Source organism: Winkia neuii subsp. neuii DSM 8576 (genome assembly GCF_000420405.1).
Classification (GTDB): domain Bacteria; phylum Actinomycetota; class Actinomycetes; order Actinomycetales; family Actinomycetaceae; genus Winkia; species Winkia neuii.
This window is the reverse complement of record NZ_ATUW01000001.1, coordinates 57,672-114,750: the sequence shown is the minus strand read 5'-3', so window position 1 is coordinate 114,750 and position 57,079 is coordinate 57,672. Positions and strand designations below refer to the sequence as shown.

Sequence of the window (57,079 nt, the reverse complement as noted above, 5' to 3'; positions counted from 1 at the left end):
GGCTAGGTGCGTGAATTCTTGGGTGTGGTCGTTGTAGCTGGAAATGGTGTTCTCGTGCAGGTTGACGAGGTATTTGAACTGCGTGACTGGCGAATACTGGGTTGCGACCGCGTTGGTTTCATTCTCGTCAGAGTTTGGATCAACCAGTCTCAGGAATACCTCTGGGTTGGGAATGTTGGGTGAAGCGAAGACGAAGTGTGGTGGCCTGTGGCGGTGTTGAAGGATTGTCACGGTTTGGTAGTAGAACGGGGCGCGACTGTTCTTGCCTGAAAGCTTGTGCGATTCGTCGAAAAAGACGTACTCGAACTCGATCGCAGGTTTGCCGATCAGAAGGTAAAGCAGGCGTTCTGGGGTGAGTACGAAAATGAAGTTGTGATCGCCTTCGAGCACGATGTCACCGGCGGCACTGACGATTCGGTAGTTGCGGCGTTCAAGGTCTTCGCCAAGGTCAGCGATCAGTTTCGAGCGCGTCTCGTTAATCAGCGCTTTTGACGGCACGATGATCGCAAAGTTGGCCTTCACCCCGGATTTGATCTGGTTGGTGATGAAGGTGCGCATGATGAAGGACTTACCCAAGGATGTTGGGGCCGAGAAGGAAAACTTGCCGTCGTTCAGGCGGTCGTAGATCTTCTTTTGCGGCGCGAAAAACTTCATCGATTTGTCACCGGGCACGGTGAGGTATTCGGCTTGGTAGGCGTTGAATGCGGCGTCAAGGATGCCCGCATCGGAAGTCACGCCCAACTGCTTCAGGCCTGGGTAGTTACCTAGCGTGGTGAAGATTGCAGAAACGTATGCTTTCGTTCGCGCGTCTTGTGGGTAGAGAATGTGGCACAGGAGCGCGATTTCTTGCGCCCACACCCTGTGCCGGTCACGATTGGTGGGGTGGGTTGATTTCGACAGCAGGTCTGCGAACCGCAGGGCGGCTTCAAAATCCACGTCGTATGGGTGACGATCCACCAACCCCAACCGATGTAAGCCGTAATTGTAGAGCAGGTTGGCGTACAGCTGTTTGAGGAATTCGTTGGAGTCGATGTCAGAAAATACGAGATCGCCGACGGTTACTTGCTTGTCAGACATGGCTACCACCTGGCCCGTCCACGAGCCCATCCATGATCGCGCACGCATCGACGTCTACTTCGTTGAGAGGCAAAACATAGATGTAGAACGAGTAATTATCCAAGTTTCGGGTGTTGATCTCGTCGGCGATGATTTGGGCGTGCGCTGCGATATCGCCCTGCATTTTCTGATCGAGCGCAGCCCGATACTGCTGGTTGCTGTAGTTCTTCGGATCGAGACCGATGTCATAGCCCAGAAACATCGAATAAGCGGTATCGAACACGGGTGCCCCACCCGGCTTCGGGATTAGCAGATCTTTGACGTAGTTTGCTGTTGCTGGCTCGAGAGTCTTGGTGAACACAGTTTGCTCGGCGAGCTGAACCTCGTCTGAGCGATTCTGTTCTATATCTACAACGCGGTCTAATGCTGCAGTGATGGCATCCCCAATGTTGCCGATCACGCTGGAGGTTCCAAACACGATGCTGCTGGTGGTTCGCTGACCGTCTGGTGTGAGTAGGTGGATGGCGTCACAGCGGCTGTGGATCTGGCCTCGGGCCTGGTTGAGCTCGATCTTGCTCATCACTTTGGGTGCTTCGAGGATTTGTTCGAGCAGGACGTAGAGCAAGATTTCACCTAACCCCATGCCGTTTTGTTGTGAACGCATCCGGTTTACCGCGTCGAGAGCAACTTCTTCGAGATCGTCTCGCTGTTTGTAACCTTCGTATTCGGCGCGGGAGAAGACGTAGCGTCCAACGTTGCGTTTGAGGAACTTGATGAGGGCTGTGTGGTCGAAGCGGTTGTTTTGGATAGACAGATGGAACAGGCGTAACTGTTCGTCGTTTCGAAGACCTAACGTGTTCGAATGGGCCACTTCGGTGAACGTGGACGCGAATGTGTCGCCGCGCAGCGTTGGCGTGATCGTTGCCTGTGCCATCTCGTCTTCTCCCAAGAGGTGTCCTTCCCGCCTACAGCTTTTCGAGGATACGCACGAGCTCCGACAAAGTGACCGCCCCGTCAGGCGGAGTGACGCCATCTTCGAAGACCATGTAGTAGCGGTAGTCATTGCCAGACATGTTCGCCCACGCCCGGCCGAGCCTGATCTTGCGGTTAGAATCGTCGTTCTTCAAATGCTCGCCCTTGGACTCGACAACCACGATGGTGCCGCTAGCGGTCATCACGACGAAATCTGGGTAGTGGTTGAACGGACCGTTGAGGCAAAAGCCCTTGCGTTCAATGACGCGGTGCCACCAACGAACGTTGTCCATTCCAGAGAAGCGACCAGCGAGTTCGAGCTCAAAGCCGTTCATCTTGTCTTCGGCCTCATACAGGGAGCCACCAATCAGGGAGGAGGCATGAATGGGCTGGATCGCTTTCGGGAACGCATAGAGTTGTTGAACATCAACGCGGCGGGTCTCGATATCCTCATAGAATCTCTTGATTTTGTGCGCTTCCAAAAGGCCGTCAATTTTCTGTTTGACCTTGCTTGCTACCGCATGCGGGTGTTCTTGAAATGTCAGCAGCTGCTCGGTGCCAAACGCTTCAACCATCCGCACAATGTATGCGCGCAAGTCAGAGTCAGTGATCGAATTGATCGGTTTGATCCGATCGTAGATGGCGATTGCCGTGTTGCGCTTTTGTCCTTCGACGCTCAGTTTCGAGAAGTGTTCGCGCATGAATTTCTGATCGGTACTCGACATCCGGAAGGCTTTAGGAACCTCGGAGTCCTTTCGCACGTCGATCTTGTACATCTGCTCGTCTGCCGTCGACAGGTCAATGTCGATGTCTTTCGTAGCCAAGTCAAAGTCACCGGCTAGTGCCTCGTGCTTAAGCTCGTTGTATCCCTCATGAGCGGTCGGGAACAATGCTGATCCGGGTTCTTGGATGACGAATTGGGGAAGGCGAAGGATTTCGATCTCGTCAGCGAATTCGGGGTTGACGAAGCTCGTGTCCACAGCATCCTCCAAATCTGAAGGCACGAAGCCCTCACCCATCTGTGCGGCTTCTTCGGCCTCCTGCTCATAGTCCGCACCCTGCTGAGCCGCCTGCTCGATCATCGAAGCAACCGTCGGATCCGCCGAAGGCTCTGGTGAACTAGCGGATTCTTCTCGCGCATCTAAATCAGCTGCAACCTGTTCTTCATCGAACTCCAGGAACTCTTCAACGTCCATATCTTCCCCTAGGACTGGAGACGTTGGGGCGGGTTTGCTTGGCTGGCTCGTGCCAGTGAAGTCGAAAGCGACTTGATCGGCTGCGCGGAAGTCACGCTTGGAGAATCCGGCACTGTTGAGCCCCGCAACGATCTGATTGAGCGTGGTTCCGAAATCGTTTGAAGAGGTCAACACGTAGCTCATGTTTAACAACGTGTTCGGCTGCTTCCTGGCGTGGGGTTGGCGCAGAACACGGCCAAGGATCTGCTCAACATCGACCTGGCTGGTCTTGTTCGCCAACGACGCCAGAATGTAGGCGAAGGGGCAATCCCAGCCCTCCTTCAACGCGTTCACCGTGATGATGAACCTGATCGGGCACTCCTTGCTGAGCAGGTCAACGCCTTTAAGCTCGTTTACGTCGGCGGTCTTGATCGCGATCTGCTCGGCAGGAATACCCGCCTTGACGAGCTTGTCACGCAGCCGCTCAAACGAGGTAGCGTCCTCGCTCGTCTTCGGCTGAGCCTGAAACAACACGATTGGGCGAATATAAGCGCCACCATTCTCATACTGCTGTGTAGCAGCGATTTCTAGTGAACGGCGAAGATCAATCGCATCCGTAACAACATCCTTTTGTGACGCCCGGTTGTATGCGATGACCGGAAGTTTGACCATGCTCTCGTTCTTAAGTGAGAGCGCATCCACATACGAGATCACGTTCGCTTGCCGCTTCGGGGTTGCGGTCAAATCAAGAATGAACGCTGGGTTGAAATTCGTGAGCATCTCCTGGCTCAACGTGCTCGTCGCGTGATGCGACTCATCCACGATAACGACGGGATTCAACTGGTTAATCACCTGGAACAGTGCAGTTTCATCCGCGTTCTCGATCGGCTGCTCCGGGGCACCAAACGCGGTCGCGAACGAAGCAAGATTCCCATTAGCTTGGTATGCCTTGCGTCCGTCCTTTGTTCGTGAGCGGAACGAATCATACGAGAGCACCATCACTGACAGCTGCTCAGCCACGGTCGACGGGCTGAAATTCTGCCCTGCCAGCAGCTCTTCTTTCGAATACACCTCAACACGGCCACCAAAATCAGCGTTCAGCTTCTGTCGATACGGGTGCGAGGGATTCTTCAACGCAGCCAACGTCTGCGTCAAAATCGAATCCGACGGCACCAGCCACACCACAGCCTGTTTCCGCGTCGGCGGCAAAGCCTCAAATATCGGCTTCACCGACGCACAAGCCAAGAACGTCTTTCCGCCGCCAGTTGGAACCTTGTAACACACGTGCGGAACGCCATCGATCACGTTCTGGTAGCCCGGCATCTGCGGGGTGCCAACCTCGATCTGGCGAGACTCCCAAAACATCTTGAACGCTTCGCTCAGCGTAGGCTGCTCGTTGAGCTGGGTGAGGTAATCTTCTAGATCGGCGATCACCCGGTTTTGATACTTCTTCAACTCCATAACCAACACTCCTTAGAGACGGGTGATATCCCGAGGGATCTTCTTGAACGTGATATTCAGAGAGCGCAGCTCCTCATCAGACAACAAACACGTGTCGGCATAAATCACATACGAACTAGCCGCGCACTCAGGAGGGATCGAAGCCAGATAGTCACGATCCAAACTCGTCACACGATCCGGCTCGAACACGAAAAACAACGACGCGTCATCATGCCGTCCTAAGAAATACGGATGGGCACTGGGCGGATTCGAGAACGGCTGCCCAGTTTCGGTGAACCACACATACTCACGAACCCGCTCAAGAGGCACCTCTGGGTTCAAGTCACCTGCGAGAAGTAGTGGCGCGCCTAACTCGTAGAAAGAGAATGACCCTCCTGTTCTGGGCACTTCATCCTTATCGGTGCGGTATCCGTCGATCACTCGTTTGACCCGCTCTGCCGTGATTGATTCTGCGTAGTCGCTGAGCTCTACGAGGATGAATTTTCTGTCTGCGTCGTCGTACATATTTGAATTAAGCACGGCGTGTGCGGTCGTTCCTGAGCCTGCGAATGAGTCTAAGACGATGCCGTCTGTGTTGCCATGCAGGGCGATAATCCATTCGATTAGTGATAGTGGTTTCGGGGTGTCGAATTTCTTGTTTCCAAAGATTGCCTTGATTACTGCAGTCGCGTCGGCGTTAGTTCCATAGCCATCGAGCCACGTATTCCATCCGAATGATTTTTTTACGTCACGAATTTTCTCGTATGGAACCCAGCGCTCAGTCTCTCCATCTACAACAACCCCTGGGTCGTATGATGTTTTCTCCCAGTGAGCAGCCTCAGGATTGTCCAATAACTCTGACATACCTGCGTGAGCAGGACTCCAACGCCAGTAGCCGTCAGACCCGTCATTCTTGATTGGGAATACTTCTCCACCATTGGGTGCAGTAATGGGAAACCACAACGTCGGTCGATCTGATCGGTCGGAAGTTGCACCCCACTTTCGTAACTCACGCCCTTTTCGATACGGGCCCTTGCTGTCCTTGAGGTCAAGCTTCCCAGTTGTCTTCTCTTCTTTGACAAGACTTGATTGGTCACCCTTGGTGTAGAACAAAATGTATTCGTGTCCTGTTCGCAGGGCCGTTTTATCTTTCCCTCCACTTGGTTCAGAGCGCACTGGCGCACAAGCAAGTCGGTTTGCAGGGCCAAAGATTTCGTCCATGATGCAGCCTAGATTGGACAGCTCTGTGTCACCTATCGAGACAGCAATCAATCCGTTTCTGGCTAGCAGGCGATGGAGAAGTCTTAGCCGTGGGTACATCATGCATAGCCATTTGTCATGGCGGGAGAGGTCTTCGCCTTCTTTGCCGACGACTTCGCCAAGCCATTTTTTGATTCGTGGGTCGTTGACGGCGTCGTTGTAGATCCAGCCTTCGTTGCCTGTGTTATAGGGAGGATCGATGTAGATACAGTCGACTTTTCCTTCATAGCGCGGCAGGAGCGCTTTGAGGGCTTCGAGGTTGTCACCATGAATAATCATGTTCTGTGAGCCGTTGTCCGCATCGTGCTGGCCGTGCTCGTCATATGAGTATTGGCGGTCGAGGACGCGGTAGGGAACGTCGAGGTGGTGGGTGATCACCTTGTCTTTACCGACCCAGTTCAGTTCTGGCATTAGCGTTCCTCCTTAGGCTCGTGAGTATTGTTGGGATGTGGTTCTTCTGCGGCTTGACCGGTGCGGACCCATTCGTCGATTTCTGAGAGTTTGAACTTCCACACCCTGCCGACCTTGTAGGCGGGAAGATTGTGCGTCGCGATCCATTTCGTGATGGTTTCCCGGCGCACACCGAGGTGAGTTTGCGCTTCTTTCATGGTGACCCAGTTTTCTAATTCAGCTTCGCTCATCGTTCCTGCCTTATCGCGTGAAGATCCGGGTTAATAACTGTGGCATCGACATTGAAGGTCGTGCCTTCTTGTGGAAAGCAGTTCTCGCCATCCGCGTTATGCATTTCCCAGTGGCTTGAGGCAGCACCTTCATAGCCTTGCGCCCGAAACGTGCAAGAAATCTTGATGAACTTCGCTGTCGCCGGTGGGCTGTCAGGAATGCTGATTTGCGTGGTGCCGACGGGTCGTAGTCGCGGGTCTGTTGGATTCGTACAGATGAGTGTCCGGTTGGTCCAGTTGATGCTGCCCACGTTGCGCAATGTCCAGGTGTGAGTGAACTCGGTCCAAAATCCTGGCTTGTGTTTTTGCAGTGCGGGCGGTTCTGTCACGTCGACGCGATCTCCTTGATAGAGCGGCTGCGGCGCGGGGTTTATTTCTTCTGGTTCCTGGTCTTCAAGGCGAAGTCGGTAGCAGTGTTCGAGGACATCGCAATGGTCTGGGTCATGGATGATCGCATCAAACCAGTCAGTGAGTGCCCAAATGAATGCTTCTGGTTCGATAGTGAGGGTTGAGGGCAGTCCGGTGTCTTTGCCGACTTCTTGGCAGCGGTCACCCAATGTGTGCCTCGTGCTAGTGGACGGCGTTAAGTGCTCACTAAGAAAGCTCAGCAGCGACTGTTTGTTGATCTGCTCTGGCATCGAATCACGTAGCGGGTCGGACAGTTCTTGGTCGCCGCGAAAGAGCGCCGTCCAGTACGAAGTGGAATAGACTGCGGCGCTTCCTGCTGCCTCAAAAACTGCGCGTACGAACTTACTCTGCGATTTTATCGGAGCTTTTGGCTTGTAAATTGCGCGGCAAAAGGCGCTCAGGGTCAATGATCCACCTCCGCCACGCATCTTCTAGAAGAAACTCTGGAAGATCTAGAAATTCCTGCCCTTTCATCGTCCGTCGTCTAGAAAATTCGTCCACTTTGATTGAAGTGTGAGCAAAACACGAGCCGACGAGACGAGCAACTGTCATCTCATTATCGCACACCGACTCGCGCTAACGCTCACGAACACGCACCAACTGGTGGTGGGTGCCCTGATCGTAGCGAAGGAGGTGAAGCACATGGGAAGGAACCGTAAGCAGACGTCCGCGAAGGTGGCGTCCAAGGCATCGAAGATTCTGACCGATGGCCGTTATGGCAAGGACTCGAAGTCCGTGGCTGCGTCAGCGTTGGCGCAGGCCAAGCCATCCAAGCGCGGCAAGTAGCCGCAATCACTCCTGCTCTGGTGTGAGTGCTTCTCGCACCAGAACAGGTGGAGGCGGTAGTGCTGGTGGCCACCGGTACTGACGTTCTCCGAAGCCTGAGCGTGATTGTTCGGGAGCTCATCTGGCGGATGAGCGACCTCCACAGCGAGTGCTGGCTGTGGTTGTAGACAAATGAACCACTAGTGAGACCTGCTCTGGGAGCGCTCGGCGGGTCACCGCACCCAACCCCTCTTTGCTGAGGGCTGGGTGGGGTGGCTCGCCTTTGTTGTCTTCCAAGTAGTTCTCACCAGTGATCTGAGCCAAACAGATCAGGTCTCCAAATCACCGGGATTCCCGGAGAAATGGAGATCCTTCGATGAAGGTCACCTTCAAGCACGAAGCAGATAACAACAAGAACGAGTCCATCACTGACACTTTCGACATTGACCCTGGCGAGTTCGCTCTCATGATCGCGACCAACCGTGAGCAACGTGCCGCCGCTACTGGTGTTCCGCTCTACCAGGTTAAGCCCTGCACGCCGCAGAAGATTCTGGACGAGTTGTGGAACGCAGAGGAAGCGGCCACGCATCAGGCGGTTCGCGCCGATCGCGGCAAGGGTAAGAAGAAATGTACGTGTGGGGCTGGGTGCGGTCCTCGACGTGGATGCCGCGTCCCGAATAACAAGCCGTTTTCGTATGAGCAGATGCTCGAGATCGATCTTGACCCTGCTTCACCGGGTATCAGCGCTGAAGACCAGGTCATCGAACGCGAGGACAGTGTCGAGCGTGCCTGTGATCTCGAGGTGATGCGTGACGTCATCGCTGGTTTGGATTCGCAGCATCGTGAGGTGATGACGCGTCTGCTTGCAACCGACAAGCTCAATCAGGCGCAGGTGGCGCGCGATATGGGGTTGACCCGTGCTCGGGTATCGCAGCTGGTGGCAGAGGTAAAACCGCTGATCCGGCAGGCGGTTGAGGAGGCCCGATTTAACACTTCGAGCGGTGTCGGCAGTGGGGTGAAGGGAGAAGCCAACCGGGCTGCTCCCGCAAATGAGGAAGAAAGGTAAGCCCGATGGCTCGACATAGTCTCAAGCTTCATATTGCCCGGCATATCCCTGACAACCCCGGAATCGTCGCCACCAAGAATGTGACGCTGCGTGAACGGCTCATGCGCCTACTGCTTGGTACCCCACGCAAAGTCATGATTCTCGTTCCCGGTGACTCGGTCAAGCAGATCGACATCACCGAAAACACCGATGACGACCTCATGGCCCTGGCCGATGCTCTCAAGGCGGGTGAATCCAAATGATGATGCCGGAAATTAACGCCTTCATTCGTGATGGAAACCAGACGATGCGATCGCTCGCTGATTTGCTTGCGCGGGCTCAGCAGATCGTTGAGGAGAGCTTCGAAGACCACGCAGGAATGCCTGGTGAACGCCCGGAGCTTGCCCTGCAGATCAAGGAACCCTTCGAAACCATCCCAGCCACGCACGCCCAGCCAGAACTACTTGCGGACGAGCCAGAGGTTGAACCTGAACCGACGGTGACGTTGGAAGAAGTACGTGCTTTTCTTTCCGAGCTCTCAGCGCAAGGTCACACGGCAAAGGTTCGTGAGCTGATCGTCGAGGCTGGTGCGGACAAGCTCTCAGCGGTGGATCCGGCGAAGTTCGGCTGGCTGCTGGATCGAGCGAAGGAGATTGCTGATGGCACCGTCTGATCACGCACTCCTCTCAGCTTCTGGTGCTTACAGGTGGCTCAACTGCACACCCTCAGCGTGCCTCGAATCCGATGAGCCAGAATCCACGTCTGCGGCTGCCGAGCAAGGCACCGCCGCCCATGCACTGGCTGAGCACAAGCTCCGTCGCGCTTTGAAGCAGCGCTCGAAGCGGCCAGTCTCAACTTGGGTTGATGACGAGATGGAAATCCTCACGGACGACTATGTGGCGTTCGTCCAAGAACGCATCTCCATCGCCCAAGAATCCTGTGGTGATCCGCAGGTGCTGATCGAGCAACGCCTAGATTTCAGCCATGTGGTTCCGGGAGGTTTTGGCACCGGGGATTGCGTGATCATCGCCGAACCCACCTTGCAGATCATTGATCTCAAATACGGGCAAGGTGTGTTGGTTGAGGCTGAGCGTAATCCCCAGTTGATGCTCTACGCTCTCGGAGCCCTTCACACTTTCGGCGACCTGTACGACATCGAGCGCGTAGCGGTGACGATCTACCAACCGCGCCGGGGCAACGTCGACACCTGGGAAATCCCCGTCGCCGACCTCGAAGCGTGGGCTGAGGCAGAGGTGAAGCCGAAGGCTGAGCTGGCAGCGGCTGGCGAGGGCGAGTTTTGTCCGGGCTCGTGGTGTCAGTTCTGCAAGATTGCACCCACGTGTCGGGCGCGAGCGGAAGCCAACCTCGCCCTTGCAAAGCACGAGTTCGTCCCACCAGCAGAACTGTCCGACAGCGAGATTGCCGACGTGCTCACGCGGATTCCACAGCTCAAAACCTGGGCGTCGGACGTGGAAGCCTACGCCCTTTCCAAGGCCGTCAACCAGGGCGTGGTCTTTGAGGGGTTCAAGCTCGTAGCCGGACGGTCGATACGCAAATACACCTCCGAAACCGATGTCGCTGCAGCGGCTGAGGCGGCTGGCTATAGGGACATCTATGACCGCAAGCTCATCACCCTCACAGCGATGGAACGCCTCATGGGTAAACCCGCCTTCAACGAGATCCTCGGTGACCTCGTGACCAAGCCTGCAGGAAAACCCACGTTGGTTCCTGCATCCGATAAGCGGCCAGCGCTTGACCTGGTGAGTGCGGCCACCGATTTTCAACCAAACAAGTAACTAGTAGAAAGAAGAATGATTATGTCAACGACTAACACAACTCGTATTGTGACCGGCGAAGTCCGGCTGTCCTACGCACACGTGTGGGAGCCGAACTCCATCCAGGGAGGCAAACCGAAGTACTCCGTCTCCCTAATTATCCCGAAGTCCGATACTGCCACGATTGCGGCGATCGAGAAGGCCGTGGATGTAGCCATCGAAGCAGGTATCGGGAAGTTTGGTGGCAAGCGCCCCAACAAGGCCGCCCTCAAGTTGCCGCTGCGCGATGGGGATATTGAGCGTGACGACGAAGCCTACAAGGGTGCCTACTTCCTCAACGCCAACTCCCTGACCGCTCCGCAGATCGTCGATCAGAGCGTCGCCCCGATCCTCGACCGCGCCGAAGTGTACTCGGGCTGCTACGCACGCGTATCCCTGTCCTTCTATGCGTTCAACACAAACGGCAACCGAGGCATCGCCTGCGCACTGGGCAATATCCAAAAGACCCGTGACGGCGAGAGCCTTGGCGGTGGACGAGTTTCCGCTGAGACCGACTTCGGTGTCTTCGCCGCTGATGACGATTTCCTGAACTAACCATCCCCACACGTGGAGGGAATCAGCACATCTTGTTGGTTCCCTCCACTTTTCCTCTATGTGAAAGGAACCTCGTCATGCGAACACTCTTCTGCGATATTGAATCTTTCAGTCCCGTCCAGCTCGCTAAGACGGGTCTTTACCCGTATGCCGAGCACCCAGACTTCGAGCTGCTCCTGTTCGGCTATTCGATTGACGGCGGTCCAGTCGAAATGGTGGATCTCGCCAACGGACAATCAATGCCCGACGAGGTTCTGGCGGCTTTAGTTGATCCATCCGTCGTGAAGTGGGCGCATAACGCCGCCTTCGAACGAGTCTGCCTGTCCGCTTGGCTACGAGCGCATCATCCAGAGCTTCTCGCTGATGGGTTTCTTGGCCCAAGGCAGTGGCGCTGCACCATGATCTGGTCGGCTTATCTCGGTCTGCCGATGAGCCTCGACGCAGTAGCCACCGTCCTCAAACTCGACGTCCAAAAAGACACAGTAGGCAAGAAGCTGATCAAGCAGTTCTGCACACCCGCCACACCCTCAGTTCTGAACGGCGGCAAACACAGGAATCCACCATCAGCTGACCCAACCGGGTGGGCACGGTTCATCGACTACAACCGGCGTGACGTCGAAGTCGAGCTCGCCATCCACGACAGACTGGCGTCTTTTCCGATGCCCGAGGCCGAATGGGACACCTACGCTCTTGACCAACGCATTAATGATGCCGGGATTCTTCTCGACCACACGCTCGTCGATAATGCCGTTGCCGTGGACGAGCACCACCGCAACGCCACACTCGCTCGGGCACAGACATTGACTGGGTTGGAGAATCCGAACTCGCCCATCCAACTCAAACAATGGCTCGCATCGCGCGGCTGCGAACTCGAATCACTAGCGAAAGCCGAGGTCGATGCCGCCCTCGATACCGCCACTGGCGAGGTGAAAGAAGTCCTCGAACTGCGCGGCGATCTAGCAAAATAAAGCGTCAAGAAATACCAAGCTATGCGAAACGTCGCCGGAACCGATGGCCGTGCGCGCGGTCTTATCCAGTTCTACGGAGCAGGACGCACCGGACGCTTCGCCGGACGCCTCGTCCAAGTCCAAAACCTCCCAAGAAACTATCTATCTGACCTCGACCAAGCACGAACGCTCGTCAGAACAGGCAACCTCGACGCACTTGAGCTGCTCTACGAATCTGTACCAGACACCTTGAGTCAGTTGATTCGCACGGCGTTCATTCCCAGCCCTGGGTGCCGGTTTATTGTGGCGGACTTTTCTGCGATTGAGGCGCGCGTCATCGCCTGGCTCGCAGGAGAAACAACCACCCTGGACGCCTTCCGTGAAGGTAAAGACCTCTACTGCGAAACCGCTTCCCGCATGTTCGGCGTCCCAGTAGAGAAGCACGGCGTTAATGGTGAGCTTCGTCAGAAGGGGAAGATTGCGGTGCTCGCCTGTGGTTATGGCGGCTCCGTCGGCGCTCTCAAAGCCATGGGAGCACTCACCATGGGACTCGCCGAACACGAGCTCAAACCCATCGTTGACGCATGGCGGCAAGCTAACCCACACATCGTCCAACTCTGGGCAGATGTTGAAGAAGCCGTGATTGCTGCGATCATGTCGCGCCAGCCGCTTCGCCTGCGGAACCTGCGCTTTAGCGTTGAGTCTGGGATTCTCTTCATCGAACTGCCCTCCGGTAGACGGCTTGCCTACGTCCAGCCGCGTCTGGGTGAGAACAGGTGGGGCGGCACCTCCATCACCTACACCGGCACCACCGCAGCCAGACGTTGGGGACAGCTCGAAACCTACGGTGGAAAACTTGTCGAGAATATCGTGCAGGCGATCGCTCGTGATCTGCTCGTCACCGGCATGCACGCAGTCGCCAAAGCCGGGCATCGGATTGTGATGCATGTTCACGACGAGATCGTTATCGACGAGCCCTTGGGCTCGGGCTTCACCGTTGCTGACGCGTGCGAGCTGATGTCCACGCTCCCAGCATGGGTCGAAGGTTTGCCGTTGGATGCGGATGGGTATGAGTGCGCCTATTACCGTAAGGATTAGCTGTTGATTGTCCAGATGGGATCTTGTTTCCAGCTGGGGCTGGCACCTATGTGCGTTAGATCGACGCCAGGAATTTCGGTGGGGAAACTGTCTAGGACGTCGCTGATGGCCTGTATTTCAGCGGTGAAATTTCCTCGTCTCAAGAGGAATGCGGTGAGCACCAACGCGGTGTATATACGTCCTGAAGAATGTGTCACGGCCGATAGCGTTTGGTCGCTGCGGCGGTGTTTGACCAGTGGACGGATGACGAGTCGCTTGTTCCATAGTCTGGCGTGATGGGCGCATACGTTACGAATGAAATTCACGGTGCGCATCCATGATTCCAACTCGTCGGCACGTGCCAAGTACTTGTCAGCAATGCGACGACGCTGTTCGAAGGGAGCCAACGAAAACAGGGTCACGAGTTGTCCGAATTCGAGGATCTCGGTGGCCACCCACACCGGCAAACGCCCATCGTGGGTCTGGTTGTAATGCATGACGAAATCTTCTGTAGAGCGCGACTGCGTTTGGGCTAGCTTCTGCGTAAACAGTACTGCACGGCGATGCATTGCGCCTGACGGCCAAATCCGTTCGAGGTCGAGGTGAATGAACGGATCGATCTCACCCAGCACGTGCCCCACGTCAACTCGCAGGCACACCTCCAGCTTGCATAGCGCCCGCCACACAGCAAGACGCAGCTGTTCGTCAAACTCGTACAGCTCAACCGCGTGATGCATACGTGTGCCGGGAACGAAACGATCTAAACGCCGCCGAGGTGAGCCTTCGGGAGCTGACTGGCGCAACGGGTAGGAGTATCCCGAAAGCCGGTAATAGCCGACAGTAGATAACTCGCGGCGGTAATCACCGGCATCCAATAGGCCACGACGAGTGAGGATATTAATCTGCTCATCGATACTGGCCCACGGTTTATCGACCACCAGCCCACCCGCTTCCAAAAACATGAAGACCGGCTCTGACCTGTCTCGGAAACCGATACAAGCGAGCCGGTACTAGTGGTAATCACTATACCGCGAAAACAGCGACAGAATCAAGAACTCGGCGAAGTACCACCATCAGAAAAGAAAGCTTATCCAAGACCGCTAAGAAACGAGAACCGACCTGTGCTCCCACCGAAGCGGGCAGCGGAACCGGTCATGTTGTCTAAAAGACCACCGTGTCGGCACCGCTGTAGCAAGAGAACGATGGTTCTTCCACACAGAGCACTCGAGAAATTTGTCTATGCCCCGGCGAGAATACCTGCCAGATTGCTCTAACAGATAGCGCTCCACCGGGGCTTCAACACCAATCGTGCCAGAACGAGAAGCGATTGAGTACCCGTGATTTAACACTTTCGGGTTCGTCGGCAGTGGGGTGAGGCCCTTAACCCTTGTGCCGACCGGCACGACTTTTTCTCGACGGGGTCTCGGGAAGGAACCCCGCCATGGGAAACCAGATTCAATCATTCACCAACGACGTGTTCGGCACCATTCGCACTATCACCAATGATGGTCAGATCCTTTTCTGCAGCAAGGATGTCGCCACCGCGCTCGGCTACCAGGATCCGACGAACGCGGTGAAGCTGCACTGCAAGGGGGTGGCAAATTACCACCCCCTTGAGACCGCTGGTGGAATCCAGCAGGTCCGCTTCATTACCGAAGGTGACCTCTATCGCCTCATCATCTCCTCAAAGCTCCCGGCAGCGCAGAAGTTCGAAGCCTGGGTGTTCGATGAAGTGCTACCGACGATTCGCCGCCACGGCCTCTACGCGATCGACGAGCTGCTGGCTGACGATGAGTTCCTTGAGCATGCCATCGCCACGCTGCGGGCCGAGCGAGCCAAGCGCCTCGCCGCAGAGCAAGCCTTGCTCGAAGCGGCACCGAAAGTCTCGTACTACGACGTCGTGCTGCAGTCCGATTCGTTGTTGACGACGACGGCGATTGCGAAGGACTACGGACTCTCCGCGAAGAAGCTCAACCGCATTCTGCGTGATGCTCACGTGCAGTTCCATCAGTCGGGCCGGTGGTTCCTCTACGCCCGCTTCGCCGAGCAGGGATACACCCAGTCCAAGACTCACGAATACGGCGAAGGCCAGACCCGCACCCACATGTACTGGACCCAGAAGGGACGTCTGTTCATCTACGACCTGCTCAAGAACCAGCTCGGCATCCTCCCGGTCATTGAGCGTGAAGGTCAGGTGCAGGCATGAGCGCCACGACAGTCGATATTGGGTTTTCGAAGAAAAACACCGAAGGCTATCTGGACCTGACGAGCTACCACGCGCTCAAGAAGCTCCAGCGCGAACAGTTCGGCTACCGGCCCTTGGTTTATATCTGCTCACCGTATTCGGGCGACACTGGGGCGAACGTTGAGCTCGCCCGCCAATTCTGCGAGCTCGCAGTAGCGGCAGGCAAGATCCCGTTCGCCCCGCATCTGTTATTTCCACAGTTCATGGATGACTCCGACCCGGACACCCGCGAGCTGGCGATGTTTTTCAACCGAGTGCTGCTCGCTAAATGCGAAGCCCTGTGGGCATACGTGGGTCACGTCAGCCCTGGTATGCGCCTGGAGATCGGGTGGGCACGCGACCTCGACCTGCCCATCAAATACTTCGATTCTGATTTCAAGGAGGTCACCCCATGACCACGCCTTTCACCTTGTTCGCTGCCGCGGTTACCGGTGTGCAGAACAATAACCACTACCCGAACAAGCACACCATCACGGACGTGGCATCACTAAGCGTGGTCGCTGGCCTTGATCACGTGGCAGCCACGTATGTCAATGACCGCCGCTCAACTGCAGCGTTCATGTCTTCGGATTGCTTGGTGATGGATATCGATAACGATCACACCGAAACCCAAACTGACTGGATCACACCAGAAAAGCTCGCTGAGCTCATGTTCGGCGTGGAGTTCATGACCGCCACCTCCCGCAACCACATGAAGCCGAAGGGCGTGCTTTCGGCTAGGCCGCGTTTCCACGTCTACTTCCCAATCCACGAATTACGCAACGCGGACGACTATGCGGGGCTCAAGCACCGCCTCGCATCACGGTTCGCGTTCTTTGATCGCAATGCTTTGGATGCCGGTCGCTTCATCTACGGCACCCCTAACCCACAAGTTACGGCGCATGAGGGCGATCAGTTTCTTGACGACTGGCTCGATAACGCTGACGAGATCGACGTATTTGCTGCCTTCGATGCTTCCACTCTTGTGATTGGTGAAGGCTCCCGTAATGCCACGCTCTCGCGCTTCGCCGGGCGGGTCCTCATCCGCTACGGGCAGACCGATCAAGCACGAGACCTCTTCGACCGCAAAGCCAACCTCTGTGAACCACCGCTCAACGAGGGAGAATTACAGACGATCTGGAATAGCGCGTGCCGGTTCGCTTCGAAGGTCGCCTCCGACCCGAGCTATCTACCACCAGAGGCGTATGAGGCGTTAGCAGGTTTACGTCCGGATGATTTTTCCGATGTCGGTCAGGCAGACACATTGGCTGGCGAGTATGCGAACAAGATCCGCTACTCACTGGCTACTAAGTGGCTTGTCTACGACCATGGCGTGTGGGATGAGAACGACCTGTCCGCACAAGGAGTGGTTCAGGAATTGACCTGCCGCCAGCTCGAAGAAGCACAACACCTTATCGCCACAACATGGCAAGACATGGTTTCTACCGGTGCTGACGTGGTGATGGCATCGGCTTCATCGAAAGCCCGCGGCCTAGCAAAACTCAACCCCGCCCAAGTCGCAGCATTCAAGGCGTGGGATGAATCCAAAAACTATCACAAGTTCGTTCTCTCCAGGCGTTTGTCACGCAATATCACGGCCACGTTGAAAGAAGCCGGGCCGATCTTGCAGGTACGTGTCCGTGACCTCGACGTCGACCCCTACCAGCTCAACACCCCGGCAGGTACCTGGGATCTACGCGACAGTAGTAGCCACGAGCACAATCCCGCCGATCTGCTGACTAAGCAGACCGCTGTCGGCCCCAGCGATGAGGGTGCACAGATCTGGGCCGACGCGCTTGACGTCTTCTTCCAAAAAGATCCTGAGTTGATTGGTTACGTGCAGCGCATTGTGGGGTTGGCGGCGATCGGGCAGGTTTTCGTAGAAGCGCTCGTCATCGCTTACGGGGACGGGCGAAACGGCAAATCCACGTTCTGGAACACCATCGCCCGCGTGTTGGGGACGTATTCGGGCACGATCTCAGCCGACGCGCTCACAGTCGGGGTGCGTCGCAACGTCAAACCCGAACTCGCCGAAGCCAGAGGCAAACGTCTCTTGATCGCGGCCGAAACCGAAGAAGGCATGCGCCTATCAACCTCGAACGTCAAACAGCTTGCTTCGACCGATCAGATCTCGGCAGAGAAAAAGTTCAAGGACCCCTTCGCCTTCACCCCCTCCCACACGCTGGTCTTGTACACGAACCATTTGCCGCGTGTGGGAGCTATGGATGCAGGCATCTGGCGGCGTCTGATCGTCATCCCGTTCAACGCCACCATCGAAGGCGACACGGATGTGAAGAACTATGCCGACCACCTCTACGAACACGCTGGCGGAGCAATCCTTTCCTGGATCATGGAGGGAGCGCGCCTCATTCACAGTGAGGGATACAAGCTCACTCCGCCGCCTCAGGTGGTTCAAGCCTCGCAAGCATATAAGGAGGATAACGACTGGTTCTCGCAGTTCCTTGAGGACTCGTGCGACGTCGAGGACGGATTATCGGAGAGGGCTGGTGACCTCTATCAGACGTATCGGGCGTGGGCGCAAAACACCTCAGGATGGGCGCGCCCGATGGTCGACTTCAACGCCGCATGCGAACAAGCAGGATTCGAGCGCAAGAAAACCAAGTCCGGTATCCGCGTCTACGGGCTGGCCCTGACCAGCGAATTCAACAGCTGAAAGTTATGAGGGTGCAGACCGGTGCAACCCGTTTTCCTACCTTACGCATGTGAAATTACATGGTGTTTTTCTCTATGTAAAAGGTTAGGAAATACCCTGCACCACTCTGCACCCCTTGAGAAACCATTCAAGGAGTGACCATGAACGAACGAACCATAGAACACCAACTGAAGAAAGCCGTTGAAGCCTCTGGCGGCTTGTGCTGGAAGCTTGTCTGCCCTGGAACCACGGGTGTACCTGACCGGATATGCCTGACGAGAAACCGGGCTGTTTTCGTCGAGCTCAAAGCATCAGGCAAGAAGCCACGGCCAATCCAAGTGCGCCGGATGAACCAACTCCGCCAGCAAGGTTTCACCGCTCTGGTTGTTGATTCGATTGACGGCATACAGGAGGTGCTTGATGCACTATCAGCCGCATAACTACCAAACCACCGCAACCCAATACATCATCGACCACCACGAGGCCGCGATCTTCCTTGGGATGGGTTTGGGCAAATCGGTGATCACGTTGACGGCGATCTGGCAGCTCATGCTCGACTACTTCACCATCCACCGAGTCCTCGTCATCGCACCACTTCGGGTAGCCCGAGACACCTGGCCCGCCGAAATATCGAAGTGGGATCACCTTGACGGGCTCACCGTCGCGGTCGCTGTTGGCACCAAACAAGACCGGCTGGCAGCGTTATCCAAGTCTGCAATGGTGACCATCATCAACCGTGAAAACATCCCATGGCTCATCAGCCAACTCGGGGGTAGCTGGCCGTTCGACATGGTTATCATCGACGAACTCTCCTCGTTCAAGAATCATCGGGCGAAGAGGTTCACGGCTTTGGTGAAAATGCGACCATACGTTAAACGCTGGGTTGGGCTGACCGGAACGCCAGCGTCGAACGGGCTGATGGATGTGTGGGCGCAGTTCCGTCTTCTCGACGGTGGCGAGCGTTTGGGTCGTTTCATTACTCGTTATCGTGAGCGGTGGTTTGTGCCCGATAAGCGCAATGGGATGCAGGTCTTTACCTATAAGCCACGCGTGGGTGCTGAGGATGAGATCTATGCGGCGATTGGTGACATGACGTTGTCGATGAGAACCACCGACCACCTGCAGCTACCAAAACTGACGGTGACGACAATGCCTGTGGTGCTGTATCCGAAAGAACGACGCGTGTATGAGCAGTTGAAATCTGATCTTGTCCTCGACCTCGGTGAGGCGACAATCGACGCTGCGAATGCTGCTGCATTGTCGGGCAAGTTGCTGCAGTTGGCGTCGGGTGCGATCTACACCGGCGATGGTCAGTGGACAGCGGTTCACGAGCGGAAGCTCGACGTCCTCGAAGACCTCGTCGAGGCAGCCAACGGCAACCCACTGCTCGTAGCCTACTGGTTCACTCACGACCGCGAACGTATCACCGCCCGCTTCCCACAGGCTCGCGAACTGAAAACGAGCGCGGATATCGAGGCGTGGAACAGAGGCGAGATAACCCTCGGGCTGATCCACCCCGCGAGCGCTGGCCACGGGCTAAACCTCCAGAGCGGTGGGCATCTGCTGGTGTGGTTCTCGCTCACGTGGAGTTTAGAACTCTATCAGCAGACGAATGCCCGCCTTTATCGGCAAGGACAGTTAGAGCCGGTCACCATCACGCACCTGATCTCTGAAGGGACGCTCGATGAAGCCGTCCTTAAAGCCCTTGATGCGAAAGACGCCACTCAGGCTGCGTTGATTGACGCGGTCACAGCAGAAATCACAACCACTGAAAGGACAAGCTCATGCATGTGATGACCAAATACCTCGACACAAGGAAAGCCGCGATCGCAGCGCTACAGGATTATGCGGTGATGGAACAGATCATCGAGAGTACCGACGAGCAGATCAAGACGGCTTACGCTGACGCGGCAAGCCCAGCATCCCCACGCATGGACGGCACGCCACCATCAGGCAACCTCCACGCTTCGGAGAACAGGATCGTCGCGAGCATTGAGCGAATCGACGCCTACAAGGCTCGCTACCTACAGGCCCGCCAGTACATGGACTGGTTCTTACCTGCGTGGGAAGTCATCGCTGAAGACGACCGCTTCATCCTCGAAGGCTTCTTCCTCAGCGAGGGGACACAAGATGAGAAGGTGTCGATGATCGCCGATCACTTCTACGTCGAGCGTGACACGGTCTATCGGCGCAAGAACCGAGCCCTCGACAGGTTCGCCACCGCCTTATACGGACAGCTCTAGCGTTAGCCGGTATCCGAAACATGCGATAGAAAACCGCATATCGGTGTGAGAACATGTAAGTGGTTGAAAACTAGGAGAAGCCCCAAGAACCCACACGGGAACTTGGGGCTTCACCACATCCAGGGGGAAGGAGCCAGCGATGCCAGTGAAGCCAGCGTACCCGTGTTCCCACCCTGGATGCCCTGAACTGACCCGTGAACGCTACTGCGACGCCCATGCCAAGGCGGAGGACGCCCGGTATCGGAAGTATCAGCGTGATCCGAAGATCAACCGCCGCTACGGCGCGCGGTGGCGTAAGATCCGCGCCGCCTACGTCGCCGCCCATCCGCTTTGCGAAGACTGCCTAGAGCATGGCAAGTACACGCCCGCACAGGAAGTCCACCACGTGCTCCCGCTTGAGCACGGCGGCACCCACAACTTCGACAACCTCCGTTCGCTGTGCAAGCCCTGCCACTCGCGCCAGAGCGCGCTTGATGATGATCGGTGGCGGCAACAACCTCGGGTCTACACCTACTGAATTCTTCGCCACGTTCCGCCCTGTCGCGGTTGTCGTCGCGCACCTCAAAGTTGCCTACCCTCCTGGCGTTTGCCGAACACGTGGCAACGTCGAAAGCCTTACGAGGGGTAGGGTCGTCGAATCTCTACGACCTCGGGACAGGTCAGCGGGCGGGGCCAACCGTACGCAAAAAGACCGATTCAAACAGGGTATTAACCCGCAAGCCCTCCATCACCGGGCTAACCGCCTGGAAGGAGGCAAGATTTAATGGCTAAGGACGGCACCAACCGCGGCGGCCGCCGCGTCAGGGCTGGCGCGAAACCCGACCCGCTGAGTGAGAAACTCGCTAAGGGTCTGCCTGCTACTCGCCTGGAAGATCCGCTAGCGTCCCCTTTTGATTTCGAGGGCGCAGATGTTGGTGATGGCGCGGTGCTTGCTGGTGAGGTGATGCCGGAGCCTGCCGAGTATCTGTCGGAGATTCAGCGCGATGGCAAACCTTTAGGTGCTGATTTGGTGTATCGGGAGACGTGGCGCTGGCTTGATGAGCGTGGCTGCACGAGGTTTGTTTCTAAGCGTCTGATTGAGGCCTATGCGCAGGCGTTCGCGCGTTATGTGCAGTGTGAGCAGGCGATCTCCAAGTTTGGTTTGCTCGGCAAGCACCCGACCACGGGGGCTGCTATCGCTTCCCCATTCGTTGCCATGTCCCAGTCGTTTGGTAAGCAGGCGAACGTGTATTGGTATGAGATTTTTGAGATTGTGCGGGCTAACTGCACTAGCGACTATTCAGGTGCGGCTCCGGGTGATGAGGTTATGGAGCAGTTGTTGAAAGCACGCTCGTAGATGCGTCCTAGTTGTTTACCAGGGTTATTTGGAGCGTTTTTTCGCGCTGAAAGCTGCCCCTAGCGTGATTCCAACTCCTGCGCCGATAGCTAACCCCAAGGCCTTATCGTCCATAATGAACCCAAAGATAATGCTGGTCATCACCCCGGCAATCAGTCCATAGGCCACGGCTTTACCATCGCCGCCGGAAGGCTCTGGCGGATTAGGTTTACTCGTTTCGTCTTTCACGTATTCCAGTATCACACACGATTCGGGTTCGCTTGTCTATATTCGCTCCCCACTCTTGGTTCGTCATGGTGGGGAGTTTTTGTTTCTTTTGATTTTCTACTGAAAGGACATTCCTATGACTATGGTTCGCAGCGCTGAAGCAGTGTGTATCGGTCACCCCGATAAACTGTGCGATTTAATTGCTGATCAGATTCTCGACGAAATTCTCTACACTGATCGCAACGCCCGCGTCGCGGTAGAGGTCATGGCTACTGGGCGACGCATTATTGTCACCGGTGAAATCAGCACTAAAGCTCATGTGCGAATCCGGGAATCTGTACGCACAGCCCTGACTGCAGCTGGCTATAAGCCGTGGAGATTTTTAGTTTATGTATGGGTGCGGTGTCAATCTAGCGATATTAACGGCGGGGTGACCACATCTTTAGAGGCTCGCCATGGCGATGAGTCCGCTTATTGTCTTCAGGGTGCTGGTGACCAAGGCACGGTCTATGGTTATGCCTGCACTGATACTCCTGAGCGTTTACCGTTGCCTCTTGTTTTAGCCCACGAGATTTGTAAGCGGCTAGATGACGCACGCAAGCAAGGAACCATCACTGGGATCTTCTCGGATGGTAAAGCACAAGTTTCGGTGCGCTACAACGACGCAGGAAAACCGCAAGCCGTAGAGACGGTGGTGGTTTCCGTCCAGCACGATGAATCCAAGGATTTCGAGGTGTTGCGCCGTGAAATAACTTCACTGATTGTTGGCCCAGCATGCCAGCGGTATCTACCGGTAGATGCGGACACGGTTGTGTTGATCAACCCGTCCGGGCGGTTCGTGCAGGGCGGCCCTAAAGCTGACACTGGACTCACCGGTAGGAAGTTGATGGTTGACACCTATGGCGGACTGGCCGGACATGGTGGTGGAGCTTTCTGTGGTAAAGATGCTTCTAAGGTTGACCGTTCGGGTGCTTATATGGCGCGGCTGATCGCGAAAACCGTGGTGGATGCGGATCTTGCACCCAGGTGCCAGGTGGCGATTAGTTACGCGATCGGGAAAGCCGACCCGGTTGCTTTCAGTGTGGACACGCTCGGCACCGGCCAATACACCGATGAAATCATCACGGCTGCGGCTCGAGATGTGTTCAATCTTCGGCCAGCAGCAATCATCGACCAGTTTGGGCTGCGAGCACCCGGCTATGTGCGGTATTCGACGTATGGGCATTTCGGGGATTACACACGCAAATGGGAAGACACCTGGACTACTCGGTGCGAGCTTATAAAGGCGGTGAAAAACCATGCGCATCAAGCAAATAGAGCTAACTGATCTCACCCCAGCTGACTACAACCCGCGTAAAGACCTTAAGCCCGGCGACCCCGACTACGAAAAGCTCAAGCGGTCGCTGACGGAGTTTGGGTATGTGGAGCCAGTCATCTGGAACAAAACCACCGGAAATATTGTGGGTGGGCATCAGCGTCTGAAAGTACTCGCCGATCTGGGCTATAAAACCGTGGACTGCGTAGTAGTTGAGCTAGACGAAACCCGCGAAAAAGCGCTCAACGTTGCGCTAAACAAGATCAGTGGCCAGTGGGATGAATCCAAACTCGCCCTACTCATAGCCGACCTGGATGCTTCCGATTTCGACGTTGAATTCACCGGTTTCGACGAAGCCGAAATACAACAGTTGATAGGTTCTCTCGACGGCGACAGTATCGAGGACGATAACTTCGACCTAAATGCCGCCCTTGAGGCTGCTGCTTTCGTCCAACGCGGCGATATCTGGACTATTGGTAGGCATCGCCTGATGTGCGGCGACGCCACGAACCCGGCCGATGTCGAAACTTTGATGGATGGCAAACAGGCTAATCTGGTGGTCACAGACCCGCCTTACAACGTGGACTTCAAATCGAACAGCGGCCTGAAAATCGCAGGCGACAAACAAGACGCCGACACCTTCTACCAGTTCCTACTGGCTGCATTCACCAACATGGCGGAATCCCTGGCTAAGGGCGGGTCAGCCTATGTTTTCCACGCCGACACCGAAGGATTGAACTTCCGTCGCGCCTTCCAAGACGCAGGCTTCTATCTCTCCGGATGTTGCATCTGGGTTAAAGACTGCCTCGTACTGGGCCGCTCCCCATATCAGTGGCAGCACGAACCGGTGCTATATGGGTGGAAGAAAGACGGCTCTCACGCTTGGTATGCGAATCGCAAACAAACCACGGTGTGGAATTTTGCGAAGCCGAGGAAGAATTCCGATCACCCCACAAGCAAGCCACTAGACCTGTTGGCTTACCCGATTCGTAACTCCACCCAGGCGAATGCGATCGTGCTCGACACCTTCGCAGGCTCAGGGTCCACGCTCATGGCGTGCGAGGCCACCGACCGCATCGCCTACTGCATGGAGCTCGACGAGAAATACGCCTCGGTGATCCTGCGCCGGTATGCCGAACACACCGGGGATGCAGCAGGAATTACCTGCCTACGAGACGGCAAGGAATACGCGTATCTCGATCTGGTGAAAGAAGTCGAGCGCCCCAAACAGAAAGGCTGACCCATGGCACAAACTTTAAGGCTTGGCTCGCTTTTTGATGGCTCGGGAGGATTCCCACTCGCCGCCACCAAGGTTGGTATCGAACCTGTGTGGGCGAGCGAGATTGAGCCCTTCCCGATCCTGGTAACCACCACGCGCCTTCCGCAAATGCAACACCTGGGCGACATCTGCGATATTGACGGCAGTCAGCTAGAGCCGGTGGATGTGGTCACGTTTGGTTCTCCTTGCCAAGACCTGTCGGTGGCAGGTAAAAGGGCAGGCTTAGCTGGCGAACGCTCCGGCCTATTCCACCAAGCCGTCAGAGTCATCAGAGAAATGAGAAAGGCAAGTCATGGTCTATATCCAAGATTCACTGTTTGGGAAAACGTGCCCGGAGCCTTCTCAAGCAATAAAGGAGCAGACTTCCACAGCGTCCTGCAAAACCTCATCTCGGTTGTCGACGAGCAAGCAGCGGCTGACCTACCTCGAGCTGACAAATGGCAAAAAGCTGGAGCGATCGTGGCAGACCACTGGAGTATTGCGTGGCGAGTATTGGATGCGCAATTTTTCGGAGTACCCCAACGACGCAAAAGAATCTACCTTATCGCAGATTTTGCAAGCGGGCGTGCCGGACACATACTCTTTGAGCCCACGAGCCTGCGCGGGAATCTTACGCAGGGCTGCGACCAGAGGCAAAATGCTACCTCCAATCCTCGAGCAGGCACTCACGAGGCAAGCAAATCCTTAGATGTGTTCACCTTGCGGATGCGCGCAGGTAAACCGGGTGGCGGTAAAGGCCCGCTCGTGCAAACAAATCTGTCGGGCACGCTCGGATGCAGTAACGACCAGAGTATTATTGAGCCGCTATTGTTTGACCATCATCCTCATGATGCCAGAGTGGGCGGACCATGCCAGATAGCGCCAACCGTGACCGCTCGTTACAGCACTGGCGGAGGCAATACTCCCATCATCGCTACCGCCTACGGTTTCAATGCGTTACATGAGGGACGCGGCACGGCAGTGGGCAGGTACGGTTATTCAACCGAGGTATCCAAGACGCTCGATACGTCAGGGATAGCTCCGACCTGTAACCAAGGCGGCATCGCCATCGTCGAACCTGACGTTGTGAGCGCCTCGAAGGCAGACTTCTTCTGCCGAGGAAACGTGAATGTTGCTGGTGCCCTGTTGGCTTCGGATTCGACCGAGCCGCCCCTGGTCACCGACCCTTGCGTGCCTGACTATCGCGTGAGGCGCTTAACCCCGACTGAGTGTGCCCGCCTACAAGGATTCCCGGATATTTGGACAGACGGACTCGCTATCGAGAACCCGAGCGAAGACGTGCTGGATTATTGGTGGCAGGTCTGGGCCAGCTGGGGCAAGGTACAAGGATTGAAAAAACTTAAAACCCGCAACCAAGTACGCAAATGGCTCGCAGCCCCGGTGACAGATCGGGCGTTATACAAGCTGTGGGGAAACGGGATAGCTTTGCCGTGCGCCGAATTCGTGCTTTCCCAGATAGCGGCCGAGGCCACTAAAACTCCTTGATTTTAAGGCGAAAATGACTGGATAAGCCCGCGAATCTATGGCTGTATGTACATGACCAGACAAAACACAAGAAAGAGGGTTTGGTGATGATAGGACAGCTATATGTTCATCTAGAAGAAATCGAAAACCTCGGCAAGGGGGATAAATAGCGATGAGTAGCAAGCAAGACCCTGGCTACGGGCTGGTGATCACTTTGCCGACCATTCTTGATGAACGTGAACTATACAGGCTACTTGAACTTGTCAATGCAAAGTCAGACCTTATCTCCAAAAGCCTGGGAACCAGCCAGTTGAGCATCAGATCCACCGAGGAAGGCGTGAGTTTTCCTTGGTGGGATAAGCTGCCAGAGTTTGAGAAGATCACAGCCTACACCGAGTTCTTAACGGAGCTGGTCGCATACGCTAAACGAATCCGCCGCACGGTCGCTCGCAGTGCGAGCCAGGTAAGTAATGAGAAGTATGAACTGCGCTCTCTGCTTTACCGCATCGGACTTAGCGGTAAAAAGAATGCTGAGGTTCGCAAAATCCTGCTTAAGCCGCTCTCGGGTAATTCGGCGTGGAAAACCCCGTCATTAATAAACACTAACCAAGAGATGTAAACCACTATTTATTAGGCAAAATAGGCGGCAAAATGACTGGATAAGTAGACGGGTCTATGGCTGTATATACATACCGAAACGGTACACAACACATAAGGAAACAGCCATGAACACTACCAAGGTCACCAGCGAAACCCTGCAGATGCGCGTCGATTCCTACGGGACGGTTCTTGCCTACGGGAACTACACGCTAGCAAGTTTTGCTACCTGGACCAAGACTGAAGGATTTGGCAACAACGCCCAAATCTACCAGTTGATGGAAGAACCCGTCAGCGGGTTCGGGCCTAACTCGAAAGGCCGCGCAGAATGCGAACTCGAACTCATAGCTGAGTCAGACCACCTTTTCGCTGACGCTGGACATGCGATCGCCTGGGCGTTAGCTAATCTGCCTAAAGCCTAGCCCCACTGGATACGAGGGCACCTGCTATCGCCGGTAGCAACTGACTTTTTAACCAACAGAAGGTAACTGATTCGTATGCGTCAGCTAGCTGAATATCACCCGACCCGGTTCATGGCTGAAAGCTCGCGCTATGACAAACGCCGAGCCGACTTTGCGGTCGCGTTCATCCAAGCGTTAAAGCATACGAAAGGCCGGTGGGCAGGACAGCCCTTCCAGCTCATCGACTGGCAAGAGCAAATCATCCGTGACCTGTTCGGCGCCGTCAAAGAAGACGGCTACCGCCAATTCACCACCGCCTACGTCGAGATTCCCAAGAAGATGGGCAAAAGTGAGCTCGCCGCAGCAGTCGCGCTACTACTCACCTGCGGGGATGGTGAAGAACGCGCCGAAGTCTATGGCTGCGCGGCAGACCGTCAGCAGGCATCCATTGTGTTCGAGGTTGCGGCGGACATGATCCGCATGAGTCCAGCGCTATCCAAACGTGTCAAGATTCTTGCCTCGCAGAAGCGAATCATCTATAAGCCCACCAACTCCTTCTACCAAGTCTTGAGTGCGGAGGCGTATTCGAAGCACGGATTCAACATCTCCGGCGTGGTATTCGATGAGCTACACACCCAACCCAACCGGGCGCTCTTCGACGTGATGACCAAAGGCAGTGGGGATGCGCGCACCCAGCCGCTGTACTTCTTGATCACGACAGCGGGTACCGACACGCATAGCATTTGTTATGAGCAACACCAAAAAGCCCAAGACATCCTAGATGGCAAAAAGCACGACCCGACGTTCTACCCGGTGATCTATGGGGCGGCGCAAGATGATGATTGGACCGACGAGGCCGTGTGGCATAAGGCTAATCCGAGCTTAGGGATCACTGTCCCGATCGAGAAAGTCCGCCAAGCCTGCACCTCGGCCAGGCAGAATCCTGCTGAGGAGAACACGTTCAGGCAGTTGCGTTTGAATCAGTGGGTGAAGCAGTCGGTGCGCTGGATGCCCATGCACGTGTGGAATCAAAACAACACCCCAGTAGACTTAGCGGAGCTTGAGGGGCGTGTTTGTTACGGCGGTCTCGACCTTGCCTCCACAACCGACATCACCGCGTTCGTGCTCGTCTTCCCACCCGAAACCGGGGAGAACAAGTACGTGATCGCGCCATGGTTTTGGATCCCCGAAGACAACCTCAAACTCCGCGTTAACCGTGACCACGTGCCCTACGACCTATGGCAACAGCAAGGCTTCCTGCAAACCACGGAGGGCAACGTCGTCCACTACGGCGCGATCGAAACCTTCATCGAGCAACTCGGTGAACGCTTCGATATTCGCGAGATTGCTTTCGACCGTTGGGGCGCAGTCCAAATGAGCCAAAACCTCGAAGGACTCGGCTTCACCGTCGTTCCCTTCGGGCAAGGCTTCAAAGACATGAGCCCGCCCTCGAAGGAATTGATGAAGCTGGCGCTTGAAGGACGCCTTGCTCATGGTGGGCACCCGGTCCTGTCGTGGATGGTTGACAACATTCACGTACGCACCGACCCAGCAGGAAACATCAAACCCGACAAACAAAAGTCCACGGAGAAAATCGACGGCGTGGTCGCAACAATCATGGCCCTCGACCGCGCCATCCGAAACGGCAGCGGGCGTGTCAGCGGCAGTGTTTATGACGAGCGCGGCCTACTCGTGCTGTGAGCACGCTCATGGATGAACGCACCGATGCCTGTGCCGATCAGTCCCAAGATCGAGTAGGCGACGCCGTAGATGAGGGCTGAATCGTTGTAGTACACGAACAGTGTGGTCAAGAACCCTGCGAACGGGGCCAGTAGCCACCACCAGCCGAACCCGTGGCGTGCCCCATCGATAACGCTCAAAACGATGGTTAGTAGTGGAAACGCGAGGAAGAGCAATGCGATGAACCACTTGGCGTTGGGATCGCTCAGCCTGCTGATCCACATGGAAATGAGCGGCAACAACCAAAATGCCGCTAGCAGGACACTCATCAGTGCCCACGACTGTTTTGAGGGCGCTTTCATATTCCAATTTTACATGTGAAAGGACACCGCATGAGTTTTCTGAATTGGCTGCGTGGCGACACCACCCGCTCCGCTGACGATCACGCGATCAGCTCTGGCTACAGCTTTTTCTTCGGGGCAACGAGCTCTGGCCGTCCGGTAACGGAACGCAGCGCGATGCAAATGACCGCCGTCTACAGCTGCGTGCGGATTTTGGCTGAGGCGATAGCCGGGCTACCACTGCACGTATACCGTTACAAGGACGGTGGCGGCAAGGAAAAAGCTCTCGACCACCCCTTATACCCGCTGTTGCATGATGAACCTAACCCCGAGATGACATCCTTCGTGTTCCGAGAAACCCTCATGACCCACTTGCTGCTCTGGGGTAATGCGTTCGCGCAAGTGATCCGCAACGGCCGCGACGAAATCATCGGCTTGTATCCGCTCATGCCCAACAGGATGACGGTCGGGCGTGACGAGGCGGGCAGGTTGTACTACGAGTATCAACGCACATGGGACGAACCAACAGGAAGGTTCGAAACCGTCACCTTGCAAGCCCGCGACGTGCTCCATATCCCAGGGCTGGGCTTTGACGGGCTGGTCGGTTATAGCCCGATTGCAATGGCGAAGAACGCCATCGGCTTGGCGCAGGCTACCGAAGACTACGGCGCGTCATTCTTTGCCAACGGCGCGGCTCCTGGTGGTGTGCTCGAGCACCCGGGTACGATCAAAGACCCCGTGCGCGTTAGGGAGTCCTGGCAGTCCACGTTCGGCGGAGCGAGGAACGGCAACAAGATCGCTGTGCTCGAGGAAGGCATGAAATACACGCCCATCTCCGTCAGCCCAGAACAAGCTCAATTCCTTGAAACGAGGAAGTTTCAGATCAACGAAATTGCTCGAATCTTCCGCATACCCCCGCACATGATCGGCGACCTCGAAAAATCCTCGTTTTCCAATATTGAGCAGCAGTCGTTGGAGTTTGTGAAGTACACGTTGGACCCGTGGGTGATCCGCTTCGAACAAGCCATCACCAAAACACTCCTCACCCCGCGTGAAAAGCCTGGCGTGTATGTGAAGTTCAACCTCGAAGGCTTGCTACGTGGGGATTACGAATCCCGAATGAATGGTTATGCGGTGGCACGGCAGAACGGGTGGATGAGCGCCAACGATATCCGCGAACTAGAAAACCTCGACCGCATCAGCATCGAGGCTGGCGGCGACCTCTACCTCGTCAACGGGAACATGCTCCCGCTCAGTCTCGCAGGGGCATACGCGCAGACAACCGAGTCTGAACCGGAGCCTGAACCGGCTGAGGAACCTATGAGTGAAGCTTCTGTAAGGAGGAGGATATGATACGTTTTTGGAACTGGCTCACACCAGAGCCATCAACTGACCCGGACGCAGATGCAGTCCGGGTTTTGCGCATTAGCGGCACGATCGCTGAAGAATCCTGGTTCGATGACGATGTCACGCCGGGAATCTTCGCTAGTGAGTTGAATGCTGGGTCTGGGCCGGTGACTATCTGGCTCAATTCGCCTGGTGGTGATGTTGTGGCTGCGGCGCAGATCTACAACATGCTCATCGACTACCCAGGCACAGTCACCGTCAATATCGATGGCATCGCCGCATCTGCTGCGTCTGTGATCGCAATGGCAGCATCCACCGTGGCTATGAGTCCGGTGTCGATGTTGATGATTCACAACCCTGCGACGATGGCGGTTGGCGATAAGGACGAACTCGCACGTGCGATGAGCATGCTTGATTCGGTCAAAGAATCGATCCTGAATGCGTATCAGGAGAAGACGAACCTGAGTCGGGCGAAGCTGTCCAAGCTCATGGATGCTGAGACGTGGATGGATGCTCGGGCCGCGATCGATATGGGTTTTGCCGACGAACTCTTGACAGGTGAACGTAGCCCGGCCTTCAACGTTAAGCCGGACGAAGAACTAGAAGACGATGAGGACGAAGTCGACTCCCCAGACGAACCCGATGACGAGGGCGAAGAGTTGAAGCGTCCGCCGTTCTCACCCAAGAACGCGGGACAAGGCACGGTGTTTTCCCGCCGCGCCTCCGAACAAAAGCTCATCGCGCATCTGACCGCCTCCTCACCGCCGAGGCCGGTGCGACCACCACGCCCCACCGTTACGCCCGCCGTGCCTGTTGGTCGGCGGGTTTGTGATTTGTACGCCGAATTGATCAATCAACCCCACTGAAAGGACCAATATCCATGTCTACTTCACTTTCTGTTTCTGATCTTCGCACCAAGCGCGCAGATGTTTGGGAGAAGGCGAAGGCCTTCCTCGATGAGCGCCGCGACACCAGCACCGGTTGCCTGTCTGCTGAAGACGATCGGGCTTACGCGAAGATGGAGGCCGAAATCGACCGACTCACCAACGAGATCGCACGCTCTGAACGTGCCTTGCGCCGCGACGCCGACCTCGCTAAGGCAACCAACACACCGCTGACCTCCATGCCCGGCATCAACCCCGACAATGACGAGGTCAAACCCATGACCCCACGCGCTTCAGCTTCCTATAAGCGAGCCTTCTGGGATGCGATGCGGCTCAACGCTTCTCCGATGGAAGTACGCAACGCCCTGTCCGAGGGCGTCGATACTGAAGGCGGCTATCTGGTGCCCGACGAGTTCGAACGCACGCTGATCTCCTCACTTGAAGATCAGAACATCATGCGCTCCCTGGCGAAGGTCATTCAAACCACCAGCGGGGATCGGAAGATCCCGGTCGTCTCTACCCATGGCACTGCCGGGTGGCTCGATGAAGGCAAGCCGTATACCGAATCCGATGAGGCCTTCACGCAGGTCACATTGAGTGCGTTTAAGCTCGGCACCTTCCTCAAAATCAGCGAAGAGCTACTCAATGACAGCGCGTTTAATGTCGAGCAGTACCTAGCAGCGGAGTTTGCTCGCCGTATCGGCGCTGCCGAGGAAGAAGCCTTCCTCACCGGAGACGGAAAGGGCAAACCCACCGGCATCTTCGCAGCATCTGGCGGTGGCGAGAAGGCGGTGACCACGGGCAAGGCCACCGACATTACCGCTGATGAGCTCATCGACCTGCACTATTCCCTGCGCGCCCCGTACCGCAAGAACGCGGTATGGCTGATGAACGATTCCACTGTGAAAACCATCCGTAAGCTCAAGGATGGTAACGGCCAGTACTTGTGGCAGCCAGCGTTGACTGCTGGAACGCCGGATCTGGTTCTTGGTCGCCCGGTTCACACGTCCACGTTCATTCCGGAGATTAAGTCGGGGGCTAAGAGCATAGCCTTCGGTGACTTGTCGTATTACTGGATCGCCGACCGACAAGGCCGCTCGTTCAAGCGGCTCAACGAACTGTTCGCCACCACCGGACAGGTCGGATTCCTGGCCTCCCAGCGACTGGACGGCAAACTCGTCCTACCCGAAGCAGTCAAGCTGCTAACCCAAAAGACCACCGCATAACCCCGGCGACAGTGGAAGGAGGTGGTCGCAATGACCACAACAGAGCTTATCGATCAGGTGAAGGCGAATCTGCTCATCACCTTTGACGATGACGATCAATTGATCGGCGCGCTGATCAATGCGGCTACCTCCTACGCATGTTCCTTCCAGCACCTGCCCGAAAACCACTACGAAAAGAATGAAATGAGCGGGGCAACCAGGCAGGGCATTGTCATGCTCGCCTCCCATTTCTACGAGTCGCGTGATGGTTCCACAGCAGGATTCTGGACAGATAAACCAGATGCGGCTCGGGCAGTGTGGAACGCGGTGAACAATCTGCTGCGCCTGGACCGGGATTGGAAGGTGTAGACCAATGGCTTCTTTGGGATCCATGCGCACCACCATCGACCTCATCCAGCCGACGGTTGTTCGGGATAAGGCGGGGTTCACCACCACGCGCGATGAAGTGAAGGCGACGGTGCGGGCGCAGATCGAGGTGCGGCACGCATCGAGCGCATGGGTGAATCGGGCAGCGTACTCACAGGCTGACGTTCTCTTCCGCATCAGATCTTTTCCCGGACTGTCCGTGACCACTGATATGGAGATCAGTGGCCCGGATGGGCGGTATGCGATTGACGCAGTTGAGGTGATCGGCAGGTATGTCGAGATTCTTGCCCACCAGACCACGCCCGATGGAGACGCCCATGGCTCGAGTGCAGATTCGCTTGCCGAACGCGTTCATTGATTCCCTCAATGCTGCCAGCCGTGTGCTCGAAACCTCTGCTGATGAGGTGCTTGAGGCGGGAGCCGCGGTGGTTGAGCCGCGCATGCGAGCAAACCTCACGGGCGCGATCGGACGTGCCACCAAGCAAGCCTCGCGGTCAACCGGGCAACTACTCAGCGCGCTTGGTACGACCTCGGTGAAAGTCAACAGCCGAGGTGATCACAATATTAAGGTCGGTTTTGCTGAAAACCGCCGGGACGACAGAGCGAATGCGTTGATCGCCAACGTCCTCGAACACGGCCGCTCCAACCAGCCTGCACGCCCGTTCCTTGCACCCACACGGTCGCAAACGCGGCGTGGTGCGATCGAAGCCATGAAAACAGCGCTGACCGCGCGGATTGAGCAGGTGGGGCCATGACCGCATTATTGGAACAACTCACGCAGATTGCTGACAAGCTCGGCCTGCCGTTCGAAGTTGGCCTGTATACGGCTACGCCAGCACCAGATACGTATCTGGTGGCAACCCCGCTGACGGACGCGTTCGATGTGTTCGCCGACAATCAACCCAGTATCGAGGTTGAGGAAGTCCGCCTCGCACTCTTCACTCGCGGAAACTATCTCGACCTACGTAACCGCATTACCCGCGCCCTACTCGACACTGGACTGACGATCACTGCCCGTACCTATGTCGGCTTCGAAGCGGATACCGGATTCCACCATTACGCGATAGACGTCGCAACCCACCACACCTACACATGAAGGAGCATTACTCATGGCGACTATTGGTTTAGACAAGCTCTACTACGCCACCATCACTGAAAACCCCGACACGGGCGAGGAGACCTACGCCAAACCCAAACCCCTCGCCAAAGCCATCAGCGCAGAACTCAGTGTTGAGGTTGCTGAAGCGATCCTGTATGCCGATGACGGGCCGAGTGAGATCGTCAAGGAATTCAAATCCGGCACCCTGACTTTGGGTATCGACGACCTGGGTGGTGAAGCAGCCGCAGCCCTCACTGGGGCGAGCGTGGATGCAAACGGCGTACTCATTTCCGCCTCCGAGGACGGCGGCGCTCCCGTGGCTATCGGTTTCCGAGCCGCACGCTCTACGGGGAAGTATCAGTATTTCTGGCTGTACCGGGTCAAGTTCGCCCTCCCAACAGAAACGTTGGCTACAAAGGCCGACTCGATTACGTTCTCGACACCCTCGATTGAGGGCACGATTTTGCGGCGTAACAAACCCGATAGTAAGGGGCGTCATCCGTGGAAGGCCGAAGTGCTAGAGGGCGGCACCGGCGTCAAGCCCGAGACGATCACTAATTGGTATGCGCAAGTTTATGAACCCGCCAGCATCACATCTGAAGCCTAAGGAGCATGAGCCATGACAACCAAGAAGAAGACTGAATCAGTTGTTGACCCAGGGCGCTCCGCCACTGTCACCATCGGCGGTACCGACTGCGAGCTTGTCTTGACGACGAAAGCCACGCGGCTGATCGCTGAGCGTTACGGCGGGCTCGAACATCTGGGTAACGCCCTGGAAATCTCCGACGATCTGGGCAAGACGCTCGGTGAGGTGATTTGGTTGATCACGCTGCTGGCTAACCAGTCCATCCAGATCCACAACCTGCGCCACCCAGACGACACGCGCCCAGAGTTGAGCGAGGACGAGGTTGAACTACTCACTGTGCCTGCTGATCTGGCGGATTATCGCGGCGCGATTACTGAAGCCCTCCAACGAGGCACACGCCGAGACATCCTGACCGGGTCAGCCCCAAAAGCACCAGCAGCGGACGCGTAGTCGAAACCGACAATGCCGTGTTCATGCGGCTGACATATATCGGCATGGCTCACCTTCACCTATCGCGGGTGGAGGTGGGCTTAACCGTGTTCGGGGAACTCTTGGATCTGGTCGACTGCTGGCGACTCGAAACCGGCAGAGCCCAACCCTTACGTCAATGGTTCATCGACGACGTGATTCCTGCCGGGATTTAGATGTTGTCCCGGTGGGTTTTTAGTTCGTGAGCGAATTCTGTGGGCATTGATTGATGCCATTGATGACCCGCGTCTGGCACAACGATGAGGCGGGCTGGTGGGATCTGTTGGCTGATGGTGCGGGCGGCAGGAAGATTCGCGCGGTCTTTCGAGCCGCACGCAATCGTTGTTGGAACCGTGATATTTCCAAGCTCTGGCTCGAAATCAATGGCTGATATTTGACGCAGGATTTCCAGCAACTGTTGCTTGGAAATCTGTGGTGGGCACACGAGACGCTCAGGCAAGACTCGAATTAGAACGCTTTGAATGCGCATCAATACTTTAGGCGGGCGTGCTTGAGGAGCTGAAAGAAACAGGGAGCGAACCATGTGCGGGTGCCGTATAGCCAGATCAAGACCCATCACCGCGCCAAGAGATAGCCCAACCACGTCGACTGGATCATTCAGTGATGCGGCGAGTTCGTCCGTGCGCTCATGTAACGACCATGGCGTTCCTGATGGCTGATCGACAACAGTGGGCGTGAGCGCGTCAATGCTCTCGAACTCGTTGATAACACCATTCCAGGCTTGCGGGGTCTCACCGAGTCCGTGGAGGAAAAGTACCGGAGTGCTCATCGCTGCAAACCACGAGTGGCAAGGTGCCACGCTGCAAGCCCGATCGCACATATTGCGAAACCTGCTGCATTAGCGATGCCCGTGACGGGATGCACGACACCGCTCATCCACAAAACAGCGAAAACGACCGTACCGATGACGAGTAAAGCAAACAACGACCATACCCACCGGCGATTAGTTACAACATTGGCCCACACGATTCCTCCTCATCCTCTAGCCAATTTTAAGCCCCAGCAACGCGAAGGAATACAGACCTATGGCCGACTCCAGTTTTGGTTTGAAGATCGGGCTTGAGGGTGAGCGTGAGTTCAAGCGCGCGATTACGGATATTAACCGTGAGATGCGTGTTCTCGGCAGTGAGATGAAACTGGTCGCCTCGTCTTTTGATAAGAACGACAAGTCCGCCGAAGCCCTCACGGCCCGTAACCAGGTGTTGGGCAAGGAGATCGAGGCTCAAAAGTCGAAGATTGAGACCCTGCGCGCAGCACTCGAAAACAGCGCTTCCTCGTTTGGTGAGAATGATTCGCGGACGAAGAATTGGCAGATCCAGCTCAACAACGCAGGCGCGGAGCTCAACCGCCTTGAAGGCGAACTCAAAGCCAACAACGACGCCCTCTCTGATTTCGGGAACGAGGCGGACGGTGCCGGTGATGATGCGAAGGGGGCTGCGAAGGACGCAGGACGTCTTGAGGGCGCGGTCGATGATCTCGGAGACGAGATGGACACCACCAGCTCCAAAACCCGCATCTTCGGCGACGTGTTGAAAGCCAACCTCGCCTCCGAAGCCATCATCGCCGGGGTCAAGGGTATCGGGCATGCGATCGCCTCGATCGGTCGCGGCATGGCCGGAGCCCTCAAAGAGGGCGTGGAGTACAACGCCCGCATGGAGCAATACTCGACCTCCTTCACCACGATGCTCGGCGATCAAGCCAAAGCCCAAAAACTCGTCAATGATCTGAAAATACAGGCGGCAAAGACTCCGTTTGGTATGGAGGATCTTGCGGGCAACATGCAAACCCTCCTGAGCTTTGGCATGAGCTTGGAGGACGCGAAAAAGCACCTGAACGAAATCGGCGACATTAGCCAAGGTGACGCGGTGAAGATGGAGTCCTTGACACTCGCCTTCGCCCAAATGTCTTCGACCGGCAAGCTCACGGGGCAGGACTTGCTGCAGATGATCAACGCCGGATTCAACCCCTTAGAAGAAATCTCGCGTAAGACCGGCAAGTCCATCGGTGAACTGAAAGAGGATATGGCCAAGGGCGCGATCTCAGCTGACATGGTCGCTGACGCCTTCGCCAGTGCTACTGCTGAGGGCGGTCGCTTCTACGGAGCCATGGACGCCCAATCCAAGACCTTTAGCGGCCAGTTGGCGACGATGCAGGATGGGGTCGAGAACCTCAAAGGCCTCCTCGCAGGCGGATTCTCTGAGGCGTTGGCTGGGTCAGTCCTTCCCATGGTGAACGGCTGGATCGACGAACTCACGACAGCTTTTGAAGAAGGCGGAACACCCGCCCTCATCGACACCCTCGGTAGCGTATTGCAAGAAGCACTTGGTTTTATTGCTGAGCAACTACCTATGGTGGTCGAGACCGGCATGAGCATTTTGACCGCGCTCCTTGAAGGCATTATCAAGGTGTTGCCACAAGTGGCCGAGACGGCGGTGACGTTGATTATCGCTCTGGTCGAGGCAATCATCGAAGCGTTGCCGTCCCTGTTGGAGGCGGCGATACAGATCATCGCCACACTGGTCTCTGGTATCGGCGAAGCACTACCGGAACTGGTTCCTGCGGCGGTGGAGATGCTCATGGCTTTGGTACAGGGTCTGGTCGACAACCTCCCGTTGCTTCTTGATGCGGCGTTGCAGCTCATCACCGGACTTACCGAAGGCTTGATCGCTGCCATTCCCGTGATCATCGAAGCCCTCCCACAGATCATCACCGGGATTGTCACGTTCCTTGTGGGGGCGATCCCGCAGATCATCGAAGCAGGAATCCAACTTTTGACCGCGTTGATTGGGGCGCTGCCTCAGATCATCACAGCGATTGTCGCAGCCCTGCCGCAGATTATTACTGCAATCGTGGACGGCGTGGTTGGTGCTATCCCACAACTGATCCAAGCAGGCATTCAGTTGTTGACGGCTTTGATTGGGGCGTTGCCGCAAATCATTACGACTATCGTGGCCGCGCTCCCGCAGATTATCGGAGCTATTGTGTCGGCGATTGGTGGGGCGATCCCGCAACTCGTCCAAGCAGGCATCCAACTCTTGACCGCGTTGGTACGAAACCTGCCGCAGATTATTTCCACAATCGTCGCAGCAATCCCATCGATTATTTCTGGGATTGTGTCTGCTGTTGGTCAGGGCGTCTCAGCGATGGCCCAGGCGGGCAAAAACCTCGTCTACGGCCTGTGGAACGGTATCCAATCCTTAGCGGGGTGGCTGTGGAATTCGGTCTCGAACTGGGCATCAGGTATTTGGGACTCCATCACTGGCTTCTTTGGCATCCACTCACCGTCACGCAAGATGGCCTGGGCAGGACGGATGCTTGTCGAAGGCCTCGCAGGCTCCATCCGCACGGACGGCAACAAGGCTGTCACCGCAGCTTCAGGGCTCGCGCGCGACACGATAGACGCCTTCGCCGACCTTGAGGACGGGCTGGCCGTGCCGATCGAGGCGGTGGCAGACCTGCAAGTGCCGAGCGTTGACCTCACCCCACAACCCGTGACTGTATCTCAGCGAAGTACTGATGAAGCGGCAGAGCGTGTGGATGTCGCTGGGATCGTGGATGCGACTGCAAAGCGTATCCTCGGGTCTTTGGATATTTCGGTGACGTTGTCGGATGGGACGCTGGTGGGCAAACTTGCACCCGCCCTCGATAAACAACTTGCGCGCTTGGATCGTCGGCAGACTGTGATGGCAGGAGGATACTAACCATGTTCGGCTTCACCCTCAATAACCAGGTGTCTTCTGCTTCGCTGGGTCTGCGACTCACGGCAGCCGTTGCGATCCCAGCGTCGGTGCGCAGGGCTGATGATATTGAGGTCGAAGGACGCGCCGGAACCCTCACGCGCTTCACGGGCTGGGAGGATACCGAGATCGATCTTGAGCTCGCTGTTCCTGTCCGTGACGGGCTCGACCAGTATCGGCAGGCTGCTCACGAGCTGACGGGCTCTTCGACGATTGCGTTGACTGCCGAGCCTGGTGTTTACCGCAAGGTTAAGCACTGCGAAGTGAGCGAACTGCGCCGGGAGCTGTCGGGGTGGGGGTTCTTCACCGCGCGCCTGACCTGCCAGCCCTTCACTTACCTGACCGAGGGATTGAATCCGGTAACGCTCACTGCATCTGGGACGATCACGAACCCCGGCCTACTGGAAGCTGATCCGATCATCACAGTCACCGGCACCGGGGCGCTCTCGCTGACGATCAATACGAGCATTTATCACGTGAATTCGCCAGCAGGTTCCGTCACGCTCGACAGCGAACGTCTCGTCGCTCACGCCCACGGGAAAGTCCAGACCGATGCGCTCACCGACGCCTTCCCGACCTTCAAGCCTGGGATCAATCGCCTCACGCTCGGCGCGGGTATTTCGAAGATCGTGATCACGCCGAACTGGCGCAACCCCTAACACCCAACTCACTACATTCTCTGACGGCCATCCCTTCGTGGGGTGGCCACTGTTGTCTTTGGAAGGCTCCTCATGATTACGGTTCACGACCGCACCGCCACGACATTCACCACCACCGGGCTAGGAGTCTTGGATCGGGAGATCATCAATCCGATCGTGGTCGAGGAACTAGGTGGCGAATTCTCACTGACCTTCACCTACCCGGCAGACGGTCCAGCAGCCACGCACCTGACGCTTGAGAACATTGTGGCAGCGTCCGTGCCAGGGCTGAAGCAACGTCAGGGTTTCCGCATCAGCGAGGTCGTCACCACCCTCGAAGGCATGCTCGAAGTCACGGCGTTTCACGTGTTCTATGATCTGGCGGCGAACCTGGTCGCGGACACCTACGTGGTCAACAAAACCGCGAAAGGTGCGCTCACCCAGATCCTAGCGGCTGCGAACACGCCCCACAGGTTCACCGCCACCAGCTCCGACACCACGACTCGGGCGAGTGCTCGGTTGGTGCGCATGCCCATCGCCGCCGCTCTGATGGATGCGGGCGAGGACAACACGTTCGCCTCTCGTTGGGGCGGCGAAATCACCCGCAACAACTGGCACATCCACCACGCCACACGGCGTGGCCAGGATCAGGGTGTGGTGATTCGTGATCGGAAGAACCTCACCGGCTTTGAATCATCCATTGATTTTTCGACGGTGGTGACGCGGATTCTGCCAGTCGGATACGACGGCCTACTCCTGCCTGAACTGTATGTCGATAGTCCGAAGTTGGGTGATTATGTGGTGCCGCGTATCCGCGTCATCCGCTACGGACAAGTCAAAGCCATCACCGACACGGACAACCCGCGTGAGGGTGAACTCCCACTCGACCAAGCCCACTCTGAGCTGCGCCGACTAGCTGCAGCGGAATTCAGCGCAAGACATGTCGATGAGCCGTCGGGCTCGTATAAGGTGCGGTTCGTCGATCTCGCCACCACCCGTGAATACGCTGATCTTGTACGCCTGGAAACCGTCGAGATTGGCGACACCGTGACCGTCCGTCACGCTGATCTTGGGATTGCGCTCACGGCGCGGGTGGTCGCTTACGAATACAACCCGCTCGCGCTCCAGTACATCTCCGTTGAGCTGGGTTCTACTGCTCGGAAGTTCACGTCTGTCACCCGGCAGGTCAAGACCGCCATCAATATGGCGGTGGCTGCGTCGGATGCGGCCGGGTTCGCACTCGCTTCAGCGGATGGGAAGAACACCAACCACTACGGCAGCATCCAGCCCGCCAAGGCCAAGCTGGGTGACACGTGGTTCCGGCAAAATGGCGAACAGGTCGAGATCTGGATCTACCGGCTCACTGATACCGGGCAGCCCGGCTGGGTGGCACTCGCTACTGATCTGAATCATGCCCAGCTCGGTGCGGAACTCGATGCCGCCCGCACACAAGTCGGCCACGCCCTGCTTGCGGCCCAGGATGCACAAACCGCCGCCGATGCTGTCGCCACTCAGATGGCGTCGGCGCAGGTGGAGATTGACCAGGCCAAGACCGCAGCCGCTGGTGCTACCCAGTTGGCGCAGGATGCCCACGACATCGCGGTAACCTCGGATGGGCGGCTCACGGTTGCCGTTGTTGATCCTAGCGTAGCGGATGCGGCTGGCCGACCGGAGGGTGCGCTGTGGCAAGTGCGCGTAGACGGAGTGATCGCCCGCCAATATCTGCTCACCGACAACCAATGGGAACAAACACCGGTCGGTGGCGCGATGATCGGGCCGAAAGCGATTAGCCAAGCACACATCGGAAACGCCGCCATTGGCACCGCACACATCGCTGATGCCGCTATCACCGACGCGAAAATCAGTTCACTGTCGGCAGCCAAGATCACCAGCGGCTATCTCGCTGCTGGGCGGATTGCTGCCGGCTCGATCACCTCCGACAAGCTGACGATCGCGAGTGGGTTCATCACCACCGCAATGATTGCCAACGCCGCGATCACTGATGCGGAAATCGGGTCGCTGTCCGCGGCGAAGATCACCTCAGGCTATTTGGCTACTGGGCGGATTGCAGCGGGATCGATCACGAGCGACAAGTTGACGATCGCCAATGGGTTCATCACGAACGCCATGATCAAGGATGCTGCCGTCACCAACGCGAAGATCGCCTCGCTGGATGCTGGGAAGATCACCACCGGGTATCTGAACGCCGCTCGGATTGGGGCGCGGTCGATTACGGCCGACAAGCTCGCGACCAACGCCATCCAAGTAGGTCTTGCCGGGTGGACGCAATCTATCCGCATCACCCCGTATCAGATCGCTTGGTATAACGGCTCGACGTTGGAAGGAACGATTACAAGTGCTGGTATGCAGTTTTGGTACGGAACCCGCTATATCGGTGAGTTTGCTCGGCGGGCTCATAAAGATAAGCCGAATGTGCAAGGCATCGTCAACCAACTTGCTTACAAAGGCGACTACGTCGCCTGGACCTACCAAAAAAACGACGGCGGCACCTACTACACGTGTTTGACGTTGGATCCGAAGGGATTGTTTTACGGGAAAGCCGGTATTCACCTCGGCTCCGATCTGCGTACTGGTGGTTACAAGTTCTACACGACGGGCTCACGATATGTGACCTTGCAAGACTGCACGCTGACGGGCAAGGGAACGCATCCGGGGTGGGTGGGGCCAAGCGGGCTGGCGAAGATCGTCTTCCACACCTACGACGTCATGGTCGTCACCAATGGGTCGTATTACAACATGACCCGCCTATTCGACCGCACCAAAGATTTGATGTCGCGGATGAACGCGATCCTCAGCCTGCTCAATCAGGGGTGGATCACATCCATCTCCGGAACCGGATCGAACATCACGTGGCGGTACTTCTCCAACACTGGTCTGTCGGCCATGTCCACCACCCTCGCATAAGTAAAAGGAAACACTGATGAAGATCAAGATCGCCAACCAGCACCTCCAACCCGTCGCCGAGCTACTCGCTGGGATGCCGCTCAAAGCCGCTCAATCCAGGGCGCGCTCCAAACTCCTCACGCTAGTGAAGGAAGCGATTGCTCGGTTCGGGGAGGACGAATACGACCTCGTCACCCAATTCGCAACACTTGACGATCAGGGTCGCCCAGTCTTTGGTGAAGATGGCACCTTCGTCCTCGCCAATCCTGAAACAGCCAGTGAATTCCTCGATGCCCGCCAAGCCCTGTTCGCGTCGATCGCTGAAGTATCTGGCCCGACCTACGACGGCCACGACAAGGACGTGAAAACACTTCTTGATGGCTATGACGGTGAGCTGTCTGGCGAAGCGGCCGAGGCCTACGACGTTCTCTACGACGCGATCACCAAGGACAACACATGAGCGCCGAAGACGAGAACAAAGAACTCACCGAAGTTACGGCTGATGAGTCAACGCCTGACGATGAGGTGCAGTTGCCGATCGTCCCTGTGGAATCCGATGCCACACCCGCACCACCAGCAGAAACCATCGAAACCCACGAACTCCCAGCACCCAAGGCGGCGTCCTTCGACTTGAGCCTGCCGATCTTGGAGGTCTTGACTGACCCGACTATGTAAATCGCTGCGCTACACCAATTTTTGATGCCTTCACCCCAGATGGGTGTGGGCATTTTTCTATGCCCACCCACCCAAGAACGGAAGGAAACACCCCTATGTCTACGAACGCTATCTGGCACGCCATCCAAACCGGCCTCGCCGGTGTCGGTGCCTGGCTCGCCGCCTACCTCGGAGGCCTCGACGGCCTCGTCTATGCCCTGATTGTTTTCGCTATCGCCGACTACATCACCGGGGTGCTCGCCGCCATCAATGAGCGCCGCCTCAGCTCATCCGTCGGTTTTAGGGGTATCAGCCGCAAGATCCTCATCTTCACCCTCGTCGGGCTCGCCCATTTGATCGACGTCCATATTCTCGGAGCGCCCGGCGTGCTGCGTGCGGCGGTCATTTTCTTCTACCTATCCAACGAAGGCATCTCCCTAGTAGAGAACGCCACCCGCCTCGGCCTGCCTGTCCCTGCCCAGATGCGCGGCGCTTTGGATGCGATCGCTAACCGCGCCGAAACAAGACCCTCACTGACCGAAACGACCACTGAAAACACAAAGGAGAACTAGTAATGAAGAATTGGCTCGCGCTTGAGGCTGACATCGACCTCATCATGAACAAGCACTACACACCCGGACGCAACGGGCGAAAGATTGACAAGGTCATCATCCACCACAACGCCGGAAACCTCACCATCAGGGGCTGCTACGACGTGTGGCAAACACGTCCTGCTTCCGCCCACTACCAAGTTCAATCCGACGGACGTATAGGTCAGTTGGTGTGGGACCGGGATACCGCCTGGCATGCAGGAAACTTTGCCGCCAACACCACCAGTATTGGCATCGAGCATGCGGATGTGTCTTCGAACCCGTGGGCTGTATCCGAAGCCTGCCTCGACAACGGCGCACACCTCGTGGCCGCGATCTGCAAGTTCTACGGTCTTGGCCGCCCGGCGTGGGGGAAGAACGTGTTCGGACACAAGGACTTCTCTGCGACCGCCTGCCCGGCATCTCTCGCTGGCTCCCAGCATGCCGCCTACATGGCAAAAGCACAGTCTTGGTATGACCAGATGACCGGTAGCGCACCAGCACCTGCTCCTGCAGCGCCGAACATCGATGCCCTCGCCGATGCAGTGATTCGTGGCGAGTACGGCAACGGGGATGAGCGCAAGCGTCGCCTCGGAGCGAACTATGCGGCTGTTCAGGCTCGCGTGAATGAGAAGCTTTCCGGCAACGCGCCCACGCCAACACCCGCACCAGCACCAGCACCAGCACCAGCCACACCGAACATCGATGCGCTGGCTGACGCCGTGATCCGTGGCGAGTACGGCAATGGTGAGGAACGTAAACGACGTCTCGGAAACCTCTACAGCGCGGTGCAAGCGCGAGTGAACGCCAAGCTCGGCTACTAGCCACACGCGCTTCTGCGGCGTATTGAAGCCCCGTCATCACTGTGACTTCCCAATCCTCGGGGAGCCGGTGGTGGCGGGGCTTTTCGTCATTTTACGGGTGGATTTAACACATACGGGTTTGTCGGCAGTGGGGTGAAGGGAGTGACCCCACTGTGAAGAACATTGAAGAAGAACGTATCCGTAACCTGCGCACAGCAGGCTGGGGATATAAAGCGATTGCCGAGTTTTGCGCCTTGACCCGTGACCAGGTCCGTTCATACTGCACCAGCCGAAATCTCGAGGCCGGTTCAGTGGTGGCCCAGCGGGTGTGCCGCTGGTGTGCCAGCCCTATTCGGGGAGGTGCTCGTGCTCGGTTTTGCTCGCCCGCCTGCAGGCATAAAGCTTGGCGGGAACGGCAGAAAACCGAGCCCGTGCGCAAGCAGACCTGTGCACACTGCGGGCATCGCTTCGTGATCGTGGACAAGCCAGGTCAAAAGTATTGCTGTCACGCCTGTTATGTGCGTGCTCGCTTTGGCACCCGAGGTGGGCGCTCATGAACACACTCGTCGCTCCTGTTGATCAACTGGCCCAGCCTGACGTGTTCGCCCGAGAACTCGCCTTCATTACTGACGCTCACACGTTGAGCATGCTGGCAGGTCGAGGAGTGCTAACCCCCGCAGAGTATCGGCGTGTCTATCGGTTGTTGTTCCAGGCGTGGACGCCGATCTATCAGTCACAGATTGTGGGCGAAACGACTGGATAAACACCGCCTTTAGAGCGTGTATAGACCTAACACGAAAGGAGAAAACGTGGCACAGGTTAGTGTGGTGACACCGGTTCGACCGCTTGCCCCGAAACTGGTCAACGTAGCAGCATACGCTAGGGTCTCGACCAACGGTGCGGAACAATTAGCGTCATTGTCGGCGCAGGTTTCGTATTATTCGCGCCTGATCCAGTCCACGCCCGGATGGGCCTATGCGGGCGTGTTCACCGATGAGGGTATTACTGGCACTTCGATGAAATCCCGGCAAGGCCTGGCCGACCTGATGAACGCTGCCAGAGCAGGAAAGATCGATCTTGTGTTGTGTAAATCGATCTCGCGCCTGGCCCGCAACACTGTCGACCTTCTCGCTACGGTTCGTGAGCTGAAAGACCTTGGTGTGGCTGTGCGATTCGAGCGGGAACGTATCGACACCCTTAGCGTTGACGGGGAACTGCTGTTAACCTTGCTGGCCTCGTTTGCCCAAGAAGAATCACGCTCGCTATCCCAGAACGTGAAATGGGCGATCCGTAACCGGTACAAGAACGGGGGCACGAATTCCTTCGTTGTCTTTGGATACCAATGGGCAGACGGCCAGTTCACCATCATTGACGATGAAGCCAAGATTGTGCGCTTACTGTTTGCCAATTATCTCGATGGGATTAGCCCGGAGAAAACCGCGACGATGCTCAATGATCAAGGTAAACGCTCTCGGGGAGGGGGACGGTTCTATGGGTCCGTGTTTCGTCGCATGCTTGAAAACGAGCGCTACAAGGGCTGCCAGATGCTGCAGAAAATGTACCGCCCTGCGATCCAAGCACCCAACCGTGCTCTCAATGACGGGGAGCTGCCGCGATACTGGGTTGAGCAAGCCCTCCCACCCATCATCGATAAGTCTGTGTTTGACGCGGTGCAAGCAGAAATCGCTCATCGGCGCGAGATTGGTCCGGCGGCGACCCCGTCGAAGAACACGGGCGTGTTCACTGGACGGATCTGCTGCGGCGCGTGCGGGAAGAACTATCAACGCAAAACCCGCACCTACAAGTCTGGAACCTCGTATAAGTTTTGGCGCTGCTGGAGTGCCTGCACCGGGAACGGCAACCCCTGTAGGGGGCACAACCTGCGCGAAACACTCCTCGAACACGCCTGCGCAGACATGCTCGGCGCCCAAAGTTTCGACCCTGTGTCGGTTGGCGAGCAGATCGTGATGATTGAAGCCTTCTCGCACCAGCTCACATTCCACCTCGCGGATGGAACTATGACGCCGGTGGGGTTAACCAGTGAGGGGAGGCTGGCATGAGTCGCACGGTCACTGCGATACCCGCAACAAAGAAACCCGGAACTGTCACAACCCTATCTGGGGTACCGGCGCGCAGACGGGTGGCGGCGTATGCTCGCGTCTCTACCGAGATGGAAGAACAAACCTCCTCCTACGAGGCTCAAATCGACTACTACACCACCTACATTCATTCCCGTAATGATTGGCAGTTCGCGGGCCTGTACGCCGACGAAGGTATCTCTGGCACCTCTATGAAGCGCCGTGAGGGATTCCAAACCATGATCGATGACGCCCTGGCAGGCAAAATCGACCTGATCCTCACCAAGAGTGTGTCCCGGTTTGCTCGCAACACCGTCGACTCCTTGACCACCGTGCGCAAGCTCAAAGACGCAGGCGTGGAGGTCTACTTCGAAAAGGAAAATATTTACACCTTTGACGCCAAAGGCGAATTGCTCATCACGATCATGTCCAGCCTGGCCCAGGAAGAATCCCGATCTATCTCCGAAAACGTCACCTGGGGACACAGGAAACGTTTTCAAGATGGGAAAGTCATGGTGCCCTACAAATCCCTGCTCGGATACAAGAAAGGCGAGGACGGCAGTCTCGTCATCGATGAAACCCAGGCACCGACCGTGAGGCTGATCTACCAGCTCTTCCTTGACGGGATGGCTATTAGTGAGATTAAAACCGAACTCGCTGCCCGCAAGATCCTCACCCCGCGCGGGAAAGAAGTGTGGTCAACGTCGACAGTGCGCTCGATCTTGTCGAATGAAAAATACAAGGGCGATGCCCTGCTGCAAAAGACGTTTACCACCGATTTTCTTACTAAGAAGATGAAGGTCAACGAAGGTGAAGTGCCCCAATACTACGTAACAGGCAATCACGAGCCGATTATTGCTCCGCGTATCTGGGATCAGGTGCAATACGAACTCGCCACCCGACATGGCAACATATCGTCAGCGAAGGTCGGCTTGTTCTCCACCCGGCTCAAGTGTGCTCAGTGTGGGGCGTGGTATGGGCGTAAGACGTGGGCGTCGAACACGAAATATAAGTACACAGTCTGGCAATGCAACCACAAATATGCAGGCGAACGCCGTTGCAGCAGCGCGACTATGAAAAACGAAGATATCAAGAACGCTTTCGTCCAAGCACTCAACCAACTGATCGCCCGCCATCGCTACGAAAGCCAGCTACCGCAGATTCTTGACTCCATGTTTGATACGAGCCGTATGGAAGAACAAGCCGCCGCCTGCCAAACAAAAATCGTGGAACTCACTGAGCAGATTGAGGCACTGATTGGGCAGAACCAGCGCCACGCGCTCGACCAAGACGCCTACCAAAACAAGTACACAGAGCTCGATACTGCCTACCGTAAGACGCTCGCACGCAAAACAAGCCTAGAGGCAGATATTGCAGCGAACACCGCCAAGCACGCCGCCGTCACCACAGCCCTAGGCGATCTGGCGGGCGAACCTGTGAGCGATTTTCGCCCCGCCCAGTGGAGCGCACTCATCGACCACGCCATCGTAGACGAGGATACGATCCGATTCGTATTTCGCACCGGTGAACAGGTGAGCATGACCCTGCAAGGGTGATATTGTAGCGGTTGACGTGCACGGTTAGGTACACCTCCCAGAAATAAAGTAAGGTTAGACTTACCTAAGAAGGATGGTGTTTACGTGGACGATAGTGTAACAGATCAGGTTGTTGACGGTGAGTATGGGTCGGCGAAGGAAAAATCTGTCGCTGGCCAGAACGCGATCCGTCAACTATCGCAGCCAGTGAAAGGCAAACTGTTCGTCGCGCAGGTCTTAGCGTTCGCCTCCGGGGTGTTGGCCATTGCCCCGTATGTGGCTCTGGTGGAGCTTGGCAGAGAACTTATGCAAGACCAGGTGGACCCGTCGCGAGTGAACTGGATCGTCATACTCCTCGTCAGCGCATACATGACCCGGTTGACCTTATATTTTGTTGCATTGGGCGTGACGCATTTTATTGACCTGTCGTTGCGTAACCAGATGCGCCGGCAAATTGCCGCCCGAATGTCGACTGCTCCGCTGTCGTGGTTTACCCGCGAGGGTGAGGGGAAGATCCGCAAGACCATTCAGGATGATACAGCCACGGTGCACACAGTAATCGCGCACGGACCGATCGAGAAACTGAACGCGATCGTCTCCCCGCTCGCCTTGTTGATGTATGCGTTTGTGGTGGATTGGCGACTCGCGTTGCTGTCGATTGCGACGATCCCGCTCTATGTGGGCATGTATGGCATGTCGATGCGTGGGATGAATGAGAAGACCGCGCAAATGGACACCAAGCTCGCTCAGGTTTCGGCAACGATGGCCGAGTTCGTTGCCGGTATCTCAGTGGTGAAAGCGTTCGGCAAGGTCGGCCAAGCACATAAAGCCTATTTAGATGCAGCTAACGAGTTTTCTAAGTTCTACCGGGCGTGGTGTATGCCGCTGGTGTCGATGTCGGTCGCCTCATTTTCGTGGGTGTCGATCCCGGTGTTGTTGATCGTGAACCTTGGCGGTGGCGCGTTGATGATGAACGCCGGTTGGGTGAGCATCTACGAGGTGATAACGACGACGTTGATCGCCTTGGTGCTGCCGGGCGCATTGATGGCAGTCGCAACCATCGCCTGGTCGTACCAGCTCGCAGGGTCTGCGGCAGTGAGGCTGGTGAACGTCATGGAACTACCGGCATTGCCTCAGCCCGATGCGCCACAGACACCAAAGGGTCATGATATTGAGATTCGGGGTGTGTCGTATGCCTATGATGACACCCAGGCATTAGACGAGGTGAGTTTGAGCATTCCGGCAGGCACGGTGACCGCGCTGGTTGGCCCGTCGGGTGCGGGCAAGTCGACGTTGGCAAGTCTAATGGCCCGCTTCGATGACCCGGACGCTGGCATGATCACTATCGGCGGGGTTGATCTAAAGAACATTTCCCAGGATGTGTTGTATTCGACGGTTGCATTCGTCCTGCAAGATGCACAGCTTATTCGCGACACCATCCACAACAACATTTCCCTGGGCGCGCCAGACGCAACCTTGGATCAGGTGCGGCAGGCGGCGAGAGCAGCGCAGATCGATGAGTTCATCATGAGCCTGCCAGATGGTTACGACACTGTGATGGGGGAGGACACCCACGTTTCGGGCGGGCAGGCAGCCCGTATCGCGATCGCCCGGGCGCTCATGGTTGATACCCCAGTGTTGGTGCTGGATGAGGCGACGGCGATGGCGGACCCGGAATCGGAATCGAAAATCCAACAAGCTCTCTCGACTCTTGCCAAAGGCAGAACCGTGATTGTGATCGCCCACCGACTGGCCTCGATCAGGGGCGCGGATCAGATTGTCGTCATGGAACGCGGGCGCATTGCTGTGGTCGGTAAACACGACGAGCTGTTGGGTAATGCGCACTATCAGGCACTTCTTGCCCAAGGTGCATGCGAGGAGATGACACGATGAATCAACTATTGCTGCCACGCTTTAAGCGTTTGATGGAACCCGCCTCGTGGCGTGACCTCTCGGTTGGTCAAGCGTGGGGTGCGGTCTCAGGACTGTGTCACGGCTTTGCCCTGCTGATTCTGCTTCCCGCAGCAAGTGCCCTAGCGACCGGAATGCCGGTGTGGGGATTATCGTTTTCGGGCTGGCTCATCGCCTTGGCGGTGATCTCGGTAGCGGGTGTAGGCACCGAGTTTTATGGCATGCGCACCGGCTATATCGGCGCGCTCGGATTCATTCACGACGTCCACCAGGCAGTAGGTAACAAAGTAGCCCGCCTACCGTTGGGAGTGTTCGATTCGGGTAGCTCTGGTCGACTGTCGCGCATGGTCACCCAGGAAATGATGAACCTGGGCGAGTCGGCGGCGCACTTCATTTTCTCCCTCGTCCAAAAACTCTCAGCCGTGCTCGTAGTCACTGTGGGAACCTGGTTCTGGGATTGGCGGCTGGGTCTAACCTTGACGATCGCGTTCCCGATCATGCTCGCCTTCCTCCATATCTCCCGCGTGCTTCTCGATAAGGGCAAGCAAGTTTCCGAACCAGCAGAATCGGAGCTGGCGGCTCGCATGGTCGAATTCGCCACCTGCCAAGGCGCGCTGCGCTCCTGCCATGTCGCCGACGACTACCCGGCCCTTGATCGGGCATTCAAACAGGCTGACCGCAAAAGCCGCAAAGCATTGTGGATCGAAACATTAGCGAACCTGATTAATGGAATGTTCGTCCAAGCGCTTGTCGTGGTAATGATCTGGCTGACCGCCCAACTCGCCCTCGGCGGGCAAATGAATGCGCTGAACGCCGTGGTCACAATCGGCATGTGCCTGCGGTTCACCACCATGCTCCAAGACATCGGCGGCTGCATGACCGGGCTGGAAGAACGCCGCCAGCAGATGAACCACGCCGACAAGGTCATGGACGCCCCCGAACTGTCCGAACCCGATGCCTCCACACCGATAAACGCCCCTGGTGATGTTCGTTTCGAGGACGTCACCTTCAGCTACGATCCGGACACCCCGGTTCTTTGTGATATTTCCTTCCATGTCCCGCAAGGCGGCATGTGTGCCCTGGTTGGTCCATCTGGGTGCGGAAAGACGACGATCGCCCGGTTGGTTGCACGTTTCTGGGATGTGCAGTCCGGCAGCGTGCGCGTTGGCGAAGTGGACGTGCGCGAGCAAACCATCGAAGACCTGATGCGCCAGGTGTCTCTCGTCTTCCAAGACGTCTACTTATTCAACGACACTCTCGAAGCCAACATTCGCCTTGGTAACCCAGAAGCTACCGATGAAGAAATCAGGTGGGCCGCTGACCTGTCGGGGGTGACGGAAATCGTCAACCGGCTCCCAGACGGCTGGAATTCATTGGCGGGTGCTGGCGGGCGTGCACTGTCAGGTGGGGAACGCCAACGAGTGTCCATCGCTCGCGCCTTGGTGAAGAAAGCTCCGATTGTGCTGTTCGATGAGGCCACCAGCGCGTTGGACGCGGAAAATGAAGCCAACATTGTTGCGGCGATGAATGAGCTACGCAAACACTCCACACTGATTGTCATCGCCCACAAACTGGAAACCATTCGGTCAGCTGACCAAATCATTGTGCTCTCCCACGGTGGGCGTATCGCCCAGCGCGGGTGCCACGACGAGCTGGTCAACCAGCCAGGTCAATACCGCGATTTCTGGCAAGAACGCATCAACGCCGCCGGATGGCAACTCGTCTAAAACACAGCACGTATAAGCACATGAAAGGAAAAACTATGTCCACACCCACATCCTCGCGCCTCAACACGCGCGACTTCATCAACATTGGCGTCTTCACCGCCTTGATGTTCGTCATCGTGTTTGCATTCGGAATGCTCGGGTTCATCCCCGCCGCCATGTATGCCGGCTTCTTGCTTTCTATCCTCGTTAACGGCATCGTCTTTGCGCTGTTCACAGCACGCACTCCGAAAATGGGGGCATTGACAATCATGCTGATTATCATCGAAATCCTCTTCTTCGTGACAGGCCACTGGGTAGGAGGAATCGCGGTGGCCGCTGTATTCGGCCTGCTCGCCGACCTAGTCATCACCAAGGGGCCGAAGAGCGTGAAGGTTCGCGTTCCGCTGGCATACGCACTGTTTATTCTGCCGATCTATGTTTCCCCGTGGATGCCGCTATTTATGAACCAAGACGCATATATGTCGCAGATCGCCGAAAAAATGGGTGCCGAGTATGCCGCCAAGATGGCGCAGGTTGTCACGATCCCGATTCTGCTGGGCTTCTTCGTTGTGATGCTCATCGTTGGCTGGCTTGCTGGTCTGTTGGGAACCAGGGTCGCGCGCAAACACTTTGAACGGGCCGGTCTTGTCTAAACTTCCCGACCCGCGCACGATTATCGTAGCGCTCGTCATCGTCTCCACCACGATCTACAGTGCCTACTCGCCGTGGTTCGTGTGTGCTCTGGGCGGATTCGCCGCCGTGATGCTGGCGAGCGCTGCGATCAACCCCAACACGCTCGTGCGCCCCAGCTGGGTGGCCGTCTACCTCGCCACGTTTGCGGTCCTCGGCACACTCGTTTATGTGATACCCCTGGTCTGGAAATCAACAGCCAGCGCGTTCCTCGTGCTGTTTTTGCAGTGGATGTGGCGATTCAGCGTCAGCGCAGGAATGGGAGCCTACGCGATCGGCGTGATCCGACCCGCCACCTTGCAAAAAGCACTCGCCAGCTCATGGATCCCGACCTGTTTCACGATCCCAATCTCGGTTGCCTTACGCGTGCTGCCCGTGATCGGCCACGAGGTTAAAGCGATCTCAGATGCCATGAAACTACGCGGCATGTCCGCGCTTTCCCTGCGTGCGGCCCAGTACTTCACAATCCCTCTGCTATCGACCGTGGTACGCAGCGGGGACGAACTGGCATCGGCTGCCCTCGTGCGCGGACTGGGCGGAACCGCAAAGCCCACCTCAGTCACGGTCGTGAAATTCCGTGTGATCGACGCAGTCATTCTGCTCATCGTTATCGGCTTCGCGATATGGAGAATCGTCCTATGACAATAGCCCAAGCAACTGGGGTCACCTTCACCTATCGAGGAGCAGACCACCCCTCAATCAATGACGCCAACCTCACTATTTCTCCAGGAACTGTCACCTTGCTGTGTGGCGCATCCGGGTCGGGGAAAACCACCGCGCTACGGCTGTTTAACGGGCTGATCCCACACTTCCACGACGGCGACCTCACCGGAACCGTCACGGTTGACGGTATTGACGTGGCACGAGTAGATCTATCAGAGCTTGCCCACCACTGTTCGACAGTGTTTCAAAACCCGCGCACCCAGTTCTACACCACTCACGTGCGCCAAGAACTCGCCTTCAGTCCAGAAAATCTCGGCCGCGACCCGCAGGAGATCTGTGCCCGCATTGACGAGGTTGCAGCCGAGTTAGGTATCGTCGACCTGTTGGAATCCCGCGTCACACAACTGTCGGGTGGGCAGATGCAGCGCGTGGCCTGCGCCGTCGCCATGTGCAACAACACGTCGCTGATCGTCTTTGACGAGCCAACCGCGAACTTGTCCGCTGACGTTATCGACCAACTCTCCACACTCATCGCCAGGCTCAAAGCCGATGGACACACCATCATCATTGCTGAACACCGGCTAAGTTTCCTTGCTGGGATCGTCGACCGCGTTTACTGCTTCGACAAAGGCAAGATCGCCCTCACCGCAACCGGCGAAGAGTTCTACGCTACCTCGGATGAGGAGCGCAAACAGCTTGGACTGCGATCCCTAGTGCCCGTATCCATGCCGAGCCTGCCCGAACCAGAAGGTGAAGGGCTCACGATCGACAACCTCGCCTTTGCCTACCGCCACGGAAACACAGTCCTCAATATTAACCACGTGTTGTTTCCGGCAGGGAAAATCACGGCACTCCTTGGCCCGTGCGGTTCAGGGAAATCAACTCTGGCACGCATTGTTTGCGGACTAGAAAAAGCCAAACATGCATCCATCACACTCGGCGGACAAAAATTCACCAGCCGCGACGCCTACCTTGTGATGCAAGACCCTACCCGACAGTTGTTCTCAGATACCGTCATCGACGAAGTCACGCTCGGCACGACCAAAGCCGAAAAGCAACACATCGATGCCCACGCGATCCTTGAAGAACTCGACCTTGCCGACCACGAGGCTGATCATCCCCAAGCACTCTCTGGCGGGCAACGTCAACGTCTGGTTATTGCTACAGCACTGGCTGCGAACAAGAAAGTTTACATCTTCGACGAGCCCACATCCGGTGTTGGCTACAAGCACCTTGTCGCGATTTCCCGAGTAATGCGTAAACTCGCTGACACCGGTGCCGTCGTCATCGTCATCACCCACGATGCCGAACTCGTTACCGAGGTCGCCGATCATAGCGTCCGCCTCGATCAAATCAACGCCTGCTAACGCAAACGCTCGCTCAACCGAAAGGGAGGAAAGCGTTTCGAGGATTAACTCTGTGAGTGTTTCGTACTCTTGAGCAGTAGACGGACTTGCTTCAAGTTCGTGTTGGACAGTCCTGAAGTGCTTGATCGGTGTGGACTCATTTCGCGGGCGCAGCAAACTTCCAGCCCAAGAACCTTCGTTCTTACAGATGTAGATTGGAGCGCACTCATCGACCACGCCATCGTAGGCGAGGACGGGATCCGGTTCATTTTCAGAACCGGGAAAGAAATCACGGTCAAGCTTTGAAAAGAACGCAGGGCGCTAACATTGAATGCAAAATTGCACTCTAAAAACTTAGAATTCTTTACCTGCCATGATCTTTCGACTTATCCATAGGGATACTGCGGTCAGTACGATCGTCACGGTCAGTAGTATTCCTGCGCTGGTGAGCGGAGGCAGGGTTAAGGCTTTTGCTACCCATTCGAAGATTGCTTGTTTGTTGGAACCAACAAAGGATGATCCAGCGAATACCACGATGAATACGGCGACCAGAAAAAGCTTGGCTTTTTCCGGACCAAATTTGTAAAACAGCGGTAGCTGAATAATGGTCAACAGCAGAGTAACCGCAAAGGCAAAGCTGGCCACCAAAACAGTATTTTTCCAAGGCATCTCAACCATTAAATAGGCAAGAACACCTGTAACTGCGAAAGCCACTACCCCAAGAGCGATTGTAATCAGAAAATTTAGATTAACGAGCTCGTTTCTACTGATAGGCCCGGCAAGAATCGTTCGGTGCACCTTGGACTCAGTATCACGAGCAAAGGTGGCCGTAAAATAAAGCATCCCAATCATGCCAAAAATAAACGGAAAGATAATCAACTGGTTTGCATAAACCCCCACAGCACTGATCGCAACGAGCACCAAACCTAAAACAGCTATATATGTACGATTGGCAATAAGATCTTTATAAAATGCAGATCTCACTGATCTTCTCCTTTAATCGTGTAGACCATGATGTCCTCAATCGTCGGTCTACCAGCTTGCACACCAGCAGGAACTGCCCCGGTGCGGACGATTACTTCTTGACCAAAATCATGACGGCGACGACCTAACACTTGCGTGGAATCAAGCTGGTTTGCCTGCTCATTGGTCAACGCTACGATTCGCCAAGAATCTAAGAGCTCATCTTTTTGTTCCATGAACTTCAACTTGCCCTCACGGATGAAAGCCACGTAGTCAGCGGCTTTTTCAATATCGGAAACGATGTGAGACGAAAACAGAATCGAGTGAGTCGGATCTTCGATAAATTCGAGCATAATATCAAGCACCTCATCACGAATCACCGGATCCAAACCACTGGTAGCCTCATCAAAAATCAGCAAATCCGCTGCATGGGAAAGCGCCATCGCTAGCCCCAGCTTCATCCGCATACCTCGAGAGAGCTCACCAACTCGCTTAGACGAAGCAAGACGAAAACGCTGCTGATAACTAACGTATGTTTGCCCATCCCAACTCTTGTACAGGCGCTTGCCGAACTCGCCAGCATTCCTAACAGTAAAACTATCTGGCAGGCTAATATCGTCAAAAACTACCCCCACTCGTTCATGCGCTTGTGGGTGATCTGCACCTGCAGGCTGCCCCAAAAGGTTTACTGTCCCGGCATCGGGGTGAGCAAGACCTAAAATCAAACGCAGCGTTGTAGATTTACCAGCACCGTTCTCACCCACGAAACCCACAATTGCCCCCTGAGGAACTTCAAGGTTAAGCGGACCGAGCGTGAATCCCGGATACTTTTTCACGAGTCCGTTGATTTCAATCACATTCATCGGATCCTCCTAATAAATCAATCAGCTCTTTCAGATCACAAACAGACAAGCCAGCAACCCGAGCCGAGGCGAGGGCGGATTTCAAATAGTCTTCGACTTTTTTACGCTGCTCTTCCTTGAGCAATTCAGTGTTTTTAGAAGCGACAAAGCTACCTCGCCCCTGTACGGAATCAATGAAACCCTCTAGCTCTAGCTCGTCATAGGCACGCTTGGTAGTAATCACCGACACGCGAAGCTGTGATGCCAAACGCCGGATTGACGGCAGCTTGTGGCCAGGCGCTACCTGATCGTTGATTATTGCCGCCTTGAGCTGATTCTTAATCTGAGCGTAAATCGGATCAGAACTTGCATTACTAACGATGATATCCACGAACACCTCCTAGTGTTTATAGTGTACATGAACACTAGGATGAATTAGGTAGAACACTCCACAGTCAGAGAAACATTTCAAACGCCATTGCGCTCAACAGGAAAAAGGCAGGGTCAGTAGTGTTTCCGCAGGTCAGGGAAAACGCGCTATACACTCGCTAACGTTTTGACCCCCTTGGGGTGTACTCGCTAACGCAAACGCCTACTTATCATTTTCGACGTCATAGTGGAGCGGGTGACGGGAATCGAACCCGCCTTTACAGCTTGGGAAGCTGTCGTTCTACCGATGAACTACACCCGCATCGGCTAGCGCCGACTTGTAGCATAGCAAAACAGAAGCCCACTCACCAAAACGGAAACAAAATGAATAACCAGAAACACAAAACCCCCACTCGCACAGTCGTCGCCGCAGCAATCGTCAACGACCCGCAAAACCCAACCAAAATACTCGCCGCCGCCCGAGCATACCCGCCCCAACTAGCCGGAAAATACGAATTCCCCGGCGGAAAAATCGAACCCGGCGAATCGGCCCAGCAAGCCCTGACGCGTGAACTACAAGAAGAACTTCAAATAGACGTAAAAATAGGCCCCGAAATCCGCCCACAAACTGACCAACATGCGAGCCGGGAACAGTACTGGCCAATACTGGCAAACATGCAAATGCGGGTCTTCCTCGCCGCCCTCGCCCCATCCGGGCA

The 57,079-nt window shown here is 56.2% G+C and carries 60 protein-coding genes, 1 tRNA gene and 1 pseudogene (2 of these 62 only partly in view); 48 read left to right on the top strand and 14 right to left on the bottom strand.

From position 1 onward, the window contains the following. The 6 genes in view from G437_RS0100545 to G437_RS0100520 are tightly spaced (at most 16 nt apart) and all read right to left on the bottom strand, a layout consistent with a single transcriptional unit that may run on beyond the window. Positions 1-1,077: the beginning of a DEAD/DEAH box helicase gene (locus G437_RS0100545; RefSeq protein ID WP_231782327.1), read on the bottom strand. 1,575 nt of this gene lie to the left of the window's left edge; only the first 1,077 of its 2,652 coding nucleotides appear in the window; it begins with the start codon at positions 1,075-1,077; the stop codon falls past the left edge of the window. Continuing rightward, positions 1,070-2,005, bottom strand: a complete 936-nt coding sequence (locus G437_RS0100540) for a HamA C-terminal domain-containing protein (RefSeq protein WP_231782328.1) — start codon at positions 2,003-2,005, stop codon at positions 1,070-1,072. The genes G437_RS0100545 and G437_RS0100540 overlap by 8 nt, the downstream gene beginning before the upstream one ends. Positions 2,006-2,021: 16 nt before the next feature. Next, on the bottom strand, positions 2,022-4,664 hold the full coding sequence (locus G437_RS0100535) for a DEAD/DEAH box helicase family protein (RefSeq protein ID WP_024330650.1): 2,643 nt from the start codon (positions 4,662-4,664) through the stop codon (positions 2,022-2,024). A gap of 12 nt (positions 4,665-4,676) precedes the next feature. After that, complete coding sequence (locus tag G437_RS0100530) at positions 4,677-6,314, bottom strand: site-specific DNA-methyltransferase (protein WP_024330649.1); 1,638 nt, start codon at positions 6,312-6,314, stop codon at positions 4,677-4,679. After that, on the bottom strand, positions 6,314-6,544 hold the full coding sequence (locus G437_RS0100525; protein WP_024330648.1) for a helix-turn-helix domain-containing protein: 231 nt from the start codon (positions 6,542-6,544) through the stop codon (positions 6,314-6,316). The genes G437_RS0100530 and G437_RS0100525 overlap by 1 nt, the downstream gene beginning before the upstream one ends. Then, the gene (locus G437_RS0100520) at positions 6,541-7,398 is read right to left on the bottom strand and encodes an NBR1-Ig-like domain-containing protein (RefSeq protein ID WP_024330647.1); all 858 of its coding nucleotides are present in this window, start codon (positions 7,396-7,398) and stop codon (positions 6,541-6,543) included. The genes G437_RS0100525 and G437_RS0100520 overlap by 4 nt, the downstream gene beginning before the upstream one ends. Positions 7,399-7,633: 235 nt before the next feature. On the opposite strand from G437_RS0100520, the gene G437_RS11465 reads away from it, so the two are divergent. The 7 genes and pseudogenes from G437_RS11465 to G437_RS10375 all read left to right on the top strand — a co-directional run bounded on the left by G437_RS11465 (position 7,634) and on the right by G437_RS10375 (position 13,215). Beyond that, positions 7,634-7,777, top strand: coding sequence for a hypothetical protein (locus G437_RS11465; RefSeq protein ID WP_167561060.1), 144 nt, complete (start codon positions 7,634-7,636; stop codon positions 7,775-7,777). A 355-nt stretch (positions 7,778-8,132) separates the two neighbouring features. Continuing rightward, complete coding sequence (locus tag G437_RS0100510) at positions 8,133-8,822, top strand: sigma factor-like helix-turn-helix DNA-binding protein (RefSeq protein WP_024330646.1); 690 nt, start codon at positions 8,133-8,135, stop codon at positions 8,820-8,822. A gap of 5 nt (positions 8,823-8,827) precedes the next feature. Beyond that, the gene (locus G437_RS0100505) at positions 8,828-9,064 is read left to right on the top strand and encodes a hypothetical protein (protein ID WP_024330645.1); all 237 of its coding nucleotides are present in this window, start codon (positions 8,828-8,830) and stop codon (positions 9,062-9,064) included. A gap of 44 nt (positions 9,065-9,108) precedes the next feature. After that, complete coding sequence (locus tag G437_RS0100500; protein WP_231782329.1) at positions 9,109-9,474, top strand: hypothetical protein; 366 nt, start codon at positions 9,109-9,111, stop codon at positions 9,472-9,474. Next, entirely contained in the window at positions 9,461-10,597 is a 1,137-nt protein-coding gene (locus G437_RS0100495; protein WP_024330643.1) for a DUF2800 domain-containing protein, read from the top strand. Before G437_RS0100500 ends, G437_RS0100495 begins: the two co-directional genes overlap by 14 nt. Positions 10,598-10,612: 15 nt before the next feature. Further along, positions 10,613-11,170 carry a DUF2815 family protein gene (locus G437_RS0100490; protein ID WP_081638866.1) on the top strand — a complete coding sequence of 186 codons (558 nt, stop codon included), beginning with the start codon at positions 10,613-10,615 and terminating at the stop codon, positions 11,168-11,170. A 77-nt stretch (positions 11,171-11,247) separates the two neighbouring features. Further along, a pseudogene (locus G437_RS10375) lies at positions 11,248-13,215 on the top strand (DNA polymerase). Here the strand turns inward: G437_RS10375 and G437_RS0100480 are convergent. Next, positions 13,212-14,132: an Abi family protein gene (locus G437_RS0100480; protein WP_233188477.1), complete on the bottom strand. Its 921-nt coding sequence runs from the start codon at positions 14,130-14,132 to the stop codon at positions 13,212-13,214. The pseudogene G437_RS10375 and the gene G437_RS0100480 sit on opposite strands and share 4 nt — an antisense overlap. A 503-nt stretch (positions 14,133-14,635) precedes the next feature. Here G437_RS0100480 and G437_RS0100475 point away from each other — a divergent pair. The 8 genes from G437_RS0100475 to G437_RS0100440 all read left to right on the top strand — a co-directional run bounded on the left by G437_RS0100475 (position 14,636) and on the right by G437_RS0100440 (position 21,650). Beyond that, a complete protein-coding gene (locus G437_RS0100475) occupies positions 14,636-15,400 on the top strand; it encodes a phage antirepressor (protein ID WP_024330640.1) in 765 nt (254 codons plus the stop codon). Continuing rightward, entirely contained in the window at positions 15,397-15,834 is a 438-nt protein-coding gene (locus tag G437_RS0100470) for a DUF7768 domain-containing protein (protein ID WP_024330639.1), read from the top strand. The genes G437_RS0100475 and G437_RS0100470 overlap by 4 nt, the downstream gene beginning before the upstream one ends. After that, a complete protein-coding gene (locus G437_RS0100465; RefSeq protein ID WP_024330638.1) occupies positions 15,831-18,092 on the top strand; it encodes a phage/plasmid primase, P4 family in 2,262 nt (753 codons plus the stop codon). Before G437_RS0100470 ends, G437_RS0100465 begins: the two co-directional genes overlap by 4 nt. Before the next feature lie 140 nt (positions 18,093-18,232). Next, positions 18,233-18,511, top strand: coding sequence for a VRR-NUC domain-containing protein (locus G437_RS0100460; RefSeq protein ID WP_024330637.1), 279 nt, complete (start codon positions 18,233-18,235; stop codon positions 18,509-18,511). Then, positions 18,492-19,865, top strand: a complete 1,374-nt coding sequence (locus tag G437_RS0100455; RefSeq protein ID WP_024330636.1) for a DEAD/DEAH box helicase — start codon at positions 18,492-18,494, stop codon at positions 19,863-19,865. Before G437_RS0100460 ends, G437_RS0100455 begins: the two co-directional genes overlap by 20 nt. Next, entirely contained in the window at positions 19,856-20,314 is a 459-nt protein-coding gene (locus G437_RS0100450; protein ID WP_024330635.1) for an ArpU family phage packaging/lysis transcriptional regulator, read from the top strand. The genes G437_RS0100455 and G437_RS0100450 overlap by 10 nt, the downstream gene beginning before the upstream one ends. A 139-nt stretch (positions 20,315-20,453) precedes the next feature. Next, complete coding sequence (locus G437_RS0100445) at positions 20,454-20,831, top strand: HNH endonuclease (RefSeq protein ID WP_024330634.1); 378 nt, start codon at positions 20,454-20,456, stop codon at positions 20,829-20,831. Between the two features lie 246 nt (positions 20,832-21,077). Then, positions 21,078-21,650, top strand: a complete 573-nt coding sequence (locus tag G437_RS0100440) for a P27 family phage terminase small subunit (RefSeq protein WP_024330633.1) — start codon at positions 21,078-21,080, stop codon at positions 21,648-21,650. Positions 21,651-21,674: 24 nt separating this feature from the next. Here the strand turns inward: G437_RS0100440 and G437_RS0100435 are convergent, their stop codons facing one another. Continuing rightward, positions 21,675-21,878, bottom strand: a complete 204-nt coding sequence (locus G437_RS0100435) for a hypothetical protein (RefSeq protein WP_231782330.1) — start codon at positions 21,876-21,878, stop codon at positions 21,675-21,677. Positions 21,879-21,993: 115 nt separating this feature from the next. Between G437_RS0100435 and metK the strand changes: the two genes are divergently transcribed. The 6 genes from metK to G437_RS0100405 all read left to right on the top strand — a co-directional run bounded on the left by metK (position 21,994) and on the right by G437_RS0100405 (position 28,614). Then, a complete protein-coding gene (metK, locus tag G437_RS0100430; RefSeq protein WP_024330631.1) occupies positions 21,994-23,184 on the top strand; it encodes a methionine adenosyltransferase in 1,191 nt (396 codons plus the stop codon). Beyond that, positions 23,156-24,412: a site-specific DNA-methyltransferase gene (locus tag G437_RS0100425; protein ID WP_024330630.1), complete on the top strand. Its 1,257-nt coding sequence runs from the start codon at positions 23,156-23,158 to the stop codon at positions 24,410-24,412. Before metK ends, G437_RS0100425 begins: the two co-directional genes overlap by 29 nt. Before the next feature lie 3 nt (positions 24,413-24,415). Next, on the top strand, positions 24,416-25,936 hold the full coding sequence (locus tag G437_RS0100420) for a DNA cytosine methyltransferase (RefSeq protein ID WP_029769104.1): 1,521 nt from the start codon (positions 24,416-24,418) through the stop codon (positions 25,934-25,936). A gap of 151 nt (positions 25,937-26,087) precedes the next feature. Beyond that, positions 26,088-26,534 carry a virulence protein gene (locus G437_RS0100415; protein WP_024330629.1) on the top strand — a complete coding sequence of 149 codons (447 nt, stop codon included), beginning with the start codon at positions 26,088-26,090 and terminating at the stop codon, positions 26,532-26,534. 106 nt (positions 26,535-26,640) lie between these two features. After that, entirely contained in the window at positions 26,641-26,934 is a 294-nt protein-coding gene (locus tag G437_RS0100410; protein WP_024330628.1) for an Nmad4 family putative nucleotide modification protein, read from the top strand. Between the two features lie 75 nt (positions 26,935-27,009). Next, positions 27,010-28,614 carry a terminase large subunit gene (locus G437_RS0100405; RefSeq protein ID WP_024330627.1) on the top strand — a complete coding sequence of 535 codons (1,605 nt, stop codon included), beginning with the start codon at positions 27,010-27,012 and terminating at the stop codon, positions 28,612-28,614. On the opposite strand, the gene G437_RS0100400 is transcribed toward G437_RS0100405, so the two are convergent. Continuing rightward, on the bottom strand, positions 28,584-28,955 hold the full coding sequence (locus G437_RS0100400) for a DUF2651 family protein (protein ID WP_024330626.1): 372 nt from the start codon (positions 28,953-28,955) through the stop codon (positions 28,584-28,586). The genes G437_RS0100405 and G437_RS0100400 overlap by 31 nt on opposite strands. A 30-nt stretch (positions 28,956-28,985) precedes the next feature. Here G437_RS0100400 and G437_RS0100395 point away from each other — a divergent pair, with 30 nt between their 5' ends. Genes G437_RS0100395 through G437_RS11270 form a run of 10 tightly spaced genes read left to right on the top strand, consistent with a single transcriptional unit; the run spans position 28,986 to position 35,086 of the window. Continuing rightward, on the top strand, positions 28,986-30,287 hold the full coding sequence (locus G437_RS0100395; RefSeq protein WP_024330625.1) for a phage portal protein: 1,302 nt from the start codon (positions 28,986-28,988) through the stop codon (positions 30,285-30,287). After that, entirely contained in the window at positions 30,284-31,147 is an 864-nt protein-coding gene (locus tag G437_RS0100390; RefSeq protein ID WP_024330624.1) for a head maturation protease, ClpP-related, read from the top strand. The genes G437_RS0100395 and G437_RS0100390 overlap by 4 nt, the downstream gene beginning before the upstream one ends. Before the next feature lie 14 nt (positions 31,148-31,161). Continuing rightward, a complete protein-coding gene (locus tag G437_RS0100385) occupies positions 31,162-32,391 on the top strand; it encodes a phage major capsid protein (RefSeq protein ID WP_024330623.1) in 1,230 nt (409 codons plus the stop codon). Between the two features lie 30 nt (positions 32,392-32,421). After that, on the top strand, positions 32,422-32,739 hold the full coding sequence (locus G437_RS0100380) for a head-tail connector protein (RefSeq protein ID WP_024330622.1): 318 nt from the start codon (positions 32,422-32,424) through the stop codon (positions 32,737-32,739). Positions 32,740-32,743: 4 nt separating this feature from the next. Then, positions 32,744-33,115 (top strand): head-tail adaptor protein, encoded by a 372-nt coding sequence (locus tag G437_RS0100375; protein ID WP_024330621.1) that lies wholly within the window; start codon positions 32,744-32,746, stop codon positions 33,113-33,115. Continuing rightward, the gene (locus tag G437_RS0100370; RefSeq protein WP_024330620.1) at positions 33,075-33,512 is read left to right on the top strand and encodes an HK97-gp10 family putative phage morphogenesis protein; all 438 of its coding nucleotides are present in this window, start codon (positions 33,075-33,077) and stop codon (positions 33,510-33,512) included. The genes G437_RS0100375 and G437_RS0100370 overlap by 41 nt, the downstream gene beginning before the upstream one ends. Next, positions 33,509-33,853 (top strand): hypothetical protein, encoded by a 345-nt coding sequence (locus tag G437_RS0100365; RefSeq protein ID WP_024330619.1) that lies wholly within the window; start codon positions 33,509-33,511, stop codon positions 33,851-33,853. The genes G437_RS0100370 and G437_RS0100365 overlap by 4 nt, the downstream gene beginning before the upstream one ends. Before the next feature lie 13 nt (positions 33,854-33,866). Further along, the gene (locus tag G437_RS0100360) at positions 33,867-34,463 is read left to right on the top strand and encodes a major tail protein (protein ID WP_024330618.1); all 597 of its coding nucleotides are present in this window, start codon (positions 33,867-33,869) and stop codon (positions 34,461-34,463) included. A 12-nt stretch (positions 34,464-34,475) separates the two neighbouring features. Beyond that, a complete protein-coding gene (locus G437_RS0100355) occupies positions 34,476-34,892 on the top strand; it encodes a hypothetical protein (protein ID WP_024330617.1) in 417 nt (138 codons plus the stop codon). Between the two features lie 23 nt (positions 34,893-34,915). Continuing rightward, complete coding sequence (locus G437_RS11270) at positions 34,916-35,086, top strand: hypothetical protein (protein WP_155845676.1); 171 nt, start codon at positions 34,916-34,918, stop codon at positions 35,084-35,086. On the opposite strand, the gene G437_RS0100345 is transcribed toward G437_RS11270, so the two are convergent. Further along, entirely contained in the window at positions 35,083-35,700 is a 618-nt protein-coding gene (locus tag G437_RS0100345; protein WP_024330616.1) for an alpha/beta fold hydrolase, read from the bottom strand. The two genes, G437_RS11270 and G437_RS0100345, sit on opposite strands and share 4 nt — an antisense overlap. Before the next feature lie 256 nt (positions 35,701-35,956). Between G437_RS0100345 and G437_RS0100340 the strand changes: the two genes are divergently transcribed. The 16 genes from G437_RS0100340 (at position 35,957) to G437_RS11260 (ending at position 54,492) form a co-directional block, all read left to right on the top strand. Beyond that, positions 35,957-38,632: a phage tail protein gene (locus G437_RS0100340; protein WP_024330615.1), complete on the top strand. Its 2,676-nt coding sequence runs from the start codon at positions 35,957-35,959 to the stop codon at positions 38,630-38,632. 2 nt (positions 38,633-38,634) lie between these two features. Then, complete coding sequence (locus G437_RS0100335; RefSeq protein ID WP_024330614.1) at positions 38,635-39,327, top strand: hypothetical protein; 693 nt, start codon at positions 38,635-38,637, stop codon at positions 39,325-39,327. Between the two features lie 72 nt (positions 39,328-39,399). After that, positions 39,400-42,231 carry a phage tail spike protein gene (locus tag G437_RS0100330; protein WP_024330613.1) on the top strand — a complete coding sequence of 944 codons (2,832 nt, stop codon included), beginning with the start codon at positions 39,400-39,402 and terminating at the stop codon, positions 42,229-42,231. A gap of 16 nt (positions 42,232-42,247) precedes the next feature. Further along, entirely contained in the window at positions 42,248-42,670 is a 423-nt protein-coding gene (locus tag G437_RS0100325; protein WP_024330612.1) for a DUF1617 family protein, read from the top strand. Further along, positions 42,667-42,885, top strand: a complete 219-nt coding sequence (locus tag G437_RS0100320) for a hypothetical protein (protein ID WP_024330611.1) — start codon at positions 42,667-42,669, stop codon at positions 42,883-42,885. Before G437_RS0100325 ends, G437_RS0100320 begins: the two co-directional genes overlap by 4 nt. Positions 42,886-42,980: 95 nt before the next feature. After that, a complete protein-coding gene (locus G437_RS0100315) occupies positions 42,981-43,436 on the top strand; it encodes a phage holin family protein (RefSeq protein ID WP_024330610.1) in 456 nt (151 codons plus the stop codon). A gap of 2 nt (positions 43,437-43,438) precedes the next feature. Continuing rightward, positions 43,439-44,278, top strand: coding sequence for an N-acetylmuramoyl-L-alanine amidase (locus G437_RS0100310; RefSeq protein WP_024330609.1), 840 nt, complete (start codon positions 43,439-43,441; stop codon positions 44,276-44,278). Positions 44,279-44,810: 532 nt separating this feature from the next. Next, positions 44,811-45,020, top strand: coding sequence for a hypothetical protein (locus G437_RS0100305; protein ID WP_024330608.1), 210 nt, complete (start codon positions 44,811-44,813; stop codon positions 45,018-45,020). A gap of 64 nt (positions 45,021-45,084) precedes the next feature. Further along, entirely contained in the window at positions 45,085-46,317 is a 1,233-nt protein-coding gene (locus tag G437_RS0100300; RefSeq protein ID WP_244263211.1) for a recombinase family protein, read from the top strand. After that, positions 46,314-47,891, top strand: a complete 1,578-nt coding sequence (locus G437_RS0100295; RefSeq protein ID WP_024330606.1) for a recombinase family protein — start codon at positions 46,314-46,316, stop codon at positions 47,889-47,891. Before G437_RS0100300 ends, G437_RS0100295 begins: the two co-directional genes overlap by 4 nt. 84 nt (positions 47,892-47,975) lie before the next feature. Further along, on the top strand, positions 47,976-49,763 hold the full coding sequence (locus G437_RS0100290; RefSeq protein WP_024330605.1) for an ABC transporter ATP-binding protein: 1,788 nt from the start codon (positions 47,976-47,978) through the stop codon (positions 49,761-49,763). Continuing rightward, on the top strand, positions 49,760-51,508 hold the full coding sequence (locus G437_RS0100285; protein WP_024330604.1) for an ABC transporter ATP-binding protein: 1,749 nt from the start codon (positions 49,760-49,762) through the stop codon (positions 51,506-51,508). Before G437_RS0100290 ends, G437_RS0100285 begins: the two co-directional genes overlap by 4 nt. Before the next feature lie 35 nt (positions 51,509-51,543). Next, the gene (locus G437_RS0100280; RefSeq protein ID WP_024330603.1) at positions 51,544-52,140 is read left to right on the top strand and encodes an MptD family putative ECF transporter S component; all 597 of its coding nucleotides are present in this window, start codon (positions 51,544-51,546) and stop codon (positions 52,138-52,140) included. After that, positions 52,133-52,819 carry an energy-coupling factor transporter transmembrane component T family protein gene (locus G437_RS0100275; RefSeq protein WP_024330602.1) on the top strand — a complete coding sequence of 229 codons (687 nt, stop codon included), beginning with the start codon at positions 52,133-52,135 and terminating at the stop codon, positions 52,817-52,819. Before G437_RS0100280 ends, G437_RS0100275 begins: the two co-directional genes overlap by 8 nt. Beyond that, positions 52,816-54,207: an ABC transporter ATP-binding protein gene (locus G437_RS0100270; protein WP_024330601.1), complete on the top strand. Its 1,392-nt coding sequence runs from the start codon at positions 52,816-52,818 to the stop codon at positions 54,205-54,207. Before G437_RS0100275 ends, G437_RS0100270 begins: the two co-directional genes overlap by 4 nt. 117 nt (positions 54,208-54,324) lie before the next feature. After that, a complete protein-coding gene (locus G437_RS11260) occupies positions 54,325-54,492 on the top strand; it encodes a hypothetical protein (RefSeq protein WP_155845675.1) in 168 nt (55 codons plus the stop codon). A 48-nt stretch (positions 54,493-54,540) separates the two neighbouring features. Here G437_RS11260 and G437_RS0100265 read toward each other — a convergent pair whose 3' ends face one another. From G437_RS0100265 to G437_RS0100250, 4 genes are all read right to left on the bottom strand, one after another. Further along, the gene (locus G437_RS0100265; RefSeq protein WP_024330600.1) at positions 54,541-55,170 is read right to left on the bottom strand and encodes an ABC-2 transporter permease; all 630 of its coding nucleotides are present in this window, start codon (positions 55,168-55,170) and stop codon (positions 54,541-54,543) included. Then, complete coding sequence (locus G437_RS0100260; protein WP_024330599.1) at positions 55,167-56,012, bottom strand: ABC transporter ATP-binding protein; 846 nt, start codon at positions 56,010-56,012, stop codon at positions 55,167-55,169. Before G437_RS0100260 ends, G437_RS0100265 begins: the two co-directional genes overlap by 4 nt. Further along, positions 55,999-56,382 (bottom strand): GntR family transcriptional regulator, encoded by a 384-nt coding sequence (locus G437_RS0100255; RefSeq protein ID WP_024330598.1) that lies wholly within the window; start codon positions 56,380-56,382, stop codon positions 55,999-56,001. The genes G437_RS0100260 and G437_RS0100255 overlap by 14 nt, the downstream gene beginning before the upstream one ends. Before the next feature lie 226 nt (positions 56,383-56,608). Further along, positions 56,609-56,682 (bottom strand) — tRNA-Gly (locus G437_RS0100250). A gap of 62 nt (positions 56,683-56,744) precedes the next feature. On the opposite strand from G437_RS0100250, the gene G437_RS0100245 reads away from it, so the two are divergent. Beyond that, positions 56,745-57,079, top strand: partial view of a (deoxy)nucleoside triphosphate pyrophosphohydrolase gene (locus tag G437_RS0100245; protein ID WP_024330597.1) — the 5' portion only. The gene runs 154 nt beyond the window's last position; 335 of the gene's 489 nt are visible here — the first part of the coding sequence; its start codon is at positions 56,745-56,747; its stop codon lies off the right edge, out of view.

Excerpts from the sequence above, each read along its gene's own strand:
- G437_RS0100535 (WP_024330650.1), bottom strand. The coding sequence starts at position 4,664 with ATGGAGTTGAAGAAGTATCAAAACCGGGTGATCGCCGATCTAGAAGAT.
- G437_RS0100530 (WP_024330649.1), bottom strand. The coding sequence starts at position 6,314 with ATGCCAGAACTGAACTGGGTCGGTAAAGACAAGGTGATCACCCACCAC.
- G437_RS0100525 (WP_024330648.1), bottom strand. The coding sequence starts at position 6,544 with ATGAGCGAAGCTGAATTAGAAAACTGGGTCACCATGAAAGAAGCGCAA.
- G437_RS11465 (WP_167561060.1), top strand. The coding sequence starts at position 7,634 with ATGGGAAGGAACCGTAAGCAGACGTCCGCGAAGGTGGCGTCCAAGGCA.
- G437_RS0100510 (WP_024330646.1), top strand. The coding sequence starts at position 8,133 with ATGAAGGTCACCTTCAAGCACGAAGCAGATAACAACAAGAACGAGTCC.
- G437_RS0100505 (WP_024330645.1), top strand. The coding sequence starts at position 8,828 with ATGGCTCGACATAGTCTCAAGCTTCATATTGCCCGGCATATCCCTGAC.
- G437_RS0100500 (WP_231782329.1), top strand. The coding sequence starts at position 9,109 with ATGCGATCGCTCGCTGATTTGCTTGCGCGGGCTCAGCAGATCGTTGAG.
- G437_RS0100495 (WP_024330643.1), top strand. The coding sequence starts at position 9,461 with ATGGCACCGTCTGATCACGCACTCCTCTCAGCTTCTGGTGCTTACAGG.
- G437_RS0100490 (WP_081638866.1), top strand. The coding sequence starts at position 10,613 with ATGATTATGTCAACGACTAACACAACTCGTATTGTGACCGGCGAAGTC.
- G437_RS0100475 (WP_024330640.1), top strand. The coding sequence starts at position 14,636 with ATGGGAAACCAGATTCAATCATTCACCAACGACGTGTTCGGCACCATT.
- G437_RS0100470 (WP_024330639.1), top strand. The coding sequence starts at position 15,397 with ATGAGCGCCACGACAGTCGATATTGGGTTTTCGAAGAAAAACACCGAA.
- G437_RS0100465 (WP_024330638.1), top strand. The coding sequence starts at position 15,831 with ATGACCACGCCTTTCACCTTGTTCGCTGCCGCGGTTACCGGTGTGCAG.
- G437_RS0100460 (WP_024330637.1), top strand. The coding sequence starts at position 18,233 with ATGAACGAACGAACCATAGAACACCAACTGAAGAAAGCCGTTGAAGCC.
- G437_RS0100455 (WP_024330636.1), top strand. The coding sequence starts at position 18,492 with ATGCACTATCAGCCGCATAACTACCAAACCACCGCAACCCAATACATC.
- G437_RS0100450 (WP_024330635.1), top strand. The coding sequence starts at position 19,856 with ATGCATGTGATGACCAAATACCTCGACACAAGGAAAGCCGCGATCGCA.
- G437_RS0100445 (WP_024330634.1), top strand. The coding sequence starts at position 20,454 with ATGCCAGTGAAGCCAGCGTACCCGTGTTCCCACCCTGGATGCCCTGAA.
- G437_RS0100440 (WP_024330633.1), top strand. The coding sequence starts at position 21,078 with ATGGCTAAGGACGGCACCAACCGCGGCGGCCGCCGCGTCAGGGCTGGC.
- metK (WP_024330631.1), top strand. The coding sequence starts at position 21,994 with ATGACTATGGTTCGCAGCGCTGAAGCAGTGTGTATCGGTCACCCCGAT.
- G437_RS0100425 (WP_024330630.1), top strand. The coding sequence starts at position 23,156 with ATGCGCATCAAGCAAATAGAGCTAACTGATCTCACCCCAGCTGACTAC.
- G437_RS0100420 (WP_029769104.1), top strand. The coding sequence starts at position 24,416 with ATGGCACAAACTTTAAGGCTTGGCTCGCTTTTTGATGGCTCGGGAGGA.
- G437_RS0100415 (WP_024330629.1), top strand. The coding sequence starts at position 26,088 with ATGAGTAGCAAGCAAGACCCTGGCTACGGGCTGGTGATCACTTTGCCG.
- G437_RS0100410 (WP_024330628.1), top strand. The coding sequence starts at position 26,641 with ATGAACACTACCAAGGTCACCAGCGAAACCCTGCAGATGCGCGTCGAT.
- G437_RS0100405 (WP_024330627.1), top strand. The coding sequence starts at position 27,010 with ATGCGTCAGCTAGCTGAATATCACCCGACCCGGTTCATGGCTGAAAGC.
- G437_RS0100400 (WP_024330626.1), bottom strand. The coding sequence starts at position 28,955 with ATGAAAGCGCCCTCAAAACAGTCGTGGGCACTGATGAGTGTCCTGCTA.
- G437_RS0100395 (WP_024330625.1), top strand. The coding sequence starts at position 28,986 with ATGAGTTTTCTGAATTGGCTGCGTGGCGACACCACCCGCTCCGCTGAC.
- G437_RS0100390 (WP_024330624.1), top strand. The coding sequence starts at position 30,284 with ATGATACGTTTTTGGAACTGGCTCACACCAGAGCCATCAACTGACCCG.
- G437_RS0100385 (WP_024330623.1), top strand. The coding sequence starts at position 31,162 with ATGTCTACTTCACTTTCTGTTTCTGATCTTCGCACCAAGCGCGCAGAT.
- G437_RS0100380 (WP_024330622.1), top strand. The coding sequence starts at position 32,422 with ATGACCACAACAGAGCTTATCGATCAGGTGAAGGCGAATCTGCTCATC.
- G437_RS0100375 (WP_024330621.1), top strand. The coding sequence starts at position 32,744 with ATGGCTTCTTTGGGATCCATGCGCACCACCATCGACCTCATCCAGCCG.
- G437_RS0100370 (WP_024330620.1), top strand. The coding sequence starts at position 33,075 with ATGGCTCGAGTGCAGATTCGCTTGCCGAACGCGTTCATTGATTCCCTC.
- G437_RS0100365 (WP_024330619.1), top strand. The coding sequence starts at position 33,509 with ATGACCGCATTATTGGAACAACTCACGCAGATTGCTGACAAGCTCGGC.
- G437_RS0100360 (WP_024330618.1), top strand. The coding sequence starts at position 33,867 with ATGGCGACTATTGGTTTAGACAAGCTCTACTACGCCACCATCACTGAA.
- G437_RS0100355 (WP_024330617.1), top strand. The coding sequence starts at position 34,476 with ATGACAACCAAGAAGAAGACTGAATCAGTTGTTGACCCAGGGCGCTCC.
- G437_RS11270 (WP_155845676.1), top strand. The coding sequence starts at position 34,916 with ATGCGGCTGACATATATCGGCATGGCTCACCTTCACCTATCGCGGGTG.
- G437_RS0100345 (WP_024330616.1), bottom strand. The coding sequence starts at position 35,700 with ATGAGCACTCCGGTACTTTTCCTCCACGGACTCGGTGAGACCCCGCAA.
- G437_RS0100340 (WP_024330615.1), top strand. The coding sequence starts at position 35,957 with ATGGCCGACTCCAGTTTTGGTTTGAAGATCGGGCTTGAGGGTGAGCGT.
- G437_RS0100335 (WP_024330614.1), top strand. The coding sequence starts at position 38,635 with ATGTTCGGCTTCACCCTCAATAACCAGGTGTCTTCTGCTTCGCTGGGT.
- G437_RS0100330 (WP_024330613.1), top strand. The coding sequence starts at position 39,400 with ATGATTACGGTTCACGACCGCACCGCCACGACATTCACCACCACCGGG.
- G437_RS0100325 (WP_024330612.1), top strand. The coding sequence starts at position 42,248 with ATGAAGATCAAGATCGCCAACCAGCACCTCCAACCCGTCGCCGAGCTA.
- G437_RS0100320 (WP_024330611.1), top strand. The coding sequence starts at position 42,667 with ATGAGCGCCGAAGACGAGAACAAAGAACTCACCGAAGTTACGGCTGAT.
- G437_RS0100315 (WP_024330610.1), top strand. The coding sequence starts at position 42,981 with ATGTCTACGAACGCTATCTGGCACGCCATCCAAACCGGCCTCGCCGGT.
- G437_RS0100310 (WP_024330609.1), top strand. The coding sequence starts at position 43,439 with ATGAAGAATTGGCTCGCGCTTGAGGCTGACATCGACCTCATCATGAAC.
- G437_RS0100305 (WP_024330608.1), top strand. The coding sequence starts at position 44,811 with ATGAACACACTCGTCGCTCCTGTTGATCAACTGGCCCAGCCTGACGTG.
- G437_RS0100295 (WP_024330606.1), top strand. The coding sequence starts at position 46,314 with ATGAGTCGCACGGTCACTGCGATACCCGCAACAAAGAAACCCGGAACT.
- G437_RS0100285 (WP_024330604.1), top strand. The coding sequence starts at position 49,760 with ATGAATCAACTATTGCTGCCACGCTTTAAGCGTTTGATGGAACCCGCC.
- G437_RS0100280 (WP_024330603.1), top strand. The coding sequence starts at position 51,544 with ATGTCCACACCCACATCCTCGCGCCTCAACACGCGCGACTTCATCAAC.
- G437_RS0100270 (WP_024330601.1), top strand. The coding sequence starts at position 52,816 with ATGACAATAGCCCAAGCAACTGGGGTCACCTTCACCTATCGAGGAGCA.
- G437_RS0100260 (WP_024330599.1), bottom strand. The coding sequence starts at position 56,012 with ATGAATGTGATTGAAATCAACGGACTCGTGAAAAAGTATCCGGGATTC.